This window comes from Acinetobacter sp. 778_lipA (genome assembly GCF_058242985.1).
Window position 1 is genome coordinate 922,571 of the sequence record NZ_JBZAYT010000001.1, and the last position, 57,671, is coordinate 980,241.

General features: G+C 36.4%; 41 protein-coding genes and 5 tRNA genes (2 of these 46 running past the window's edge). 29 read left to right on the plus strand and 17 right to left on the minus strand.

Features of this window, described 5'->3' with window-relative positions:
* Positions 1-1,644: the 5' portion of an endopeptidase La gene (gene lon, locus AC4CUY_RS04345; protein ID WP_336952688.1), read on the minus strand. Its footprint begins 786 nt before the window's first position; the window shows 1,644 of its 2,430 coding nt (coding positions 1-1,644); it begins with the start codon at positions 1,642-1,644; its stop codon lies off the left edge, out of view.
* Between the two features lie 147 nt (positions 1,645-1,791).
* Positions 1,792-2,376: a 5-formyltetrahydrofolate cyclo-ligase gene (locus AC4CUY_RS04350; protein WP_336952686.1), complete on the minus strand. Its 585-nt coding sequence runs from the start codon at positions 2,374-2,376 to the stop codon at positions 1,792-1,794.
* Positions 2,377-2,923: 547 nt separating this feature from the next.
* Between AC4CUY_RS04350 and AC4CUY_RS04355 the strand changes: the two genes are divergently transcribed.
* Positions 2,924-4,114, plus strand: a complete 1,191-nt coding sequence (locus AC4CUY_RS04355; RefSeq protein ID WP_419329054.1) for a putative solute-binding protein — start codon at positions 2,924-2,926, stop codon at positions 4,112-4,114.
* Positions 4,115-4,304: 190 nt separating this feature from the next.
* Complete coding sequence (locus AC4CUY_RS04360) at positions 4,305-4,919, plus strand: YiiX family permuted papain-like enzyme (RefSeq protein WP_419359886.1); 615 nt, start codon at positions 4,305-4,307, stop codon at positions 4,917-4,919.
* An 85-nt stretch (positions 4,920-5,004) separates the two neighbouring features.
* Here the strand turns inward: AC4CUY_RS04360 and AC4CUY_RS04365 are convergent.
* The 9 genes from AC4CUY_RS04365 to pyrC form a co-directional block, all read right to left on the minus strand.
* A tRNA-Glu gene (locus AC4CUY_RS04365) sits at positions 5,005-5,080 on the minus strand.
* Positions 5,081-5,122: 42 nt separating this feature from the next.
* Positions 5,123-5,198, minus strand: a tRNA-Glu gene (locus AC4CUY_RS04370).
* A gap of 130 nt (positions 5,199-5,328) precedes the next feature.
* Entirely contained in the window at positions 5,329-6,231 is a 903-nt protein-coding gene (locus tag AC4CUY_RS04375; protein ID WP_419359884.1) for a lipase family protein, read from the minus strand.
* Positions 6,232-6,362: 131 nt separating this feature from the next.
* Positions 6,363-7,787 (minus strand): amino acid permease, encoded by a 1,425-nt coding sequence (locus AC4CUY_RS04380; RefSeq protein WP_056514257.1) that lies wholly within the window; start codon positions 7,785-7,787, stop codon positions 6,363-6,365.
* Positions 7,788-8,122: 335 nt separating this feature from the next.
* Positions 8,123-8,198: transfer RNA gene (locus tag AC4CUY_RS04385), tRNA-Glu, on the minus strand.
* 673 nt (positions 8,199-8,871) lie between these two features.
* On the minus strand, positions 8,872-10,299 hold the full coding sequence (locus AC4CUY_RS04390; RefSeq protein ID WP_490773705.1) for an amino acid permease: 1,428 nt from the start codon (positions 10,297-10,299) through the stop codon (positions 8,872-8,874).
* A 162-nt stretch (positions 10,300-10,461) separates the two neighbouring features.
* A tRNA-Glu gene (locus AC4CUY_RS04395) sits at positions 10,462-10,537 on the minus strand.
* 20 nt (positions 10,538-10,557) lie between these two features.
* Positions 10,558-11,217, minus strand: a complete 660-nt coding sequence (gene rnt, locus AC4CUY_RS04400; RefSeq protein WP_336952678.1) for a ribonuclease T — start codon at positions 11,215-11,217, stop codon at positions 10,558-10,560.
* Positions 11,202-12,236 carry a dihydroorotase gene (gene pyrC, locus AC4CUY_RS04405; RefSeq protein WP_336952676.1) on the minus strand — a complete coding sequence of 345 codons (1,035 nt, stop codon included), beginning with the start codon at positions 12,234-12,236 and terminating at the stop codon, positions 11,202-11,204. Before pyrC ends, rnt begins: the two co-directional genes overlap by 16 nt.
* 524 nt (positions 12,237-12,760) lie before the next feature.
* On the opposite strand from pyrC, the gene AC4CUY_RS04410 reads away from it, so the two are divergent.
* From AC4CUY_RS04410 to AC4CUY_RS04420, 3 genes are all read left to right on the plus strand, one after another.
* Entirely contained in the window at positions 12,761-13,792 is a 1,032-nt protein-coding gene (locus AC4CUY_RS04410) for a L,D-transpeptidase family protein (protein WP_336952675.1), read from the plus strand.
* A 164-nt stretch (positions 13,793-13,956) separates the two neighbouring features.
* Complete coding sequence (locus AC4CUY_RS04415) at positions 13,957-14,538, plus strand: DUF4112 domain-containing protein (RefSeq protein WP_336952673.1); 582 nt, start codon at positions 13,957-13,959, stop codon at positions 14,536-14,538.
* Positions 14,539-14,591: 53 nt separating this feature from the next.
* A complete protein-coding gene (locus AC4CUY_RS04420; protein ID WP_336952672.1) occupies positions 14,592-14,945 on the plus strand; it encodes a bleomycin resistance protein in 354 nt (117 codons plus the stop codon).
* A gap of 167 nt (positions 14,946-15,112) precedes the next feature.
* On the opposite strand, the gene htpX is transcribed toward AC4CUY_RS04420, so the two are convergent.
* Together htpX and AC4CUY_RS04430 are read right to left on the minus strand one after the other, a co-directional pair.
* A complete protein-coding gene (gene htpX, locus AC4CUY_RS04425; RefSeq protein WP_336952671.1) occupies positions 15,113-16,018 on the minus strand; it encodes a protease HtpX in 906 nt (301 codons plus the stop codon).
* Positions 16,019-16,327: 309 nt separating this feature from the next.
* Positions 16,328-17,161, minus strand: coding sequence for a lytic transglycosylase domain-containing protein (locus AC4CUY_RS04430; protein ID WP_490773706.1), 834 nt, complete (start codon positions 17,159-17,161; stop codon positions 16,328-16,330).
* 538 nt (positions 17,162-17,699) lie between these two features.
* On the opposite strand from AC4CUY_RS04430, the gene ttcA reads away from it, so the two are divergent.
* Positions 17,700-18,608 (plus strand): tRNA 2-thiocytidine(32) synthetase TtcA, encoded by a 909-nt coding sequence (gene ttcA / locus AC4CUY_RS04435; RefSeq protein WP_004722379.1) that lies wholly within the window; start codon positions 17,700-17,702, stop codon positions 18,606-18,608.
* Between the two features lie 225 nt (positions 18,609-18,833).
* A complete protein-coding gene (locus AC4CUY_RS04440) occupies positions 18,834-19,217 on the plus strand; it encodes an SCP2 sterol-binding domain-containing protein (protein WP_004722377.1) in 384 nt (127 codons plus the stop codon).
* An 83-nt stretch (positions 19,218-19,300) separates the two neighbouring features.
* On the opposite strand, the gene AC4CUY_RS04445 is transcribed toward AC4CUY_RS04440, so the two are convergent.
* On the minus strand, positions 19,301-20,410 hold the full coding sequence (locus AC4CUY_RS04445; RefSeq protein WP_336952668.1) for an MltF family protein: 1,110 nt from the start codon (positions 20,408-20,410) through the stop codon (positions 19,301-19,303).
* A gap of 554 nt (positions 20,411-20,964) precedes the next feature.
* Between AC4CUY_RS04445 and greB the strand changes: the two genes are divergently transcribed.
* Both greB and AC4CUY_RS04455 read left to right on the plus strand, forming a co-directional pair.
* On the plus strand, positions 20,965-21,438 hold the full coding sequence (gene greB / locus AC4CUY_RS04450; protein WP_419329036.1) for a transcription elongation factor GreB: 474 nt from the start codon (positions 20,965-20,967) through the stop codon (positions 21,436-21,438).
* Positions 21,439-21,549: 111 nt separating this feature from the next.
* Positions 21,550-21,639, plus strand: a tRNA-Ser gene (locus tag AC4CUY_RS04455).
* A 16-nt stretch (positions 21,640-21,655) separates the two neighbouring features.
* Here AC4CUY_RS04455 and AC4CUY_RS04460 read toward each other — a convergent pair.
* Complete coding sequence (locus tag AC4CUY_RS04460; RefSeq protein ID WP_490773707.1) at positions 21,656-22,864, minus strand: tyrosine-type recombinase/integrase; 1,209 nt, start codon at positions 22,862-22,864, stop codon at positions 21,656-21,658.
* Between the two features lie 1,037 nt (positions 22,865-23,901).
* On the opposite strand from AC4CUY_RS04460, the gene mobC reads away from it, so the two are divergent.
* Genes mobC through AC4CUY_RS04480 form a run of 4 tightly spaced genes read left to right on the plus strand, consistent with a single transcriptional unit; the run spans position 23,902 to position 26,938 of the window.
* Positions 23,902-24,471, plus strand: a complete 570-nt coding sequence (mobC, locus tag AC4CUY_RS04465) for a plasmid mobilization relaxosome protein MobC (RefSeq protein WP_353164308.1) — start codon at positions 23,902-23,904, stop codon at positions 24,469-24,471.
* Positions 24,472-24,509: 38 nt separating this feature from the next.
* Positions 24,510-25,250 carry a hypothetical protein gene (locus AC4CUY_RS04470; protein WP_490773708.1) on the plus strand — a complete coding sequence of 247 codons (741 nt, stop codon included), beginning with the start codon at positions 24,510-24,512 and terminating at the stop codon, positions 25,248-25,250.
* 45 nt (positions 25,251-25,295) lie between these two features.
* Complete coding sequence (locus tag AC4CUY_RS04475) at positions 25,296-26,108, plus strand: hypothetical protein (RefSeq protein WP_490773709.1); 813 nt, start codon at positions 25,296-25,298, stop codon at positions 26,106-26,108.
* Positions 26,090-26,938, plus strand: a complete 849-nt coding sequence (locus AC4CUY_RS04480) for a hypothetical protein (protein WP_490773710.1) — start codon at positions 26,090-26,092, stop codon at positions 26,936-26,938. The genes AC4CUY_RS04475 and AC4CUY_RS04480 overlap by 19 nt, the downstream gene beginning before the upstream one ends.
* 151 nt (positions 26,939-27,089) lie before the next feature.
* Here the strand turns inward: AC4CUY_RS04480 and AC4CUY_RS04485 are convergent, their stop codons facing one another.
* Positions 27,090-27,425: a hypothetical protein gene (locus AC4CUY_RS04485; RefSeq protein ID WP_490773711.1), complete on the minus strand. Its 336-nt coding sequence runs from the start codon at positions 27,423-27,425 to the stop codon at positions 27,090-27,092.
* Positions 27,426-28,451: 1,026 nt separating this feature from the next.
* Between AC4CUY_RS04485 and AC4CUY_RS04490 the strand changes: the two genes are divergently transcribed.
* The 16 genes from AC4CUY_RS04490 (at position 28,452) to AC4CUY_RS04565 (ending at position 55,594) form a co-directional block, all read left to right on the plus strand.
* Positions 28,452-29,060 (plus strand): sortase family protein, encoded by a 609-nt coding sequence (locus AC4CUY_RS04490; RefSeq protein WP_490773712.1) that lies wholly within the window; start codon positions 28,452-28,454, stop codon positions 29,058-29,060.
* Between the two features lie 30 nt (positions 29,061-29,090).
* Positions 29,091-30,677, plus strand: a complete 1,587-nt coding sequence (locus AC4CUY_RS04495) for a CAP domain-containing protein (RefSeq protein WP_490773713.1) — start codon at positions 29,091-29,093, stop codon at positions 30,675-30,677.
* Between the two features lie 14 nt (positions 30,678-30,691).
* A complete protein-coding gene (locus AC4CUY_RS04500; protein ID WP_490773714.1) occupies positions 30,692-31,921 on the plus strand; it encodes a tetratricopeptide repeat protein in 1,230 nt (409 codons plus the stop codon).
* 91 nt (positions 31,922-32,012) lie between these two features.
* The gene (locus AC4CUY_RS04505) at positions 32,013-32,183 is read left to right on the plus strand and encodes a hypothetical protein (RefSeq protein ID WP_198114713.1); all 171 of its coding nucleotides are present in this window, start codon (positions 32,013-32,015) and stop codon (positions 32,181-32,183) included.
* A 413-nt stretch (positions 32,184-32,596) separates the two neighbouring features.
* Entirely contained in the window at positions 32,597-34,963 is a 2,367-nt protein-coding gene (locus tag AC4CUY_RS04510; protein ID WP_490773715.1) for a type I restriction-modification system subunit M, read from the plus strand.
* Positions 34,964-34,971: 8 nt separating this feature from the next.
* Positions 34,972-36,279 (plus strand): restriction endonuclease subunit S, encoded by a 1,308-nt coding sequence (locus AC4CUY_RS04515; protein WP_490773716.1) that lies wholly within the window; start codon positions 34,972-34,974, stop codon positions 36,277-36,279.
* 57 nt (positions 36,280-36,336) lie between these two features.
* Positions 36,337-37,515, plus strand: a complete 1,179-nt coding sequence (locus AC4CUY_RS04520; RefSeq protein WP_490773717.1) for a DUF4268 domain-containing protein — start codon at positions 36,337-36,339, stop codon at positions 37,513-37,515.
* 33 nt (positions 37,516-37,548) lie between these two features.
* Positions 37,549-39,474, plus strand: a complete 1,926-nt coding sequence (locus AC4CUY_RS04525; RefSeq protein ID WP_490773718.1) for a DUF262 domain-containing protein — start codon at positions 37,549-37,551, stop codon at positions 39,472-39,474.
* Positions 39,475-39,479: 5 nt separating this feature from the next.
* Positions 39,480-41,750 (plus strand): GmrSD restriction endonuclease domain-containing protein, encoded by a 2,271-nt coding sequence (locus tag AC4CUY_RS04530; protein WP_490773719.1) that lies wholly within the window; start codon positions 39,480-39,482, stop codon positions 41,748-41,750.
* Positions 41,750-44,806 carry a type I restriction endonuclease subunit R gene (locus AC4CUY_RS04535; RefSeq protein ID WP_490773720.1) on the plus strand — a complete coding sequence of 1,019 codons (3,057 nt, stop codon included), beginning with the start codon at positions 41,750-41,752 and terminating at the stop codon, positions 44,804-44,806. Before AC4CUY_RS04530 ends, AC4CUY_RS04535 begins: the two co-directional genes overlap by 1 nt.
* A gap of 566 nt (positions 44,807-45,372) precedes the next feature.
* The gene (locus tag AC4CUY_RS04540; RefSeq protein ID WP_490773721.1) at positions 45,373-46,155 is read left to right on the plus strand and encodes a uracil-DNA glycosylase family protein; all 783 of its coding nucleotides are present in this window, start codon (positions 45,373-45,375) and stop codon (positions 46,153-46,155) included.
* Between the two features lie 101 nt (positions 46,156-46,256).
* The gene (zorA, locus tag AC4CUY_RS04545) at positions 46,257-48,332 is read left to right on the plus strand and encodes an anti-phage ZorAB system protein ZorA (RefSeq protein ID WP_490773722.1); all 2,076 of its coding nucleotides are present in this window, start codon (positions 46,257-46,259) and stop codon (positions 48,330-48,332) included.
* An 18-nt stretch (positions 48,333-48,350) separates the two neighbouring features.
* Positions 48,351-49,082 carry a type I Zorya anti-phage system protein ZorB1 gene (gene zorB1, locus AC4CUY_RS04550; protein WP_490773723.1) on the plus strand — a complete coding sequence of 244 codons (732 nt, stop codon included), beginning with the start codon at positions 48,351-48,353 and terminating at the stop codon, positions 49,080-49,082.
* Positions 49,083-49,087: 5 nt separating this feature from the next.
* Entirely contained in the window at positions 49,088-50,491 is a 1,404-nt protein-coding gene (locus AC4CUY_RS04555) for an EH signature domain-containing protein (protein WP_419359842.1), read from the plus strand.
* A gap of 8 nt (positions 50,492-50,499) precedes the next feature.
* On the plus strand, positions 50,500-53,703 hold the full coding sequence (locus tag AC4CUY_RS04560; RefSeq protein WP_490773724.1) for a DEAD/DEAH box helicase: 3,204 nt from the start codon (positions 50,500-50,502) through the stop codon (positions 53,701-53,703).
* 241 nt (positions 53,704-53,944) lie between these two features.
* Positions 53,945-55,594, plus strand: a complete 1,650-nt coding sequence (locus AC4CUY_RS04565) for a DUF7017 domain-containing protein (protein ID WP_490773725.1) — start codon at positions 53,945-53,947, stop codon at positions 55,592-55,594.
* A gap of 35 nt (positions 55,595-55,629) precedes the next feature.
* Here AC4CUY_RS04565 and AC4CUY_RS04570 read toward each other — a convergent pair whose 3' ends face one another.
* A protein-coding gene (locus tag AC4CUY_RS04570; protein ID WP_490773726.1) for an ATP-dependent helicase crosses the window boundary here: on the minus strand, positions 55,630-57,671 show its 3' portion. It continues 586 nt past the right edge of the window; 2,042 of the gene's 2,628 nt are visible here — the last part of the coding sequence; the start codon falls outside the window, past its right edge; it ends in the stop codon at positions 55,630-55,632.

Below are 57,671 nucleotides of genomic sequence, written 5' to 3' on the forward strand. Positions count from 1 at the left end.
GGTATAACGACGGACAATGTCACGGATCGCTTCCTCATGAACTGTCAATTCTTTGCCACGTAAGCCATTGTTCTTGATTGCCTTTGGAACAAGGTAACGATCTGCAATATTGACTTTTTCGTCTTCGGTATAACCTGGCAAACGAATTACTTCCATACGGTCTAATAAAGCCTCTGGAATATTCATACTGTTTGCAGTACAGATAAACATCACTTCGGACAAGTCAAGATCAAGATCTAAGTAGTGATCGTTAAACTTGTTGTTCTGTGATGGATCAAGTACTTCAAGCAGGGCAGAAGCTGGATCACCACGATAATCCTGTGCCATTTTGTCAACTTCATCGAGCAAGAACAGTGGGTTCTTAACACCAACTTTTGTCAACGACTGTACAATTTTACCCGGCATCGCACCAATATAAGTACGACGGTGACCACGAATTTCTGCTTCGTCACGAACACCACCGAGTGCCATACGAACGAATTCACGACCAGTTGCTTTGGCAATTGATTCTCCGAGTGATGTTTTACCAACACCTGGAGGTCCAACTAAACAAAGGATTGGACCACGAAGTTTTTTAACGCGTGATTGAACAGCGAGGTATTCAACAATACGTTCTTTGACTTCGTCCAAACCGTAATGGTCTGTATCTAAAATTTCCTGAGCTTTAGCTAAGTTAATGCTGACTTTGCTCGCTTTATTCCAAGGCGTATCTAAAATCGCCTCGATATAGTTGCGTACAACAGCAGCTTCACTTGATGCTGGTTGCATTGCTTTTAATTTGCGGAATTCATTTTCAGCTTTTTTACGCACATGTTCAGGTAAATCAGCTTCCGCTAAACGTTTTTCAATTTCAGCAACATCATCTTCCGCACCACCATTCATATCGGAAAGTTCACGCTGAATGACTTTCATCTTCTCATTGAGGAAGTATTCGCGTTGATTCTTTTCCATTTGGCGTTTTACAGAGTCATGCAATGTTTGCTCAATCTGTTGTTCTTCAGATTGTTGCAGTAAATAAGTCATCAACTCTTGTAAGTGTGCTTCAAACTCATCGTGCTCTAGGAATTTTTGTTTTACATCGATATTTAAAGGTACACGGGTTGCAACAAAGAACAACAATTGTAATAAATCATCGATTTTATTTGCTGCTGCAATCAATTCACGTGCATTACGCAATTTGGCTTCTGCATACTGTGAAAACAGTGCACGTAATTCTTCTACACGTGTTGCTTGAGTATCTTTATCTACAGATATCGTCATTGGGCTTAATGCATGTTCAGCCGATAAGTATTCATCATTGTCGATGATTTCAACCAGCTTAGAACGATGTAAGCCTTCAATTAGTACCTTGATACAGTTTTCATCATTTTCATGATTCACAACTTGTACAATCTTCGCGACGGTACCATATTGATATAAGTTGTCGTGATCAATTTCTTCTGTAAGCGAATCTTTTTGCGCAACTACAAATACTAAATTGTCACTGTTACGAGCCACATCAACTGCATTGATCGATTTTTCACGACCCACAAATAGCGCGATTTGCATATGTGGGTACACAACCACGTCACGCAACGCTAAAAGCGGTAATACACTTGGAACCTGTGGCTCTAAGTTTTCTTGATTCATAATAATCTCAGACATGGGCACTCCTAATGAGTGACAACGGTGTTGCCATGTTTTTTATAGTGATGTGTATTTCAAAAATTACAAGGGCTTTGCCGAATAAAAAGTTTAAAAAATCGCAAGTATTTGATTAACAAATAAACCTATTTACATTTATTGGTCACTTTAACGCCGAAAATAATAGGTTTTTGCTGGGGTAATTAAGCTATCTAGGGACTGATCCCATGAATTTCTTGTAAGCTCATGGGTGAGTAACTGGAAATTATGGGCTAAACCGAGTCGATGTGGGCGGTATATAGCGGATGCAAGCGTTCGATCATAGAAACCGCCTCCCATGCCCATACGGCTCCCTTTTAAATCACAAGCCAATAAAGGCATGACCACTAGATCGAGTATTGAAATATGCTTAGCACGACTTGCCATGGGTTCCAACATCCCAAGACGATGTAAAGAAAAGCGGCGATTGCGAAACTGCCGATTTGATATTTTGACCCAAACCAGTTTTTTATTCATGTTACAGATCATGGGCAAATACACGGTTTTTCCAATTGCACAGCAATATTCGATAAGTAATTTGGTTTGAATTTCACCAAAAGCGTCTAAATATAATCCAATTTTCTGCGCATTCAAAAAATGGTGGTGGCGTAGCATCTGTTTAAAGCATTGCCGTTCGATCATTGCTTGTTGATTACGGGTCAGCTTTTGTCGTTGTTGTCTTAAAGATTTACGCAGTTGTGAATTTTGATCCATATTTTGAATGCTAAAACTAAACTATTGCCAGTATACAATGAATTGATAAACGGCATCAGAAATTGAGATTTGTCACGATAAAGCGATGAAGTATCAATAGCGTTGAATCGGGAAGCAATGCTTGGCATTTCCTTGAAGATGTATATTGAGTTTGACCAGCAACAGATTTGATGAGCCGAAAATATTATTGATAAAAAATTAAGTAATCATAAAAAACGGTTTTAAAAAGAATGGCAATATGATTGTTCTATTTCGATTACTTTTATTCGCCAGAGTATGCGATAAATGGGCGATTTTAAGATATATTCTAATCGTTTGATATCAAACAATTAAAATATCGATATTTCATATTTTAACTTCAAAGTGTCTATTCTGACAAATGTAGGATTTTGCTCAGTCAATTGCAAATCAAAGCACTTCAATTACGCTGATAAAAAAATTCACGTGAGTGATGATTATGGATAACCACGAAAATAAACAGGAAAAGATCATGCACAGTAAGCTCAAACAAAAGTTTAATCCTTTGTCACGACGGTTTGTTATCTCAATGCTTGCATTGACGAGCACTTTACCATTTATTACTTATGCAGCTCCAGCAGCTCCAAAATTGGACCTTGAATTGTCTGCACATTCAAAAAATAAAATTAAAACCTTAATGAATGATCCAAAAGTTTGGCAACAGATTCCTAAAACAGTCACGCTGTGTGTATTTTCTCCAGATGGTGCCAATAGTGAAGCTTTTGAACAAGCGACCAGTTATATCAGTGAATTGCCACGTATTACCCAAATTGCCAAAGAGTTTGGGGTAGATATGAAAATTACCCGTCCAACCAAATTATCGATGCGTATTGATTTAAATTATCCAAAATTAAAGAAAACTGCTTCAACTGATATTAATTTAAGGGTTTATACCGATGAACGTGTATTAACTGAGGATTTTCGAAGTAAACGTTGTGATGGAGCTGGAATCAGTAACATTCGTGCGCGTCAGTTTAACCCTTTTGTGGGGAGTATTGATGCCATTGGGGCAGTGCAAAACTATAAGCAATTAACTACAGTGATCCAGTTGCTTGCACGCCCAGAGTACGATGCAAAAATGGTGAATAGGGATTATGAAGTCGTAGGGATTGTTCCGTTAGGTGCGGCATATATCATGGTCAATGATCGCCGTATTGATACCTTATCGAAAGCAGCAGGAAAAAAAGTAGCGGTCATGAACTTTGACGGCACTCAAAAGAAGTTGGTGCAAAATGTCGGTGCACAACCTGTTTCTGTTGACCTATTAACAGTGGGTGGAAAGTTTAATAATAAAGAAGTCGATATTATGGCGGGGCCTGCTTTGTTATTTAAGCCTTTAGAATTGAAAAAGGGCATGACTGATAAAAATGGTAATGTAGTCGGTGGCATTATTCGCTTTCCTTTGATACAGGTGACAGGCACGTTAATTATGCATCGGAATAAGTTCCCTGCAGGTATGGGGCCAATTGCACGGGAAATGATTTCTAAACAGCTCAGCCCAGCATTTCAATTTGTTGATAAACTGGAGCGAGAAGTTCCAGATAAATATTGGTTTGATATTCGTGAAGCGGATAAACCGGGCTATATTAAGATTATGCGTGAAGCCCGTATTCAGATGACAAAAGAAGGCTTCTATGACCCAACAATGATGAAAATTTTGAAAAAGGTTCGATGTGGTCAAACCCCAAGTAGTTTTGAATGTGCTTTAAATGATGAATGATCGGATTTTGATGACATATTAAGTCAAAAGCAAAATCACAAACAGCTGATATTTTTCATTTGAATTGAAAAGTGAAAGAGCAAAATGAAAGTTTATTTTGCTCCTTTTTTATTGCAAAGTTTAGGCAATTCTTTATTACTCTGTTAGATTAAACCCAAGATAAAGAAGATCAAAATTAAGATTTGAAAAGATGTTAAAAAAACAATTCAAGTTATTCCTGTTGGCCTTGTTATTTTGTTCTACCTCTGTATATGCAACACAATATCAGACAGGGGATATTATATTTCATACTTCTAAATCAGCACAAAGTCTGGTAATTCAAAAAGCCACACATTCACCATATAGTCATATGGGAATGATCGTGATTAAACACGAGCAAGCTTGGGTTTTAGAAGCCATTCAACCTGTGAAATATACACCTCTGCGGCAATGGATCAATCGAGGTGTAAATAAAGCTTATATTGTAAAACGTTATCAAACTGAGTTGACAGCAGAGCAACAACACAAGTTAGTCAAACAAGCTGAGACTTATTTAAATAAGCCCTATGATGTTTATTTTGAGTGGAATGATGATGCAATTTATTGTTCTGAAATTGTATGGAAAGCTTATCAATACGCTTTAGGGCTAGAACTGGCACCCTTGGAAAAATTACAAAGTTTTGATCTCACAGATCGAAGTGTTAAAGCGCTCATGCACCAACGATATGGACAGCATATTCCATTGCAAGAAACAGTGATTGCGCCAAGTGCAATTTTTAATTCAAAGAAACTGAAAACGGTTGACTCGGTTGCTGGTTTGAATTGATTGGAAATATAGTAGACATAAAAAAACCTGAATCATGATGCTCAGGTTTCTTATAAGAAGAGGTATATAGATACTTTCTTGAATGTGGCGACCCTACGGGGATTCGAACCCCGGTTACCGCCGTGAAAGGGCGATGTCCTAGGCCTCTAGACGATAGGGTCAATAAATTGAGGCTGACTCTTGAAACAAAACCACTAAATTAATGGCGACCCTACGGGGATTCGAACCCCGGTTACCGCCGTGAAAGGGCGATGTCCTAGGCCTCTAGACGATAGGGTCGTTTCAGAGGTGGGCGTATATTAGGGCGAATACTGGAACGTGTCAAACTTTTTTCTACAATAAAAACTGAAATTACGTTTATATGGATAAAAACAAAGCAATATGACCAATGTGGTTAAAATTAATACCATTATTGAGGCTTGCAATACAGCATAGCTTCTAAAATATTCTGAACCACTGCTGGATGTTGTAAATAGCCTGCGATTTGATGGGGAGTATGAATAAAAGTTGAAATAGCGGTATTTATAATTGCCGGTTGAAAGTCAAAAGGAGCATTGATCAACGGAAAAGCGGTTAAGAAATCATCTGGGGAATAGAAATTTTGCCAATCACCATTTAGACACCTTGGTCTTTGGATAGGTGGAGTCAGTTTAGACTGAATCACTTTAAAGGCTAATGGTGAGCCTAAAGTAATAAAGCGTTGTATCTCGTAGTTTACTTGCAGTTGTTGTAAAAGATTATAGGCAATCACAGTCCCTAACGAATGCGCAACGATAATATACGGTTGATTGGGTTCTAAGTTGGCAAGTATCCGTTGATGGACTTCATCCATAAACTGAGGATTGGCGAGGTATAAATAAGTTTCGATGAGGAATTTATGAATCAGACTTTCATGGAGTTTTGGAAAATTATTTAAAATTAAAGAGAACTCTTTGAGTGCTTTATCTTTTAACAATTGCGAAGCCAAATACAAGCGTTTAGATAATTTTAAGTCGTGATCAGGCATGAAGTAGGGCAATATTGGAATTGCGGGAGAGGCATTTAAAATTGTACTAGGTGGTGGTGTTGTATGTTTATGAAAGTGAAAGTTTACCCATGATTTAGGTAGAAAGCTTTCTAAGTCAAAGCGATTGCTTAATTGGTGTTTAGTGATTAAATCGCCATAAAAAGCTAAGCGAATATCTAATTGCGCTGTTGCAATAGGCAACTTAAGTTCATCAATTCCTTGCTGAAAAATATCAACCCAATGTTGTTTTAAACTTGCAGCATTATAATTCTGCTGGTTCATGCCATGAATAAAAATAATCTTCATTGGGTTTTTTATAGATTGTTATGTTTAATTATTAAATTACGAGTTTAAACTGATTTTGACTATCTTTGAATGTACAAAAAGTGTAGCCCATGGCTACACTTTTTGTTTAGAAATGATCTGATAGGTCTTGTTTAGGATTGTGATTGGTCTTTATATAAGAATGCGTAGCTGATATAGCAAATTGCAATAAAGATTAAACAACAAATAAAGCCAACCACCATTTCAGGATCAAACACCATACTGATACAGGTAATTAAACAGAAGATAAAACCTAAGATCGGCACAATTGGAAACAACGGTGCAGCAAAGCCCAACTCAGCTTTGGTATGACCTTGTTTGTACCATTGACGTCTAAAATTAAATTGGCTGAGACAAATACTCATCCATACCACAACCATGGTAAAAGCAGCCACACCCAACAAGTTTTTAAAAATAGTTTCAGGCGCAAATTGCTCTGAAAGTAAGCCAGGTAGTGCGCCAAACATGGTGACAATCACCGCTATATATGGAATACCGCGTGCATTGACCCTAGAAAATAATGCTGGAAGCTGTTTCTTGGCCGAGAGCGACCACATCATACGTGATGCAGCAAATAACCCTGAGTTTGCAGCAGACAACAACGCAGTAATGATCACAAAACGAATAATGTCTTCTGCGTATGGAATACCAATATGATCAAATACGGTAACAAATGGGCTGCTACTGACACCTTCAGCATGTAATCCTGCCATTTGGTGGGGAAGCAATGCACTAATGACAATGATGGTACCTACAAAGAAAATCAATAAACGCCAAATAGCAGTATTGATTGCTTTAGGCACATTTTTCGCGGGATCTTCAGTTTCACCTGCAGCAACACCAATTAACTCTGTACCCGAGAAGGCAAAGTTAACGATTAACATGGTGGTGAAGATTGGGAATAGGCCTTGTGGGAACCAGCCTTCATCCGTTAAATTACTAAATAACGGTGCTGAAGTATGTCCCTGATAATTTAAAATACCAAAAATTGCCAACAGACCAAAAAGAATAAAAGCAATTACCGTGATGACTTTAACCAAAGAGAGCCAGAACTCAGATTCGGCAAACCATTTGGTTGAGCTCATATTTAAGCCAAACACGATTGCTGCAAAAATCAGCGTCCATAGCCACATCGAGATATGTGGAAACCATTCTTGCATCAGCAAAGCTGCAGCAGTGAACTCAGTCCCTAAAGTTGCTGACCATGTCAGCCAATATAACCATGTGACCGTGTATCCAGTACCTGGACCAATATATCGTTGCGCATAAGTACCAAATGAACCTGACTCAGGCATATGAACAGCAAGTTCACCTAAGCACAGCATCACCATATAGGCAATTACCCCACCGAGGATATAAGAGATAATGGCACCAATAGGACCTGTTTGTGAGATCACCTCACCAGAACCTAAAAAAAGCCCAGTACCGATTGCACCACCAAGCGAAATCATCACCAAGTGACGAGTACTCATTGCTCGTTTGAGTGGTGAAGAATTAGATGATACCTGAGCATCATTTTGATTTGGTGATGACTGCATAAGCTTCAGATGGAAATAAAACAAGAAGCGCGCTATTTTAGCCCAATTCATAAATAGTGCAATGATTGAGTGCTGCTAATGCTCAATAAGCAATACTATAAATCGTAGTGAGTTTATTTTTTTAATAAATAGTTTTTTAAATCAATTATTTATATATAACTCTATGCTGGTTATTTTAAATTAAAAATCCAGATTATTGCTGAAAAAACAATCTTTTAAATATGAGAGAGCGGTAGTTTTTAAATGCTTTAAAATACGATAGATATAAAAAAGCCTGAGTCGCATTGCTCAGGCTTTTCTTACGAGAAAGTTTTATATAAAAACAATCTCAAATATGGCGACCCTACGGGGATTCGAACCCCGGTTACCGCCGTGAAAGGGCGATGTCCTAGGCCTCTAGACGATAGGGTCGTGATGAGGTGATGCGTATATTAAGGATAAAAGACTTTTTTGTCAAAATGGATTTAGCGAAAAAACGTCTAACTGATGAATCTATAAGCGAATCATTAGGTATTTGTTTTTAATTTAACCATAAAGCTATTTTTGTTTTTAGAAGAATCCAGATCAAATAAAAAACTGCATTATTTATATATGGATCACTTAAAAATTATGTTGCAGATTAAAAGCCTAAAATACATTCAACCTGTCAAAAAACTTAGCCACAAGAGTATAATTTCTCTTAATTAATATCTTAAATTAAATCAATAATGTAGAAAACAAATTGTTTGATTGTAAAAACCTTAAACTACTACACCTTATATTCAAAGTTTAAATACCTTTGCGTAGGCGATACCTGACTTTTCGTAGGAATTGCCAAACCTTGCGCTGCAAACAAAACAGTGCTTTATTTTTGCTTATGTTGGGCGAGGGGGAGGTTCTGGTACCCCCGCATTCTCACACACAACGGGCGACATCTCTGTCACCCACATTAGGATCACCATCTATGATTCAAAAGTACCAATAGTGAATTGATAACCAACAGTTTCAAAAGTTACTAGGAAAACATAAGCTTCATTTATGATTAATGACTTGATAGCAGAAAAATCCATACGGATACGGGTTGATCAGTTATCTATCCTAATGGTTAGTTTTTCTGATGATAAAGCCAGTAATAAGTTGCGTAACACGCTGCCATAAACACTAAGCAGCCAATAAAGCCAGAAAGCATTTCAGGGTCTGCCGCCATACTTAAGCCAGTTGCAGTACAGGTAATAAAGCCAAGAATCGGCACGACAGGATACCACGGGGTTTTAAATTTTAAATCGGCCAATGTTTTACCGCTAGCAAGCCATTTACGTCGGAAATTAAACTGACTCCAACAAATACTCATCCACACGATAACCATGGTAAATGCAGCCACCCCGAGTAAATTTTTAAAGATGACATCTGCACCAAATTGTTCTGACAGTAAGCCGGGTAAACCACCAATCATGGTCACAAATATTGCAACAACGGGCGTACCTGATTTGGTTAATTTGGAAAAAATTCGAGGTAATTGTTTTTGAATTGAAAGTGCCCACATCATACGAGATGCTGCATATAGGCCTGAATTAGCAGTGGATAATAACGCTGTGATGATCACAAAACGCATGATGTCTTCTGCGTAAGGAATCCCAATCAAGTTAAATACAGAAACAAAGGGGCTATTGCTGATCCCTTCACCATGCGCTGTTAAGCCAGCATCTTGATAGGGTAATAATGAACTGATGACAATGATGGTACCGACAAAGAAAATCATTAAACGCCAAACAGCAGCATGAATTGCTTTAGGTACATTTTTTTCAGGATTTTCAGTTTCACCCGCTGCAATCCCTATCATCTCGGTACCATTAAAGGCAAAATTTACAATCAGCATGGTGGCGAAAATAGGAAATAAACCATTGGGTAACCAACCATGTGCGGTTAGATTACTGAATAACGGTGCAGTTTCATGACCATGAAAGGGGATTAATCCAAATATTGCGGTTAGACCGAGTAAGATAAATACCAGTACCGTTGCGACTTTAACAAAAGACAGCCAAAACTCTGACTCTGCAAAAAAGCGTGTTGAGGTTAGGTTGGAAATTAGGACTGCCACAATAAAGACCAAGGTCCATAACCAGATTGAGGTTGTTGGAAACCATTCCTGCATCAGCATGGCTGCTGCTGTAAATTCAGTCCCCAAGGTAGCAGACCAGCCAAGCCAGTACATCCACGACACCATGTAGCCTGTGCCTGGTCCAATATTTTTAGCTGCAAAAGCACCAAAAGACCCAGTCACAGGTTGATTAACGGCAAGCTCACCTAAGCACAGCATGACCATATAGGCAATTAAACCCCCAATAATATAGGCTATCACTGCTCCAATCGGCCCAGCTTGTGCTATCACTTCACCTGAACTCAAAAATAAGCCGGTACCAATCGCACCACCTAATGACAACATGATCAGGTGGCGTTTGGTCATGGATCTTTTTAAGACAATAGTTTGCCCATCAGCGACAGTGTGCTGATTCGATTGATCAGGTGATTGCATATTTGATGTCATTGAACTTTAAAGAGATATTTTAAATTAAAATGCCAAAATTGACAAAATAAAATAACCCATCAACTTCTAAAGTCTAAAGAAGAGGGATGAAATAAAATAACTGAATCAAGAGGATCAAAAAAAGAGAAAGAAATTATAAGAATAATTAGATGGCGACCCTACGGGGATTCGAACCCCGGTTACCGCCGTGAAAGGGCGATGTCCTAGGCCTCTAGACGATAGGGTCGTTTAGAAGATGGCGATATCTTATTGATCCGCCACCAAATTGTCAAGTAAGTGAGGTGCAAGTTTGTTCAAAATATAACAAAACAGTTCAGCCGTCTTTTGAGTATCGTACAAGGCCGAGTGTGCCTCTTTACCATCGAACTCAATTCCAGCTTGAATACATGATTTAGCTAAAACAGTTTGACCAAACATCACCGCACTTAAAGTCACAGTATCAAATACAGAAAAACTATGAAAAGGGTTCTGATTTTTCGTGCCAGTTCGTGCAATTGCTGCTCTTAGAAAGCCCAAATCAAAGTGGGCATTGTGTCCGACTAAGACAGCATGGGTACAATGTTGCTGACGACGTACTTCATTGACGGCTTTGAAAATACGTTTTAATGCTGTTTTCTCATCTTCAGCCATTGCCATACGCATTGGATTAAATGGATCTACACCAATAAAATCCAAAGAGCGACGATCTAAATTTGCGCCTTCAAAAGGATTGATATGAGCATGATGTGCTTCACCTGGAACAAATTTTCCTTCAGCATCATACACAATGGGGATGCATGCGATTTCAAGCAATGCATCGGTATCTGCATTAAAACCTGCTGTTTCAACGTCAACCACAACGGGTAAAAAACCACGAAAGCGTTGTCCAATCACAGGTAATGTTTCAGTTGTCACACCTTTCTCCATTGGATGGTTTTTCCAGCATAAAGTGGAATAATGTGTTCACCATCCAAATAATCTAAACTTTCAGGGATTACCTGATCTTCTTTCACAAGAGTAATCTTATTTGTGTTGCGAGGCAAACCATAGAAGTCTGCACCAAACATACTGGCAAAACCTTCTAGACGTTCAATTTTGTTGACTTGATCAAAAGCCTGAGCATAAAGCTCAATTGCTGTAGGTGCACTATAGCAACCTGCACAACCACATGCATTTTCTTTGGCATTTTTAGAATGCGGCGCACTGTCAGTACCTAAGAAAAACTTAGGGCTGCCACTTGTAGCAACTTCAAGTAAAGTTTGTTGATGGGTTTGACGCTTTAAAATCGGTAAACAATAAAAGTGCGGTTTTATACCACCGACCAACATATCATTACGATTGAACAGTAAATGTTGTGGTGTGATCGTCGCAGCAACATTACGATCTTGTTCAAGCACAAAATGTGCAGCTTCACTGGTGGTAATATGTTCTAACACCAATTTTAATTTCGGAAATTGTTTAAGTAGCGGTGAAAGTACTTCGTCTAAAAAGCGTTTTTCACGGTCAAAAATATCCACATGTTGATGGGTGACTTCACCATGTAATAGTAATGGCACTTGATGTTCTTCAAGTTGTTCAATGACTGCATAGACCTTGCGAATGTCACTGACACCATTATCCGAGTTAGTTGTTGCGCCCGCAGGATAGAGTTTAATTGCATTGACAAATTGGGATTCTTTGATTTTGCGAACTTCATCTGGAGAAGTATGGTCGGTAAAATACAGCACCATGCGTGGGTCAAAATCAATCCCCTCTGGTACATGTGCCATAATACGCTCACGATAAGCATTCGCTTCATCTACAGTTTTCACAGGTGGAACGAGGTTCGGCATACAAATCGCACGGGCAAATTGTTTGGCTAGATCTGGAACTGTACGTTTTAAGGCAAGACCATCACGCAGGTGGGCATGCCAGTCATCTGGCTGAAGCAAAGTGATCGTATTCAAGGCAATTCTTACTGACAAATAAATGAGATGATAATCTATAACACTTTAAAATGATAACAGCTATTTCTAATCAATAATTCAAATTAAATGATTAAAAACAAATCTAAAGCTTATATTTTGTTCGGATTGGTCATGTAGGTGTCATGATTGGGTGCTCATGCTTAGCAGAAAATCTACAACTGTATAACATGGCAATGATTTTCAATTGCTTATTTTGAATTTATTTTAAAATTACAGTTTTTAAATGATGAAATAGCCAAAATGTACTATTGCATATTTTTCTTAAAAAATGATAATAAAGTCATACAAAGATAAACTTCGAACATACATAATTTTCATTTTATGAATAAACACGCTATTGACCTTATACAATTGTGTTTAAAGCCTTGAGAATATAAATGATCCACTCAAGGTGTGTGTGACGTCGCTTTTATTGTCTGAGATCAGTATACTATGTATATGTAATACAATAGTTTATTAGATAAGTACATCAATTATAATATTGAGTTAATAGAGAGCTTTATATGGGCAAGTTTCTGCCAAACCTGATTTGCATCATGTGTCTTGTGGGTTTAAATATTCAAAGTCAAATTTTTGCCAAACAAAATGTTAAAGCTGATAAAAGTCAAGAAGCGATAAAAGCGGACTTAAAACAAGATTGGTCAGTCAATAGTATCAATACCGCCAATTGGTCTGAAAATATTGGCAGAGGACAATTCCCCGTTTATGCACGTGCGCAAGTGATGCTCAATAATTTACATGCTTCACCTGGGCCAATCGACGGTAAAAGTGGCAAGAACTTTTTAAAAGCACTTGCCGCATATCAACAGATTAAAAGTTTACCAATTAGTGGTGAACTGGATAAACAGACGTGGGACAGTTTGTTAAAAAATCAAAAAACTGCAGCATTTGGAACTTATCAAATTACGGCAGAGGATATTAAAGGGCCTTATGCAAAAGCAATTCCGCGAAATTATGCGCAACAAGCAAAAATGCCGGGTCTGTATTACACCCGTGTGAGTGAAATGTTAGGTGAAAAGTTTCATATTGATGAAGACTTTCTTAAACAACTCAATCCAAAAGCTAACTTTAAAAAAGTAGGCGAAACCATCAATGTACCGATCGTACGCAATGATTTGCCTGAGGGTGTGGCCCTAATTATTGCGCATAAACCTGCTCGACAACTTTATTTGTATAATAGTGCCAATCAGATGATTGCATCTTTTCCTGCCACAATTGGTGGTTCTGGTACACCATCCCCAAAAGGGACGCATAAGGTCATTAAAGTTGCCGCAAACCCTGTCTATGGTTATAACCCGAAAAACTTTGTTCAAGGGAGTAACCGTCAAAAGCTGGCATTACCGCCTGGCCCCAATGGCCCTGTTGGCAATATGTGGATTGCTTTAAGTAAACCGACATTTGGTATTCATGGTACGCCGAATCCCTCATTAATTTCAAAGACCGCTTCTCATGGTTGTATTCGTTTGACCAATTGGGATGCCAATGATTTAGGCCGCAAGGTTCAACCGGGGACAGTGGTTAAGTTCTTAGATTAATCTGGTTGTATCTCTGAAAAAAGCTGAGTACTTTAAAACAGTGCTCAGTTTTTTATTGCGCAGATAAAATTTTGCTGCTGTAAATATTAAACTTATACACAACATACTGAATTTATTGGGTATGATCAATTTAACTTAATCATGTCAAAAAAATTGAAACCTTTATGGGTACAGAAAAAAAATTATCTACTCAAGAAGTCATTAAACTTGAACGAGATTTGGCTAAATTTGCCAATATGATGGATTCGGTGGTGCGCATTCCATTTACCAAACAAGGGGTGGGGGCTGATGCTGCACTCAGTACCATACCCATCGCTGGTGATATTGCAGGCTTTGTATTGACTTGTTATGCAGTTTATAAAGCTAAACAGATTGGTGTGCCTCAAGCAAAACTCAATGGCGTGTTAAAATTGGCTGTGATTGATGGGGTTGTGGGATGTATACCCATCGCTGGAACCTTATTCGATATTTTTATTCGGCCCAGTCGTAGAGCTTTAGATGTTGTACATGACCATATTCAAGAAGAATATCAGATTTATAGCGACGATCATGTAGTTCACCCATTTTTACACGAGAAGCTGGAACAAAAGCAACAGCAATCTGCATTTTGGCGTAACCCTGTTATTGCTTGGATTTGGATTCATATTCCCGATATTTTAGGCTTGATTGTTTTGATCCTGATTGGACTTGCAATGTGGTTTGGCGTAAATATGATATGGGATTGGTATCAAAGCTATCGTGCTTAAATTCCAACAGTGAACTGATTTGAAAATGTAGATATTAAAATACAGAGGTGATCATGCAAGATTATATTTCAGCAAACCTTCCTGCTATTGATTTTGATCATACTCGTAAATTTTATGCATTTTTAGGCTTTCAGTGTGATTATCAGTCTGCACAATGGATGATCTTAAGCAAAGACAGTTTGCTTGTTGAGTTTTTTCACCACCCCAATCTGAATCCAAAAGAATCATGGTTTAGTGCTTGCTTAAGGACCCATGTCCTACCAGATTTGTTTCATTATTGGCAAGGCTTAGATTGGGCACAATTCCCAGAAGCAAAAATAACTGAAATTCAGTATCTCGGAGAAATTGATATGTTTTGTGTAGTTGATCCGAATGGTAGTTTAATTCGTTGCATCCAATTAGATTAATTCCTTCAGTTGTTATAGTTATTGGTATTTAAAGAAAGATAGGTAGATAGAAATTGTGCGGTAAATAGCGGACAAGCAAAATTAAAATATGATGTAAATAAACAGAGCCTCCATATTGGAGGCTCTGTTTTTCTATCGATCACTACAATTTAGCGATAGCGTATAGATTAAGGTAAATTAAGTTGACGTAAAGCGGCAACACGTTGCTCGATGCTTGGGTGAGTTTGGAATAAAGCTGCCAAACTGAAACCTTGCTCTTTACCTTCTGCGATAGCAAAAGCTTTCATTTCTTTCGGCATTTGATCTGGCATTTCAGATTCAGCCTGTAGACGCAATAAAGCGGAAATCATGGCTTCTTTACCTGCAAGTTGAGCACCAGCTTCATCTGCACGGTATTCACGATAGCGAGAGAACCACATCACGATTGCCGAAGCCAATATACCGAAAACGATATCAAGCACGATGGTAATTGCAAAATAAGCAAGTCCTGGTGCTTCACCGTCTTGACGGCCAAAGACGTTTCGGTCAATAAAATCACCAACCACACGGGCAAAGAACATTACAAAGGCGTTCACTACACCTTGAATAAGGGATAAAGTGACCATGTCGCCATTGGCAACGTGACCAATCTCATGCGCAAGTACGGCACGCAATTCATCTTTGTTCATGCGTTCCAGTAAACCTGATGAAACCGATACAAGCGCATCGTTTTTATTCCAACCTGTGGCAAACGCATTCGACTGATAAGATGGGAAAATACCAACATCTGGCATTTGAATACCAGCACGTTGTGAAAGTTGAGCAACCTCTTGTAATAACCAAACTTCGGCTTGGTTACGAGGAGCATTCGGGTCAATTAATTCAGTACCTGTGGTTTTTAACGCCATCCATTTGGACATAAAGAGGGAGATTAAAGAACCTACCATACCAAACACTAAACAGATGACCATCAGGTTGCCTAATTTAAGACCGCCAGCGCCGTGGTAACTACCAACACCTAATAATGATAGGATAATGCCAGCTACAACCAGTACCGCGAGGTTGGTTAGCAAAAACAAACCAATCCGCATCATGGAGAGAATCCTCTTATAAATAATAAATAATATGATGTATTAAAATAAATCATGAAATTCAATATGAGGTTTAGATGACTAAAATTCAAGAATAATGATAAAAATCGATCTGATAAAAAATGAGAAAATAAAATGAAATGGATAGTGGATAAGAAATTTATAAAAAAAAATAGACAAGATAAAAAAAGATTCTCGGTATTAGAGAAAACATTATTTTTTTAGCAATTTGTTGAAAATATGTAATTGCATAAATTACATACTTATTTAAGATATAAACAAACTCTATTTTGGAAATAAAGTCTGATTTTATCAGTTGCCAATAGTGATTTGTGCTGTCGCACTGGCATGCGCTGTTGAATAAGAACCCGCAGGTGCATCCGTGTATGTTCCATCAGAGGCAATAATAATCGGTCGAGAACTATATTTAACCTGTTGAATAGGTGAAGTGTTGCTGATTTGTTGTACGGTTTCAGGTTGATTTGATTGTGCAATGATTTGCCCAGCACCCGTTGAAGTGTCGATATTATTTGCAGTTAAATTTAACCCGCCAGCATATAGGTTATTTAAACGACTGGTCACACGTTTGACATAGTCTTGGGTTTCACGGAAGGGTGGAATACCACCGTATTTATCCACATTACCCTCACCAGCATTATAAGCAGCTAAAGCTAAACTGGTATTTCCATTAAATCGTTTCATTAACCAACTGAGATATTTGGCACCACCAAAAATATTCTGCTGTGGATCATAAGAGTTTGACACATTGAAGCGACGTGCTGTTGCAGGCATAAGTTGCATTAAACCTTGCGCACCAACAGGGGAACGTGCATTGGTATTAAAACCGGACTCAGTATGCATCACTGCTTTGATTAAGCCTTCTGAAACACCATGTGTCTGTGCAGCTTGACGGATAATACTGTCAAATGAGTTTTTACTTTTACTATAACTTGGCAGTACTGCGGATTCTGTGCTTCCCCAGTTGCTATAACTGTGAATATTACTGTCTTTATAATAAGTCACTTTGACTTTTTGCAGTGAGCGATCTGAGTTCTTCCGATTGGTGAGTAGCGTTGTACCATTTTGGTCTTTGTAGAAATAAATTTGGCCTGCAAAACTTTGCGATGTAAATGAAGCGAAGCTCATACATCCTAAAATTGACACTAACGAACCCGTAATTAATTTTTTCATTTTGTAGTAATTAAAATATTTCCCCAATTTTTGGGAGTTTAACAAAGTTATTGAACAAGAAAAACAATGAATTGAGTTTTAACAATACAATTGCAAAAAAGCAAGTGCTATTTGTTGGCATATTAATCAAAAAAAATTTTATATTTTTTTTAAAATATATTTATTGACTATATTAAGCATTTGAAAAATATACATAAAATTTAGTGGTTAAAAAATGATCAATCTAAAGAGAATGCCCATCATTGCGTGAGAAAACTTTGTCAAGCCCCAAACAATCCACAATTTTATCCACAGGTTTTGTGGAAAACTGTGGAAAAGTCCAAAAGATAAGCACTTCGGCTAAAAAATGAACTGAGCCGTCTATTTTAAATGTGGAAATACGACAGGAAGATGACCAGATAAAAATAGATGCAAAATAAAAAAATCTTTAGATGCGGTTGACGTTCAAATCAGATAAAATTGCCCAGTATTTTTTAATGGGTTTATCTCGTCTATGTACTCGCCAGTTGAGTCCGAACAAGGATTTAATTTTAAACCAGAGCTTCCAACAAGTTCAGCTTATTATCGTCTTTTGAAAAAACTTCGTCGTCAAGTCGGCCATGCAATTCGTGACTTTAAAATGATTGAGGAAGGCGATAAGGTAATGGTCTGTGTTTCTGGTGGGAAAGACAGTTACACCTTGCTTGATATTTTGTTGCAATTTAAACGTATTGCACCGATCAACTTTGATGTTGTCGCAGTGAACTTGGATCAAAAGCAACCTGGTTTTCCTGAAGATGTGTTACCGAAATATTTGGAAGAAAACAATATTCCTTATTATATTTTGGAAAAAGACACCTATAGCATCACCAAGCGTTTGACCCCAGAAGGTAAAACCTATTGTGCAGTGTGTTCACGTTTACGCCGTGGTTCACTCTACGGTTTTGCGCAAGAGATTGGTGCGACCAAAGTGGCATTGGGTCATCATCGCGATGATATCATTGCAACGTTCTTCTTGAATCTATTCCATGGTGGTAGCTTAAAAGCGATGCCACCAAAATTACTGTCTTCGGATAAAAAGAACATTTTGATTCGTCCTTTGGCTTATGTCGAAGAAAAAGACATCATCAAATATGCTGAAATTCGTAAATTCCCGATTATTCCATGTAACTTATGTGGTTCTCAGGAAAACTTACAACGTGCCATGTTAAACGACATGCTACGTGGTTGGGATAAACAATATCCAAAACGTTTGCACAGCATTTTTGGTGCATTGCAGAATGTTTCACCATCTCAATTGGCTGACCGTGATTTATTTGATTTCGAAAAATTGGATGAAGAACGTGAATTCGATATGAAATGTGATACGGAAGAAATGAAAAAACGTTTAGATGTTGTAAATCTTAGTTTTGCAGCAGATTGATCTTTTTTGCCAATTAAATGAACGAATCGGGCATTCATATTGAGATGAGTGCCTGATTTAAAAAAATAAAACGATAAAACCGATAAAACATGAACAGTCCGTACAAAAAACTTTAGCCCAAATTGAAATTATCATGCTATAACATTGGGCAAGCAAAACTGCTTCAACCTGATGTTGTCTGGATAGATAACACAATAAATTGAATAAATAATTTGAGGAATGAACATGCCTGCATTTTTAACTGATGATTGGTTTGCAAATGTTGAAAAATTAACTGCTGAAGCAGGTGATTTAAACTTACCACCAGCACTTTCAGGTTTAGCAATTAATTTGGTTGTTGCAGATGCAGATGGCAACACTGAGCTTGCTTTAGACGGCGGAAAAATCGTCAAAGGTAGTTCTGCAAATGCGAAAACAACATTGAACATGGATGCTGAAACGCTTCGTAAAGTATTCTTAGAATTTGATATGGCTGCTGCTATGCAAGCATTTATGACAGGCAAAATCAAGGTTCAAGGTGATATGTCTCAATTGATGGCTTTACAAACAGCGAAGCCAAGCCAAGAGCAAAAAGATTTATTTAAGAAAGTATTAGAGCAAACAGCTTAATCCTTTTAAAATAAAAAAGCTTACCCAAGAGTAAGCTTTTTTATTGCCTGATTTTTACAAATCCAATCTATTTAATATACAGATTAAATTTCTAATAATCGAGGTGTGGTTTTAATGTGTTCTAAATAAGCCCGAATACGTGTGACATACTGTACTGCTTGCTTATAACGACCATTACTTGCTTGATTACGTGTCAAATAATTATAAAGATTCATCCAGTCATTAGGATCTTTACCTTGTGCTTTGATACGCTTTTGAATACCTTCAACCGCACCAGGACCCATATTGTATGCAACCAACGCATACCAATGACGATCTGGATTACGAATATAAGAATAACGACTCAACATCATATCAAAATATCTTGCGCCGCCTTGGATACTCTGAGCGGGGTCACTACGATTACTTACACCCATTTCTTTGGCTGTAGTATTGGTCAACATCATCAAACCACGGACACCTGTGGGAGAAACAGAGTCTGGTTTTAAATATGATTCTTGATAACCAATTGCAGCAAGTAGGTGCCAATCTAAGCCATATTGCTGCGCAGAGCGCTTAAAGCTGGCTTTATAAATCGGTAGACGAGAACTTAGGTCACGTTGGATCACGTTCCAATCGTCCTTCTTGACAACATTACGATTATAAAATGAGGCAAGTTGCTGAGTTGAACCATTTTGTTTGCTTTGGCAAATGAAACCACTTGCTGTTGCTGTTAATGGGTCTTCAGCTTGTTTAAATACCCAATTCAATTCTGGGTTTAAACCATTACTTTTTAAACTGTTGAAATCACCACAGCTTGCTGAAAATGAGGTTAAACGTTCTGCTTCAATTGTCTGCATATTTGCAGTGGTAATCGCAAAATTAGCTTTACCTTGAGCAACCATTTTCAATGCTGTTGCATTGTCTGAAACCGTTTTAAACTCAAGTTTAACATTTAAACTTTCAGCATAGTTATGGGCTAAGTCATAGCCGAAGCCATGCTTATAGTCTCCATCCTTAAACACGATGCTTGGATTGGAAACTGCAACTACAGTTAATTTACTCGAATTAACTACAGCATTGTATTGATTGTTCTTACTCGCATTAATGCTAAAAGGAATTAATGCAGTGGTTAAAACTAATGTTTTGATTGGCAGCGCACGAAAAAATGAGTTAAGGCTAAGCCTCGACCCAGAGGTTGAACTACTGTGCATGTTGTCTCCGCTACAAGTAATTTATTGCCCTAAAAAGTTATAAGCACAAAAACACCTAAAAACTTTTTATAGTTGGTAAATTCAATAAGGGTGGGCAGTCATGAACGTCATTCAAAAAATGACATGTGGGATAGAAAGATTTTGCAGAAAAACTACAAAATTAAAAAAATAAACTCATAAAACATGTGCGCATAATATAGGCGGTTTTTAGATCTGTCAAACTTTGTATGAAAAATGATCAATTTTAAATATTTAAGATTATGATTTTTAAAGGAATATTTTTTTAATAATTACGTGGATTTTAAAGCTGAAATAGCTTGTCAAAAACTGTAAGGAAATGTTCCAAAGCTAAGTTAAGATTTACCACTTTTAAAACGTTTTTCTGTTGAATTTTATGTGCGAATTTAAATAGGAAAAAAAGGATTTTATCCCTTTTTAAACCTTAAAATGCAAGATTTTTAATCTGACATTTTTACTGTATTGGTTGTAGACTATAAAAACATTTTTTCAAAAATAAGTATCAAGTGCATATATATTGTGAATGGTTTTAAATCATGAAATCAAATTTAATTACCCGTTCAGGGCATGATCTGTTGGTTGCTGAGTTACAACATCTTTGGCGAGAAGAACGACCTGAAATTACTAAGAAAGTAACATGGGCTGCAAGTCTAGGTGACCGTTCTGAGAATGCTGATTACCAGTATAATAAACAGCTACTCCGAAAAATTGATCGTCGAGTACGTTATTTGGGTAAGCGGCTAGAAGAATTACGTATTATCGATTTTTCTCCAGAGCAAGCAGGCAAAGTGTATTTTGGGGCATGGGTTGAAATTGAAAATGATGATGGTGAACAGAAAACCATACGTATTGTCGGGGTAGATGAGATTTATGATCATCATCCACAACATGTATCAATTGACTCACCGATGGCAAGAGCTTTGCTTTCAAAACAAGTGGATGATGATGTTGAAGTCGTAACACCTTTAGGGAAAAAACGTTGGTATATCAATTCAATTCGTTATGAGTAGCTTGAATATTCATCAAATCAGTAAAAATTGACTTTATTTTGTACACTTGATTGAAGAAATACTGAAAAAGATTTGCCAAGTCGCAATTTTATTTATATGATAGCCGCCATTGGAAGCGTGGCAGAGCGGTTTAATGCACCGGTCTTGAAAACCGACGAGGGTGTGAGTCCTCCGTGAGTTCGAATCTCACCGCTTCCGCCAAATATCTTAAAGGGAATCAAATACATAGTTTGATTCCCTTTTTCTTTGGCACAATTTTGGCACTATTCGAAATTTTAGCAATCTCTTCTTTGTTCTTATCTGAATTAATCCACTTCGCATAACGCTTCATGAGCATCACCAAACTATGACCCAGCTGTGAAGCCACATAGACTGGATTGAGTCCATTCATTAAGCATACAGTCGCATAAGTATGACGAGTGTTATAGGCAGGGCGGTAGCGTATGCCGTTAGCTTTCAATGCAGCCACAAACTTTTCACTCAATGATTTTTGCGTAGTAAATTCCTCACCAGTCTCATCACAGATAAAAACATGCTCATATTTGAGGTAGGTTAGTAATCTAAGTTGTTGGAATGCTTCAAAAGCAAAATCATTCAAATCTACAAATCGGGCCTTATTGGTTTTAGTGGTTTCCTGCTGAACGCCGTTCACACGACCTTTATTGATGTGGATCTGCTTATTTAAAAAATCTACATCCTGCCAGGTGAGCGCGATAATTTCTGATGGACGGCAACCTGTCCAGAATGCCACCATAAAATACCAATAGACAGTTGGGTAGTCTGCAAGGTATTTCTCTCTTAACCAGTTCAGTATTCTTTCTCGTTCAATTTCATTAAATGGATCAGGTTCAGCTTCCTGTGTTTTTTGATTCTTCAATCGATCACATGGATTCTTATCAATAATTTCATCGTCGTGCGCTAATTGGAATGCGCCGCGTAATGGAATCAAAGCATCATTTCGAGTCTTCGCTGAAGACCATTCACGTCCATTCACCGCGCTACGCAACATTTGGCTGGTGATCGTTTTAATTGGCATGTCAGCAAATAATGGCATCCACAGCCGTTCCAAAATTGATAGATATTTTTTCTTGGTACCGTGCTTATGGTCAGCGAGGTTGTAGAGAAATTCTTGCGCATACTGGGCAAATGTCGGGCCATGTGACGCTGGCAATGATTCTTGCGCAGCGTCAGATTTTTTGAGGGATTTGACCGTAACCGCTTCGATATCTTCAATTTTTAAGATTCCGTACTTGGCCTTAGTTACAAAATCTTCTCTAATCTTAGCCGCCTTACTGAAGTTGGCTGGTGTGTCGGTGAGGTCGAGGGTGAACCACTCGCGCTTGTCGTTCCATTTAAAGTTAATCTGTATTTTTCCCGATCTTGCTCGTGTGCCTGTTGGTAGACCAGAGCTGCTTGTTCGACCCATCTATTATAACCTTTTAAGCTATATAAAATTTTTCGATCAGACACTTTTACCCAAACTTTTCCTTCCTCCCAATGAGGTCTAAGGTTTTTTAGGTTAGAGATCTGTTCGCCCGTGAGTTCGCAAAACTTTTCAGCGGTGACCCAATCCACTAGTTCAAAATGTTTATTCATTGTTGAACCTCCGCAGTCTTATTCGAAAGTCTTGCTACATTTTTTGTATATCTAATAATGAATTTTATTAGATAAAGATCTTCAATCATTTTGACCTCTTCAATTTTTAACTTAGTTGAAGAAAGCCTTGTTGTCTTAAAACCCTTATTTTGGTAATTAGGATCTGAAGAGTAAAACAAGTTTCTATAATTTGAAAGCTAGCATATTTTTTTATATAAAAATGATTTTGGTGTAAAAGATCAAAAAAAGTTTATTTCCTAAACTGGTTTTATGTTTATTATAATAGTAATTAATCTTTTGTATGATCGAGGTTGCTTTTAAAATTTGAAGTTTGGGTTTTAAACTTTAGGGTGCTTGGTTTTTAATATTTAAAGGTCGTTTTTATTTTTAGATAAATATTTCATTGGATTTAGATAAATTTTTATTAAATTTTAATGCATGGTTTGTCTCTATTAAACTTTTTTTAATAAATTTAAAGATTTTTAGTGTTGAAATGATTTATTCAGTATTTTTCTACTAAGTGTATGCTTTTGAAATATATTTAAGAGTTATTTTTCTTTGGATATTTATCCTTTTGGAAGTTTTTTAGTTATTCTTTGATGATCATAATACTCTTAATTTTTATAAAATTTAATATAACACTTAATAGTCTAAAGTACATTAAATATGATTTTAACCGGTCGAGCCAGATTACCCATGTACGTACATAATCACAACAAAAGTTGTGATTATGTACGAATTGGATCTGGTCGGCTTGCAGCCAAACCGCTACTTTTAATGGGGTATTTTAAATTTTTATTAAAAATATCTTTTTTTATTTTGAAAAATATTATAGCTTAAAAATAGATTAGTGATTTTGGTGTGATTATGATTGATGCGGATTTTATTAGGAAATCAAAAAGATTAAGTCGGCTTGAGTTACGTTTAAATGATTTAGAGCTAGATTTAATTAAAAATTCAGCAAAGATATTAAATAAAACCACAAGCGATTTTATTCGGTTTTCCGTGAGTCACTATATTCAAAATATCTTGAATGTTGATCAATCTACAATTCGTGAATCGCATGTCGTTGCCAAGCAAGTATCCCATCGCGGAGTGGAAGATGATAGCGAAAGCATTGCATTCCAACTTGCAAAAATTGGCAATAATCTCAATCAGATTACCCGTGCAATTCACATTAGCAACAAAATCGGAAAGCCAATTGACTTGCTTCGAACTTATCTACTTGTCGAAGACTATTTAAAAAAAATCTATCAACTTTATCCACTTCCTTGTCCTCCGTCACTGCATCGTTCTGATGAAACTGTTCAGCGCCGACATCAGCATATTGAACAAAAATATCTCGCCGATTTATTGCGACAAATGCAAGTCGTTGGAGACGGTGAACTTGAATCAGTTTCAGACGCTGATCTTTCTGATGACCATATAGAAATTTAATTTAATTTCCTTTTTTATTTTAAACGGGAGAGCGGGGCATGTTGATTAAGATGTTGAGGCATGGAACGGGCAGTGCAGCACGTGCAGCAAGTTATGTGCTCGATGAAAAAGATCACATGAATATTGTCCGTCCGCATGTCGAAGTGCTCTGCGGCGACCCACATCTCTTTGCAAAAATTGCAGATAGTTCTCCTTTCAAACATAAATATACGTCTGCCGTGATTGCTTTTGCTGAAGAAGATCAACCCAATAATATTGAAATAATAGATGTCTTAAAACAGTTTGAAGCATTAGCTTTTAGTGGTCTTGAACCTGATCAATATCATTTGACGGCTGTTTTACATCAGGAACCCAACGGATCAAAACATGTTCATATACTTGTGCCGAGACTTGAACTCAGGTCAGGAAAAGCAATGAATATCGCACCTCCCGGCAGGTTCCAAAAGCATTTTCATACCTTGCAAGACAAGTTGAATTTTGAATACGGTTGGGCAGATCCGAATGATCCAGAGCGTGCAAGATTTACAAAAAAAGGTCATGAGACATATTTGCATGCTGCGCTGAAAAAGATTGGAAAAGATCGAGAGAATTATAAACAGTACATTGAAAACACTTATTTACACCTTTTATCAATATCGTTGAAACAACTAGAAAAAAAGCATGCTCAAGTAATTCCGTCCGAACTTTTAGTCAGAAACCGTGATGACTTTATGCAGTTTGTGTTAAGCAACAAGCTGGCAAGTGAAGTAGTCAAAATTCGAGAAAACAGTTCAGCCTAGTTCCACCTTTTGGTAAAAAACCTATTTATTTTCAAGGAGAAATCTATGAAAAACAATTCAACATTGAAAAATGTTCAAGAACAATTCGAGAGCGTATCAAATCTTTTGAACAAGTTCGAACAGCAGATCGAGAACGTGGAAACGATGAGCAGCGAACAGTTAGCCAGATTTCAAAATACACTCGAACGCCTAGTGCACAACTTAGAGATCGAGCAGAACAAGCTTTACAAGGAGCTCGACAAGCAAGAGCAGATTACAACAGACAGCGTTATGCGACTGTTACAGCACATGAAGAACGAGACCCAGATTTTAATCGAAGGATTGAAATCATATCGAGGACACTTGAAGCAGAATATCAGCAATATTCAAATGACGCTGTTATCGCATCTCAACGAAATCAATACGATAATGCAAAAGCATATTCAGCAGAGCAAAGTCCAACTACAACAAACGATCGAAGACAATCAGAATCTGATCAAAACCCAGATTCAGAACAATACTCAGGAAGTCTCACAAATATTAGAAGACCAGAAGGAACAGTTGCAACAGCAAGTAGATCAGGCATTAACTCAGTCGATCACTCACAACCCGAAATTGATTCTAAAAATGTTCATTCTCATGGCGCTTGGAATGTGGCTGCTGAATATTTTAACAATATTACCCGCGAACTATTATTTCACACAGCCGATCTTAACCAAAAACGAGACCGAAATTTTGACGGACGGCAGGGGCAATCGTTTCCGAGCAATTACTTCTCCGAAATGGATCGATTGCAATACTCTGAATTTGAACAAAAAAATGGTTCATCCGACGGAACCTAATATTCATCTGACATTTCCATGCATCGTGGAGAAATAAGTCATGAAAGAACAGCAACATACGACTATTCAACACCACAACGGCAGCGACACACAGCAGATGATTTTGGATTTACTCGAACAAATGAGTTTAGCTTTGACGCCATCCTCGCTGAGTACTATGCAAGGCTTGCAAGAAAACGTCGAGAAGATGAAAAAAAGGCTCAGCGTGATCGAGCATTACGAGCAGAACAACAGAGACGACATGAACAAGATCTTGAAAATCTTAGGCTTCAGCAGTCAGTCAGACTTGAGCCAAGCCGAGATCAGTTTATTTCAGAATATTGGATTGATGATCAGAGAATTACAATCGAGACAGGAAAAATTAGAACAGTTAGAGCAACAGCAGCAGTTACAGCATCAGAAAGAGCAGCGACTTCAAGAACAGAGCATTTCATGCGCTACACAGATCAACAAACTACAGCTCTTAACAGCCAGCTTGATCAAGCGCTTGGATGGTCTAGAGAACCAGGAGATGAATTTGAAAAATTTACAATTGCAACACCAGCAACAAAACGAGAATTTAAAAGAAATGATGCTGAACTGCACTCAGAATATGAACAGTTTAAACAAAATATGCGTCGACTTAGAGAACAAGCAGATGCAGATCAGGAGCATGCAGCAACAATGCAACAGCAATACCAATATAATAGAGAGCATTCAGCAGAACTTACAGCAACAATACTGCAACTTGCAAAGTTCGTTGAAGAAATTGTCAGGTTGATCATGAACTTAATTGCTACCATGCTGGGGCAGCAATATAACATTCAACGTCAACCACAAGTTGACTCTAAACAGCAGAAATCAAATGACGATGGTCCTGAATTTTAAGCAATCACTTTTAAACATAAGAGTTGTATTTATTTTAGCGTTGCTACTGTCACTGATTGCATTCAACGTTATTTCTGTTTAATCGATAATCACGCAGTCGATTTATACAGTGCACAGTAGCAAGCTAAAAATTCATTAATAATTAAGCGAGTTAAATAGAACGGATTCCCAAAACACGTTGTGCCCGTTCAATCATCTTTTGACGTTGGTGTGTTCGGAATGCCCACAATGAAGACAAATTACTCTTTTGATTGAGTTTGGCAACTTCGAGAATTTGTTTATCAGTCATTTCATACATACACTGACGAATGATTTGATGTGCTTGTTCGAGCTCGTTGAGTAAGGAATTTGCAGTATCAACCGCAATATAAAGATTTGCCAATGTTTGGCGTTGCGGATTTGAAATAGATTTGCCTAGTTCAACAATGAGTTGAGAAGCTTGTTTTTTAGGTGTGCACGTATTTGCACCATGAAGAATTACGTTCATAGCAGTAGTCCTAGATAAGTTTTAACACTTACCATCATTACTTCTCACGGTAATGGTGGCAGCAAGACAGGGGTGAGAATACTGAATCTAGGATCAGCCAACCTTACGGTTGCCCTGCAAGCTGCCATAACGACTGCTAAACAGTAGACAAAAAAATAGCCGCTAGTGCGACATTGATTTGCACCTAGATTGTATCAGGTTCTCACGCCTGAACACAGATTTTGCTGTGTAATACTAGGTTAGCTGGGTATACCTTAACCTGTCAACGATCCAGTATGATATTTTTACATATCTTAACATTAAATAATTAATTGATTATCATGAAGAAATACTAAACTTCTGACGGCTGGAAAACTTTTTATTAAAAGTATATAGGGACGGCTATGTCAGCCTAATATTTATTCTTATACATACTTTAGACTTCCCCTTAAAATCAAAATAACCACCTTGATGGGTTGAATTCTACTTAAGCAAAAATCCACCCATTAACTTAAATTTTCCGTTCGAACTGATCGTCCAGATTTTAGTATCGGTAAAATTGACTAAAGCTTTGAATAAAATTAATATGGGCTCGCTGGCCTACATTGCCAGTCGGTTTTGACAGACCGTTGATCCAGCACAGAAAATAGCTCGTCTATTTTTTGTGGACCTTCTCGTCCCCCTTTTATCTTTATGGTAGGACAGAAGGGGGACACCTTCGGGTGTGCTGGTTCCTTGGATCCCAGTCTGTCAACCCTCTTTTGTTCTGCCACCATTATTTGACAGTAATTGGCAGAACTTCTTAAGATTCAAGGAGCTTCTCATGCTGTATCTATATTTTCTGATTTGTGCCTCGCCACCTGTTCAACCTTGTTGTGCCTTTCAACGAGGGTTATACGGCTAATTTTTATTATTCATCTGTATTAAAAAAATTTTTACAAGAACAATCCAACGGTGGATGGCTAAAACACGCCTATAAAAAATAGACCTTTTTATACTTATATCTGCTGGTGATTGTGAATTGCATTGAACATGCGGGGAACAACCATGACTGAATTAACCAAACCTAAAATTATTCCAATCGAAAACCGTCCACAGAAATCCAAGCTATTTTTAAAGTGTGTGATGCTGCCGATAGTGATCTTTCTGATTATTGCCAAACTTTTTTCCTTTGGATGGTTTGGCTATTTTTTCTTTGGCTTTGACCTATTCTGGTTTGTGATTATTTATTACCTCTATGAATACGGAAATACTTACTTTGACGGGATGACCGAACAACTGAAGCGCCAAGGTGAAACCTTTAATTATCAAAACCGTGGGGTCTGGATTAACAGCCAGGACAAAACCATCATCCTGTTTGATCAGCCCGATCAACGCCTCGTTAAATATCCATTTGACTATATTACTTCTGTTGGCCATTACAATCTGGTTGAAGATCGCTTTAGAACCACAACCACTGTGATCAGTAACCCAATGATGGGAACCCATGTTAACCAACAAGTCCATCGGTCCCCGATGAAACGTGAGTTTCAGGTCAATATTGGAACACGGGATCAATTTAAGCCAAATTATAGCCTTAAGGTGTTATTCCCTTGGCGTAGTCCAAAAATGGCCAGTGAAATCCGTCAACTCCTTTCGGCTGATCATTATCAATAACAACAATATAAAAATTTAAGGCAGTCAAACATGATGATTTCAAAAACTTTTATGCCATCTGTGCTGATGCTAGCAATCAGCACAGTTATGGTCGGATGTGGAGGCGATGGTTCGGGAGGAGATTCTGGTTCATCCAATGGCGGTGGAACGGGCAATCCAGATAATGGCAATACAATTCCTAAGCCCGTGACCTGTGCTGAAAGCCAATATCTGGAAGAGGGTGCATGTAAAAACAAGGCAGTGCAGAATATCCAGTCACTACCATTCAGTACGCTGATTCAAGGTCAAAGTTATCCATTATCCCTTCAGACAGATCAAGGGCTGGCAGTGACGTTTAGCAGTAACACCCCCAATATCTGTAATGTAAGTGGTAATGAACTCAAAGCCCTAAAGGTTGGACAGTGTACTCTAGCACTGACACAGGCAGGGACAGCAAAAGTTTTACCATTCAATAGCAGCATGACCGTCAATGTGACTTGTGCTGCCGATCAATATTTAGAAAATAATGCGTGCGTGAATAAGCTTAAGCAAACTATTACCCCGCTAAAAATAAAATACGTTCTGACGGAGAGTATTTATTCATTGGATGCTGAATCCAGTGCCAAACTTCCTGTCACGATTAGCAGTCTTTCTACTGCAACCTGTACTTATTCTAATGGTGAACTAAAGGGGATTAGTGCGGGTGCATGTACCCTTAAACTCACCCAGGAGGGTGATACCAAAACACTGGCAGCAGAGAGTCAGACCATCAGCTTTGATGTATTTAAAGCCTCATCCATGAGCGAGGCACCCGATATGAACAACTGTTATGCAGGTAAGCTCAGTGCAAAGTTTAGAAATGAATTTTTAAATGAAATCAATACGGTTCGTGCCTTGCATGGGCTGCCAAGTATTACATACGATTATGCTCGTGAAGATGAGATGATGCAGACGGCGCTGATTCTTGCCGCTAATAACATCTTGACCCATTACCCAGAATCAAACACAAACTGCTATTCAGATATTGGTGCTGTAGGTGCAAGAACTAGTAATCTTGAGATGGGGGTCAGAGCCAATATGTATGACAATCCGCCTGCGGACACTATCAGAAGTTTGATACATGATTATTTTAATGTTATGGCAAATAATGTAGGTCATCGTCTTTGGATGCTCAACCCATTCTTACAAAAATCGGCGTATGGTTCAGTCAATGCACCCTCATTTAAGGATACTCGATTCCCTTATGTGGTCGGTACGTCCTATAAAGTGGTTTATCCTTTCGACAATCCAACCACTGCACCACTCGGTGTGATTGCCTACCCCTATCACAACTACCCAGCCAAATATTATATGCCGGGTTCAATCCTCTCTATTTCAGTTTTAACCGATCAAAAGAATTTTTTTGCCAATCGCAATGTGGACTACGCTAAAGCCACTGTTGTTGTTACTGAGCGAAGTAGTGGAGCTAAACAAAAGATCAGTAATATCCGCTATGAAAATATCGGAGTTCCCAACCATATCCAGTTTAGCTTTGACGATTTGAAATTGAATGTGATCTACGATGTCAAACTCAGCAATGTCTTGGTGAATGGTCAGCCAAAGGAATATATCTACTGGTTTAAAGTCGATGACAAATAAAGGATAGAAATCAAATGAAAAGATTAATGCTTCACCTTGTTGTCGCCACTAATATTGTAGTTACCAGTTCAACAGTATCTGCTGAAACCAAGAAAGTGAACCTGTCGGCAGGACTGAACTATGTACTGTCACAAGTCGTGACCAAAGGAGATAATAATCAAAGTCACCATAATATGGGGATGCTTTACTACTTAGGAAAGAAAGGTGTACCTGTAGATCATAAAAAAGCGGCTGAATGGTTTTCCAAGGCAGCAGTGAATGGTTTTGCTCCTTCACAGTACACATTAGCAGTCATGTATCTTAATGGGGATGGTGTGCCACAGGATGCAGAAAAGGGCGTTACTTTGTTGCAAAGTGCTGCACGGCAGGGACAACCTGAAGCGGTCAAGTTATACAATACATTGCAGGCTAAAGCACAGCAGCTCAATGCTGTTCAAACGCCATCAGTACAAACAGCCATTAAATACTATGATACATCCAAGCTTGGACCTAAGAACTTTAAGCAAGTTGTACTCCCTAACCTAAGTACAGATACCGTTGCTCGAAGTTTTTATAAAGTGACATCATCCAGAGAAAGACAAAAAGATGATTATTGGGGGAGTGGCAATTACTACTATGTTAACAAGCCTAGCGACTTGGACGATCTCACAGACGCTGTGATCAGTATTGCCCCTATTTTTACTTATCAGAATATGCAGGGGGAAGCCCGTTATTTAGTCCCTGTGGAAGTGACTTTAGTAATCGAAGGCAGGATAGAAACTTCACATGTTACACGAGGTACTTTGGAATTATATCTCTTTAAAAAATTGGACAATGGACAATTCCAAATGATTTCAAAAACAGTCCAAGGGGGAGTTGAAAGTATTGAGGGATATGGTCGAACCTCATGGAACGCCCAAGAATTTAAAAAGAACTTACAAGCATTTGGAAACAATACACTAGGAAGCTATACCGTTGATGGTTATTACGGCAATGGTTATGGGGAAAGCGTATGGTCACTTCTTTTGTTAAATGAGGACGACTATATTGTTGAACAAATGTTCGAAGAAGGAAAAGTTTCAGAACAACCAGAGTACGGCTATTCTTCAGCAATCAAAGTTAACAAAAATGGACAACCATTTTATCCATTCCAGATTCATTATCAGGGAACGGATATGAATGACAATAATCGGATGGTTAAAGTAAATAAAATTGTACTTTATCAGTATGATAGTAAGAGTAAGTTTTATTCGAAGCCGAAATAATACTCTTAAATTAAAGAAACTATATTGATGTCTATCCTCCTGTTTCTGGGTATTAGTAATTGGAGGATAATATGAGAATGAGGAAATATCAGTGACTATTAAACCAATCAGAAATGATGCTGATCTTACTAACGCTTTTATTCGTTTAGAAAGCATCTTTCAAGCAGATAAAGGTACGCCTGAAGCTGAGGAAATGGAAATTTTAGTCACACTCATTGAAGTTTATGAAGACAAATACTACCCAATCAAATGTAGATTCTGACGTGGTACTGACAAAAGAATTACTGAATGCTGCTGATCAGGTTGGTCTAACCGTAACAGACACCACCAGCTTTGATGGAACCAAAGCCTGAATGTCACCGCAGGAATAGAACATAACAGCCAAAGTAGTCATAGCAAAACCAATAGCCAAAGTATGAGTTACACCTATGGCGGTGATGGAAGTGCATCGATAGGCAAACAAACTAGCACATCAGAAAGCAATCGCCTGACTATCAAAGGCGGCGAAGTGAGCATACAGGATCGGGGCAATCTACAAGTCAACAATATCCATGTGGTGAGCCTGCAAGATACTTCGAGTAGCAATATTTAAGTAATTCATATATACATTGCCGTAAAACTTTAAAATAGTGTTAAATACAGGCATTAAAAATTTACGCTTTATTTTGGGTTCTTATGGATCATTCAGTACATAACAAATTGGTTTCATTTATCTGGTCAATCGCTGATGATTGCCTTCGAGATGTCTATGTACGCGGTAAATATCGTGATGTGATTTTACCGATGGTGGTATTACGCCGTTTAGATACACTTTTAGAACCAACTAAAGATGCAGTAATTGAAGAAGTACGATATCAACAAGTCGAAATGGAACTCACTGAGTTTGATGATGTAGCTTTAAAAGAAGCATCAGGTTATGTGTTTTATAACACATCAAAGTGGACATTACGTTCACTCTACACAGCGGCATCGAATAACCCTGAAATTTTATTAGCAAACTTCGAAGAATACTTAGATGGTTTTAGCGCTAACGTTAAAGAAATTATTCAATGCTTTAACCTATTTGCTCAAATACGCCACATGTCACATAAAAATGTGCTTTTAGATGTTGTTGAGAAATTTCTATCGCCGTATATTAATTTAACACATGAAAGTGCTGTAGATCCTGACGGTTATCGCTTGCCTGCATTGACCAACTTAGGTATGGGCTATGTCTTTGAAGAATTGATTCGTAAATTTAACGAAGAAAATAACGAAGAGGCGGGTGAGCACTTTACCCCACGCGAAGTGATTGAGTTAATGACGCACTTTGTCTTTGACCCAATTCAAGAGAAATTACCTTTAACCATTACAGTTTATGACCCTGCATGCGGTTCAGGTGGGATGTTGACTGAATCTCAAAACTTTATTGATGAACGTTATGCCGTGGAAAAAGGCAACCGTGACGTGCTTTTGTATGGTAAAGAGATTAATGACGAGACTTATGCCATTTGTAAGTCAGACATGATGATTAAGGGCAATAACCCTGAAAACATTCGTGTTGGTTCGACCCTGACCACAGATGAATTTGTTGGTACGAAGTTTGACTTTATGTTGTCAAATCCACCGTATGGTAAGAGTTGGGCATCTGAGCAAAAATACATCAAAGATGGGTCAGATGTGGTTGATCCTCGCTTCGTAGTGAAGCTAAAAGACTATTGGGGCAATGAAGAATCGTGTGATGCAACACCACGTTCAAGCGATGGTCAGCTTCTTTTCCTCATGGAAATGGTCAATAAGATGAAATCGCCTGAGCATAATGGCATTGGTAGCCGTATTGCCTCAGTTCATAACGGTTCAAGTTTATTTACGGGTGATGCTGGAGGCGGGGAAAGTAATATCCGTCGCTACATCATCGAAAATGACTTACTGAATGCAATTGTACAGTTACCAAATAATCTGTTCTATAACACAGGCATTACCACCTATATTTGGTTGTTGTCGAATAACAAACCTAAGCATCGTAAAGGCAAAGTGCAACTGATTGACGCAAGTTTAATGTTCCGTAAGTTGCGTAAAAATTTAGGTAATAAAAACTGTGAATTTGCCCCTGAACATATTGCGGAAATTATGCAGACTTATCTTGCAGGTCAAGATGTAGAACGTCAGCTTAACGAGCAAAATGATCCTGTTGGTATTGCAAGTAAGGTGTTTGATAACCAAGATTTTGGTTATTACAAAGTCAATATTGAGCGTCCTGACCGTCGTAAAGCACAGTTTAGTACAGCGCATTTGCAAGGCTTACGTTTTGATAAGTCGCTGTTTGAGCCAATGGAATATATGTATAGCACCTATGGCGATGACATTTATACCGAAGCGAAGCTAGATGCTGTGAAAAAAGAAGTACTGGCATGGTGTGAAGAACAAGAGATTACCTTGAATAATAAAGCCCTAGCTAAGCTGTTTGATGTGAAGTATTGGAATGCTTTAAAAACAGCGTTGGACAATGCGTTAAGCATCATGCAACAAGTCGGCACAGATGAGTTTTCTGACTTTAACTTGTTTAAAAAGAAAGTCGATGAAGCGATTAAAGCCTTAAAAATTAAGCTGTCGAATTCTGAAAAGAACAACATTTTAAATGCAGTGAGTTGGTATGACGAAAGCGCAGAAAAAGTGGTGAAAAAAGTCGTGAAGCTGAATGACGCTGAGCTTGCTGACTTAGTTACACATTTGGGTTGTGTAGAAACTGATTTAGCTGACTTTGGCTATTATGCAACGGTGAAAAAAGGCGAATTTACCACTTATGAAAGTAACAGCGACTTACGTGATAGTGAGTCTGTACCGATAAAACAGCAGATTCATCAGTATTTCTTAGATGAAGTAAAACCGCATGTGGCTGAAGCGTGGATTAATCTGGATTCTGTGAAGATTGGTTATGAGATCAGCTTTAATAAGTACTTCTACCAGCATAAGCCGTTGCGTTCTTTAGAAGAAGTTGCTCAGGATATTTTAAGTCTTGAGAAGCAAGCGGATGGTTTAATTGCACAGATTTTGGGTCTTTAAGGAGAAGCATGATGTTTGAAAAATATGATGCTTATAAAGATTCGGGTGTGGATTGGATTGGTGAAATTCCAAATAATTGGAATGTCGTAAAACTTAAGCACTTACTACAAGAACCTCTCAAATATGGAGCTAATGAATCAGGTATAGAATTTTCAGAGGATTTACCTAGATACATTAGAATCACTGATTTTAATGATGATGGAAAGTTGGATGAAAAAAACAAATTATCTTTGACTTGGAAAAAAGGTAAAGATTATTTGTTGGATGATGGCGATATTCTGTTAGCAAGAAGTGGTGCATCAGTTGGTAAAAGTTTTTTGTTTAAATTAGAAAATGCAAATGAAAAAGCTTTTTGTTTTGCAGGTTATTTAATTAAAGCTAAAGCGGACATTAACAAAATTATTCCAAAATATTTATATCTGTATTTAAATTCAGAAGTTTTCTTTGAATGGAAAAATTTGATTTTCAATAAAGCTACTATTGAAAATATCGGTGCAGATAAATACTCTGAATTTTTCATAATTTTACCTTCTTTAGATGAGCAATCTAAGATTTTAGATTTGTTAAATCCTTTTTTGATGAATATCGACCAAGCTATTGCCATTAAAGAACAGCAAATTGCTTTACTTAATGAACGTAAGCAAATTGTCATTCAAAAAGCAGTGACTCAAGGTTTAGATTCAAATGTACCGATGAAAGACTCGGGTGTGGAATGGATAGGTGAAATTCCTGAGCATTGGGAAATCATAAAAGTAAAAAATTTGTTTAAGTTAATTATTGAACCTGCACCTAAAAACAATGATTTAGAGCTTTTATCTGTTTATACAGATATAGGTGTCAAACCTCGTAAAGAATTGGAAGAACGAGGAAATAAGGCATCTACTACAGATGGATATTGGAAAGTTAGAAAAGGCGACATTATTGTTAACAAATTGCTGGCATGGATGGGGGCAATTGGTTTATCTAATTACAATGGAGTTACAAGCCCAGCATATGACATATTAAGAGCTGTAAAGCCATTAAATCCATATATTTATCATCTATTATTTAGGTCTCCAACTTGTAGTGCAGAATTGAAAAAACATTCAAGGGGAATTATGGATATGAGACTTCGCCTGTACTTTGATAAGTTCGGTGATGTATTAGTTCCGTATGCTCCAATTTACGAGCAAAATGAAATCATCGAATATATTGAAGTAGAAGAGCAGAAAATTAATGCAGGAATTGAATTAATAAATCAACAAATCGAAAAACTCAAAGAATATAAAACCACACTCATTAATGACGCTGTGACAGGCAAAATTAAAGTGGAATAAAAAATTAAACCTAGCGAACTTCGGTTGGTTAGGTTTTTTTAATATTTCGGGGGGAATATGAGCTTATATACAGTAGACACAACCAATAAAAAACTGAAACCATTAGATGGTACAAAACTCAGCGAACAACAGCTGACCGAGCGTTATGACTTGCAAGAATGGTTAGTCAGCCATCCAGAAGCCTTGGGCGAAGAACTGCTGATTATCCAAAAAGAATTTGATGGCTTTGATGGGACTGGGGAACGCTTAGACCTTTTGGCATTAGACACCAAGGGACAGCTTGTACTGATTGAAAATAAGCGCGATGACAGTGGACGTGATGCCGTGTGGCAGGCACTCAAGTATGCGTCTTATGTTGCACCGTTTACTTCAGATGATATTGAAGACGTATTTGCAAAATATTTAATTAAAAATAAACCTGTATGTGCAGATTTAGATGATCATGCCTTTGATGCCGACCAAGTCAAAAACACTGCCAAAATATTGATTGAACGCTTTTTAGAAGAACATCAGGAAATGGGCGTGTCAATTACGACACTTAATCCACGCAATAGCCAACGAATTATTTTAGTAGCAGGTGAGTTTCGAAAGGAAGTGACCAATACTGCACTGTGGCTGCTTGACCGTAAGATTGATGTGAAATGTGTAAAGGTTTCACCTTACAAGTTAGCAGAACAATTGCTAGTTGATATCCAGCAGATTATACCTGTACCTGAAGCATCGGAATATATGGTAAGACTCACTCGAAAAGAAGATGAAGAAACCATCGCCAAAGTAAAACAAGCTGATCATACCGATATTCGCTACCAATATTGGGAGCAATTGCTTGCTCATTTTTCACAAAGTGATAATTCACTTTATAACAATATTAGCCCGAAGACTGATCATTGGCTGAGTTCGGCAACTGGTATATCGCAATGCACTTATCATCTGATTTTCTTGCAGAAAGCGATACGAGTAGATATTGAGTTTGAGAGAAAGGAAGCCGTAGAGAATAAACAAATGTTTGATTTCTTTTATGAGCGTAAACATGAGATTGAAAGTAAGTTTGGTCACTCACTAGATTGGCTCAGATTAGATAACAAGAAATCATCTCGCATTGAATTTATTTTACATACTAACGGCTACAATCAAGAGTTATGGAATAATCATACGGCTTGGCATTTGGAGCATATTCAGAAGCTCGAACAAGCCTTTAAGCCGTATATGAATGAAGCTTATCAAATCATTAAGTAAGAACAGTAAAAATTTAAGAAATTGGGGTATAGGGTGAATACGGAAAATTTATTGGCACAGATTAGCCAGCTTTTAGAAGACAAGCCGGATTTGTCCGAAATTGCAGATGATCGATTAGAGAAACTTATTTCTTATTTAGGGCAAAAAGAAAATTCATTGGAGCTGAAAACCATCAGTGAATTACAGAATGCTAATTTTTTCGTAGATAGTTATCAACGAGGCTATAAATGGAAACAGCAACAAGTTACGGAACTGCTAGATGACATTGATGAGTTTGAACCAAAGCAGGAAAGCGATTTCTATTGCTTGCAACCTGTAGTCGTTAAAAGAAAAACTGAGGGCACACAATACTATTGGGAACTCATTGACGGTCAGCAACGGATGTCCACAATTTTTATTATTTTGACTTACTTAACCAATGAGCAATATTTCTCTCTTCGTTATGAAACTAGAGAATCTAGTACAGAGCATTTAAATAACTTAGCTGGACTCACTGAAAATAACCTGCCAACGATTGATGCACATTACTTCTACACGGCTTATCAAGCTGTGAAAAAATGGTTTGAGGAAAAGGGATCAGAATTTAACAAACAACATTGGAAAAATAAGCTTCTGCATCATACAAAAGTCATTTGGTACGCTGTACGTGTAAATCGAGATCAAGATTCAAAAAAGCAATCTATTGAAATCTTTAGCCGACTGAATCAGGGGAAGATTCCACTCACCGATGCAGAGTTGATTAAAGCATTATTCTTACAAAAAATTGCGAAAGCTTATGGGAATGATCATCTTGCAGTTCAGAAACAAACTGAAATGGCGAATCAATGGGATGCTATAGAGCAAGCGCTACAAAATGATGAATTTTGGGCATTCTTGAGTCCATCACAACAAACCAATAAACACACGCGTATTGAACTTATTTTTGATCTTATTGCGGATAAATCGACTGATAAAAAAGTGTTAAAACTGAAAGTGGATCATCAAACTTTTATCCATTACGCTAATAAGTTTAAATCAGCCCAAGATGTGAAAGATTTAATTGAAACAGAGTGGCTAAAGGTTCTCTCAGGATTCCAGTATTTAAATGAGTGGTATGAAAATGATCGTTTATATCATTTGATTGGATACCTAATCGGTCAGAAATATAAAACAATCCAAGAGATTTGGTTAGTTGCACAGGGGTGTAAACGAGATGAATTTGAAGCGAAGCTAAAAAATTTTATCCAACTTGAATTAAGTAATCTTTTCAAGAAAGACAAAAATGCCAAAGAATTAGATTTTGATCATATCTTCTATGATGTAGATGACACCTCATGCCGCCCAAAAATTAAATCTATTCTCATATTATTTAATATTTTTAGATATGAGCGACACAACACACGTTTTTCTTTTAAACGCTATAACCAAGTAAAGTGGGATATTGAGCATATCCATGCCCAGCAAAGTGAGGAACTATCCAACAAGGATGATCAAATCAAGGTTTGGATCTCTGAGCAAAAGGCATTATTAGGAGAAATAGCAGACATTTTTTCAAAACAAAAGCTTAGAGCGATACTAAGCCAATATGAGACAGTCTCTGATCCTACACAAAGAGAACTTTTGTTTAGTGAATATAATGAAATTTTAGAACTCTTGATTGGTAGTTTTTCAGAAAATATTCAGACACTTGATAATTTATGCCTTTTACCAGAAAGCGATAATCGCTCTATAGGGAATGATCCGTTTTTTATTAAAAGAAAGAAAGTTTTACAAGCAGAAAAAGAGCTGTATGAATTAGCTAAAACTAACACAGCGAACTTTATTCCTTTGGCATCACAACAGGTCTTCTCTAAATATTTTAGTGACGATGTAAACCACATGCTGAAGTGGGATATAGCGGACAGGAAAAACTATAAAAAAGCATTGTTAGACTGCTTTAAACAATATGGTATTGAATTTCACGATGAAAATGAGGGGTGATCAAAATGGCTAAATTGACATTGTGGAAAGCATTGGAACAATATCATATTGTTATTCCTACAATTCAGCGTGATTACGCACAGGGTCGAAAGAATGATCCAAAGATTACTCAAATCCGTAAAGCATTTTTGCAAGCCTTAGTACAAAGTTTGACTGAAAATCAAGAGCTTGAACTTGATTTTGTCTATGGGGCTTTAAATCAAAAAACACTTGAATTGTTAGATGGGCAACAACGTCTAACGACTTTGTTCCTTTTACATTGTTATCTTGTGAATAAAAATAAAGCAAATATAAATGAAATTGATTTAATCAAAGGACAATTACAGAAATTCAGTTATCAAACGCGTACAAGTTCTAAGCTGTTCATTTCTCAATTGGTTGAGAAGTTAGTCGAAATGGAATGGATCGGTAAGCCTTCCGTGGCGATTGAAAACGAAGCGTGGTTTTTAGCAGTATGGCGTAAAGATCCAACCATTATTTCAATCTTAACGATGTTAGATGAGTTGGATTCATTACTAGGGTCAAAGACGGCGGATGAGCTTGAGAAATTATGGGTGAGTTTGAGTAGTCATTCAGTTCTGAATTTTTATCTGCTACCAATGAATGAGTTTTCATTAACCGATGAGCTATATATCAAAATGAATGCCAGGGGGGTTCAACTAACAGAATTTGAAAATTTTAAAGCATGGCTCCAGGGTTTTCTTGAAAATAAAATAGATACAAGCAAAGCAAATGCTTTTTTTCAGAGTATTGACTCAGAATGGACTGATTTAATCTGGACTGCTAGTAATAATAAAGATTGGAATAAGTCTTTTGATGTGAGTTTTATTCACTTATTTAAAATTTGTCTGTTATGTGAGTACAGAGCATATTTATCCAAAAATCAAAAATCTGATTACACGGATGAAAAAGATAGTGATAGTTTAGTGAGCCGTTTGAGACTGAATTTATTTATTTCGCAAATTGAATATATAGATCTATTCTCAAATGATGTTAGCAATACGATTGATCACATAACAGCGCTTTTAGATTTTGCTATTGTAAAGCAACAAAGCCAAAACAATATTCTTGAAATCTTAAGTAAAGATAAGCCTTCCTATGAAGAGCAAGCAAACTTAGCAACTACTTATTATTTTACTAAGTATATTCAAAATATTGATCAATTTGAGGATTGGAACAGAATTAGTGGGTGGTTAGTAAAAAATGCTAAGGGTTACTATAACTCTGAAAAATTGATGCTCTCAGTACTCGAAGCGCTAGAACAATTAGCAATCTATATTGGTCATGAAAACGTTCTACAAAAAATTAGCACTTTGCACCAACAGCAAGACATCATAGAATTTTGTAGTAAAACTGCTTTTGAAAAATCACATATTGAACATGAGATTGAAAAAGCCCAACTCATACTTCAAGATCAAGCTTGGAAAGAATTGTTAAATAAATACGAAAAGCATAATTATTTCCACGGTCGCGTTGATTTCTTACTTGATTATGCAAAGGCAGATGGTGACATCATTTGTATGAATAAGTTTGCTTATTATGCTGAAATTGCGGAAAAGTTATTTACAAAAGCCTTTATCGAAGACAAGGAATATCGATTACATCGATCATTGTTAAGTTTAGGAAACTATTTTGTAAAATACGGGAGAAATTTAAGTTTTTGTTCAGATTCGTATAATTCTTATCGTGATAGGGCTGAAAATTGGAGGGCTGTATTTGATAAAAATAGAGTGTCTGAAGAAAATAAAGAGCCACAACTTAAAATATTATTTGATTTGTTAGATGATGATATAAGTTTTGCGAAACTTGAAATTATTAGAAATCAAAAGTTGGCTCAAATCTATGATTGGAGAAGATATTTTATTCTTGATAACAGAATATTTAGCTATTGCTCATATGCTCTCATTAGAAAGGAAAGCAATGATCTTATTTATCTTTTAAAAACATCGGTGCTTAGAGGCAAACACGCTGAACTAAGAAGTTATGTTTTATATTTCACCTTGCTGTCACCAGAATACGGTTTAGCAAAAACAGATCTTGATTATTTATCTGTTTCCAACAGAGAGACAATGCCAAGTTTAAGGGTTAAAAATAAGCTTCGAATCACGTTTAAGAACGGTGAGTTTATCAATGAAATCATTGAGCAAAATTTAGAAGATGTTGATGTTTTTAGACCAGTAACAAGTGAAGAAATGTACGAGTTTAAATATATCATCAAAGCACAACAGCAAGTACTAGATGAAATTAAACATCCAGAAAGAGAAGAGGTTGCCTAATGGTCAGTTTAACCAATGAACGTGCTTTAGAAATGGCAATTGAAAAGGCACTAACTGGAACATGCCTTGAGAATGTCAAAGCAGGTTTAACAGACATTGCTCTACCTCATCATGGTTTTGTGTCAGGTTCACCTTCAAGTTTTGACATGTTGTATGCACTAGATACCCAATATTTTTGGCAGTTTCTAGAGCAAACGCAAGCTGAAGAATTGGCAAAGATTCAAAAATTTAACCCACACGATTGGCAAAGAAAAATCTATGAACGCTTTGATCGAATGATTCGTAAGCATGGGGTAGTTCATTTGCTTAAAAAAGGTCTCGCCGTAGATCAAGCGCATTTTCAGTTGATGTACCCAGCACCGTTAGCAAGTAGTTCTCAGAAGATCAAAGATCGATTCAAGCAGAATATTTTCAGTGTGACTCGCCAATTACGCTATTCAAAAGCTAACCCACTGCAAGAAATTGATATGGTGGTGTTTCTTAACGGTATTCCAATCATTACCTTTGAATTAAAGAATGAATGGACAGGGCAAAATGCTCGTCATCATGGGCAGAAGCAATATAAACAAGATCGAGATATTACTCAGCCATTACTCAACTTTGCACGTTGTATCGTGCATATGGCTGTAGATACTGATGAAGTCTATATGACTACGAAGCTAGCAGGTGCGAATACTTTCTTCTTGCCATTTAATAAAGGACATAATGCAGGAGCAGGGAACCCACCAAATCCAGAAGGTCATAAAACTGCATATTTATGGGAAGAACTGCTTTCTAAAGATAGTCTAGCTAATATCATTCAGCACTTCGTACGACTAGATGGCGATGAGAAAACCTTATTAGATAAAAGGACTCTCTATTTCCCGCGCTATCATCAGCTCAGCGTAGTACGACGTCTTATTCATGATGTTTCTGCACGTGGCGTAGGGCAGACATATCTCATTCAGCATTCTGCAGGTTCAGGTAAGTCAAATTCGATTACATGGGCGGCATTTCAGTTGATTGAAGCCTACCCAGAAGAAGAAGACATTGCAGGAAGCCGAGGACTAGAACATCCATTATTTGATTCAGTGATTGTGGTGACGGATCGCCGTATTCTTGATAAACAGCTTAAAGAGAACATCAAGGAGTTTTCTGAGGTTAAAAATATTATGACGCATGCTCATAAGTCCTCAGAATTGAAATCTGCTTTAGAAAATGGCAAAAAAATTATTATTACTACAATCCAAAAATTCCCGTTCATTATTGATGGAATTGCAGACTTAAGTGATAAGCGTTTTGCTGTGATCATTGATGAGGCACATAGTTCTCAATCAGGTGTTGCACATGACAAAATGAATGAAGTTATGGGCAAGGCTAACGAAGACGTTGATGGGGTCGATGTTCAAGACAAAATTCTAAGTGCGATGTTGGCACGTAAGATGAAAGGCAATGCATCCTATTTTGCCTTTACTGCAACACCAAAGAATACGACTTTAGAAAAGTTTGGTGAAAAGCAAGCTGATGGTTCTTTTAAACCTTTTGATCTGTATTCGATGAAACAGGCGATTGAAGAAGGATTTATTCTAGATGTCTTGTCGAACTATACGACCTACAAGAGCTTCTATGAAATTGAAAAATCGATTTTAGCTAATCCGTTATTTGATACGAAAAAAGCGCAGAAAACATTAAGAAGTTATGTAGAGAAAACACAGCAGACGATCGATATCAAAGCTGAAGTGATGCTTGATCATTTCATCCAGCATGTTGTAAATACCAAGAAGTTAAAAGGTAAAGCAAAAGGGATGATTGTGACTCAAAATATTGAGTCTGCGATCCGATATTATAAAGCGATTGACCAACTCTTAGAGCAAGCAGGTTATCCATTTAAAGCAATCGTTGCATTCTCTGGAGAGAAGAAAGTCGATGGGATTGAATATACGGAAGCCATTCTCAACGATTTCTCTGATAATGACACCAAAGATATGTTCGATCGCAGCTATATTGGTGAGAAAAAGCCTGCTGGGGTGAATGAAGATCAATATCGGTTATTGATTGTTGCCAATAAATATCTAACTGGTTTCGATCAACCGAAGCTTTGCACGATGTATGTTGATAAAAAACTGGCTGACGTGCTGTGTGTTCAAGCACTCTCTCGGTTAAATCGTTCAGCACCTAAATTAGGTAAGCGAACTGAAGATTTATTTGTGCTAGATTTCTTCAATGAAATAGAAGATATCAAACAATCATTTGATCGTTTCTATACTTCGACTACATTATCACAAGCCACTGATATCAATGTACTCAACGAACTAAAAAGTGAGTTAGATGGTGTTGGGGTATATGAGGTATCGGAAGTGGAAGAATTTGCCACAAAATACTTTGATTCAGTAGATGCAGAAAAACTGAGTCCGATTATTGATATCGCCGTTGCACGTTTTGACTTAGAATTGACTGCTGGGGACAAAGCAGATTTCAAAATCAAAGCAAAGCAGTTTGTGAAGATTTATGGTCAGATGGCATCAATTTTACCATATGAAGTTCCAGCTTGGGAAAAGTTGTATTGGTTCTTAAAATTTTTGATTCCGAAACTTAAAATCGAAGACCCTGAAGCAGATGCATTGGATGAGTTATTAAACTCAGTGGATTTAAATTCATATGGATTACAACGTAAAAAACTCAATGAACAGATTGAATTAGATGCCGAAGAAACGGTTTTAGATCCGACAAATTCTAATCCACGTGGGGCTCATGGCGGTGAAACGGAAGAAGACCCATTAGATGAAATTATTAAAACATTTAATGAACGTTGGTTTGGTAGTTGGGCCGCAACTCCTGAAGAGCAAAAAGTGAAGTTTGTGAATATATTAAAACAAATCAAGGAACATTCTGATTTTGAGAGCAAGTACTTAAATAACCCTGATCCACATACCAAAGATTTAGCCTTTGATAAGATCATGAATGAAGTCATGTTGCGTCAAAGAAAGGTTGATATGGATATGTATAAGCAATATTCAAAAGATACTGCTTTTAGAATGTCATGGAAATATAGCCTGCAACAGGGTGTTATGCGATAAGGACAATATATGTGGAGTTGGATACAAGGGGAGCTTTATACATTCCTGATGGTTATGGATCGTTATCCAAAGGTTTGGGTACTTCCTTGTATCTTTTTCTTATTTTGTATTGGTGTTATTGTATGGCTCAATTATCAACTAGGTCATTATTTTGAGACACGTAGTGTGACGCAGATGACACCTTTTCTGGATCAATTCATTGTGAATTTTTATGCTAAAATTCGCGGGAAAATAGTGAATCGGTATTTGATACTGGGTACATTTGTGTTGTTTGCTATTGGATATCTGAAATATCGTAAAAAGATTTATTTCTAGATCAGAGAAATCTAGCCAAAGATTGTAAGCGTACTCTTGCGTATCAAAAATTTTGGTTGGGTAAAAGATGGATCAAAACTGAATAAAAAATCTCAATAAACTTTTGTCTTAATTTACCATTTAGTGTGAGTTAAACTGCCACCATCTCAGAAAATATTGTAGCAGAAGATAGAAATATTATAACTACTTAAAATACAGATAGTAATATAGCTTCTTCACTATTCATACAAACTGACTCCTAGAGGGGAAACATGGGCACAACGTCATACTCAAGTATGGTTACAGCCATTAAAAAATTAAAAGTTGGCATGAGTAAAGACTTAGTAAATTTAGAGCCATTGAGAATTAAACAGGATGGAAGTCTTAGTTGTTACTATATTCCATTTGATTATATTACGAAGAATGCAAAGGTTGTATTGGTTGGTATAACTCCAGGAAAGACTCAATTATTTAATGCTTTGTGTTCGGTTCAGAACTCTTTGGAAAAAGGTTTGAGTGAAGAAGAAGTACTTAGAGTTGCTAAGAATGTAGGTGCGTTTAGTGGAACACTACGCAACAATTTGATCAAGTTATTAGATTATATTGGCTTACATGAAAAGCTGGGCATCTCAAGTACTGCAGGTCTTTTTGATAAAGATGCACATTTGGTGCATACAACTTCTGTATTAAAGTACCCCGTATTTATTAATGGTAAAGACTATAGTGGATCAACACCTAATATGCTTAAACACCCATTATTAAATGAAATGATTGATGCTTATTTAATGGAAGAAATTCGCCAATTGCCGAAAGCAATTTATATTCCTCTTGGTCCTAAAGTTAGCCAAGTTTTTGAATATTTAATTCAACAAGGATCATTAGAAGATCACCAAGTTTTATTTGGATTGCCACATCCCTCAGGTGCCAATGCAGAAAGAATTGCGTATTTCTTAGGAAATAAAGCTCGAGAATCCCTAAGTATTAAAACAAATCCAGATTTGCTTGATCAAGCTAAAGTAAAAATTTTAGAAAAGTTATCGTTAAACTTTAATTAGTTTTTACAAAATATATTTTCTTCCTATTAGATTGAATGAAGAAGATATATGGAGAGTGATTTATTTGATATAATTTTCTAATTGTTATTTATAAAAATATTATGGGGTTTGTAGTGAGTTTTTTAGCTATTGCAGAGTTTTTACAGGGTTTTTATGTCATTCCAATAGCAATGGCAATTTTCGTTTCTGTAGTGATGTTTTTCTTTGTTAAAGAATACTGGACTCCGGCCAAACGCTTAGCTAAAGAGCTTGATGATATTATTAAAAATGTCGATGAAGGAGTGAATTTTCAAGAAAGTAAAAATTCACTAAAGAGTCTTTTGTCAGCGAATCCTACTCTTAAACATGCGTGGGAAAATTATAAAAACTCTTTACATGATATTAGAGAAGAAGTTGATGGTGAGTTTCAGATAATTTCATCGAGGTCAACGGTCTCAAGTGACATGTTTTTTTCTCAAATAGCAATTATTGATACACCACTAAAAGTTGATTTTTATAAACATATTCCAGGAATTATTACTGGTGTAGGTATTATTGCAACATTTTTAGGTCTTTTATTCGGTTTACTCGCATTTGATCCTGCTGGCGATCCTGCGAAGGTACAAAGTAGTCTTGCTCTACTGTTAGGTGGGGTAGGTGAAGCATTCATGGCTTCTGGGTTAGCAATTTTAATCGCTATGCTAATTACATGGAAAGAGAAGTTTTGGTTAAGAGAGTGCTATGAGAAATTAGAACAGCTTACGACAGCCATAGATTTGAAGTTTGAACCTGATGAAACAAGTGAAGAATATTTATCTCAATTGTTAAAATCATCACAAGCAAATGAAACTAATGCTCGTCAGTTAAAAGATAGTCTAGTTAATGACTTAAAAACTATGATGACTAATTTAATTGATGAAAATAAGAAAAATCAGCTAGCGTTTACTGCACAATTAACTGAAAGTTATAGCAAGACTAGTAAAGACATGGCAGATCAGATAGGTCAGTCCATTTCGGATAACTTACAAGCGCCATTAGAAAAAATTGCCTCCAGTGTACAGCAGGTGAGTGGTGATCAAAGCTCTGCTGTGCAGGAATTAATGACAGATGTGCTTACAGCTTTCATGACAAAGTTAGAATCTACATTTGGTTCTCAAATGACTGGTATGAGTGAGATGATGACTCAATCAGTATCTGCTATGAAAGAAATGCAACTTGGTTTTACTCAGTTACTTACAGACATGAAAGTAAATAGTGAAAGTAGTGCAAAAAATTTAGAAATTCAGATGTCTAAAATGATTGAAGATATTCAGTTAAAGCAAAATGCGATGTCTGAGCAAATGAATTCCATGGTAGAACATTTATCGAAAGGTGCAGAAAAAATTGGTGAACAAGGACAACATGCAATAGATCAATTAAATGGTAAGGTTTCTGAACTTATAGGGCATATGGGTGGAACTATGTCCAGCGTAATGGCCGATATTGCTAAACAACGCATGGAACAGGACCAAGTCATTGCAGATAATCAACAGAAACTACATGAACAGTCTTCAAGTTTAATTAACAATCTAGGAACTGAAATCAAAGAATTGATTATCCATAGCCAAAATGCTGTTGATGCCTATAAGGAAAATATTCAGAAACTCACCTACGTGACCACTGATAGCATTACAGGGATGAATAATGGCGCAGAAAAAATGCGTCTAGCTTCGGAACAATTTAATAGGGCAGGTACTACATTGATTAGCGTTACCGATAAGACATCACAACTTATCTCAGAAGTAACTGCTATTTCTACTCATTTAACTAGTGCAAGTAACAATCTTCTTTCTTTATTGGGTGATTATAAGAACTCACAGGATGCTGTTAATAAGGCGATAGGGGCACTTGACGGTCTAATTCAACAGGCTCAATCTGAAGCGGGCATGAGCACGAAAATGCTAGATGATATGAATCAAATGACAACCGCATTAAATCAAGTGAAAAAAGAGATACAGGATTATCTTGAACAAGTTAGTGATGTACTAGTTAAAAGTTTTGAAAGTTTTGGGACTTCTGTGGAAACGAGTCTTAACCATTCCCTTGGGATTTATGATAATACGCTTGACCAAGCTGTTAAGCGCCTTTCAAGTGGGGTTGAAGGATTGGGTAGTTTTGTCGAGGATCTAGAGGATCTCGTTAGACAAAAGAAAAGCTAAATTTGGAGTACATGAAATATGTTGGGTAATCGGTACTCTAAAAAGGCACGGCTTAAAGATGAAGGTGAAAAACCATTCTGGATTTCATTTGCAGATTTAATGACAGCCCTAATGACTCTTTTCCTCGTGGTTATGGCTGTATCGCTTATGATTGTGACGAAAAAAATTAATGAAGCTACTCAAGCTGAAGATCAACGAAGTGCAGAAATTTTAAATATTTGCCAAAGTATCAAGCATAGTGCGAAGTTGAAAGATGCAGGTATTGAAGTCGATTGTAAAAATAATCGAATAAATTTTGGCGAGGCTGGGCGTTTTTCACATAATGATTATCGGTTAAATGAAGTAGGTCAAAATCGACTCAATACAATTGTGCCGATTATTCTTGAAGAGGCGAATAACCCACAAGGTGAAAAGTGGTTTAAGCAAATTGTGATTGAAGGCTTTACAGATACAGATGGTTCATATTTGTATAATTTAAATTTGAGCTTACGTCGTTCCGAATGGGTGATGTGCAGTTTACTTGATCCAAAATTTAGTTCAGGTCTATCCTTGACTGAACAACAAAAAAATCAAGTGAAACAATTGTTTCTTGCAGGGGGAGTGTCTTTTAATTCAGCTAAAGATAGTAAAGAAGCTTCACGTCGTGTGGAGCTTAGAATGCAATTTTATGGCTTAAAAGAAAAGGAGACCTCAGAACCTCAACCTCATTTTGTTTCCGCTCCTGTGGAAACTTGCCAGTTGGCGAGGTGATAAGTATGAGTATAGAAAAACTAAAATTGCGTTTAGGACAAAAGCTTTGCGATTCTTCTAGTGAACAATATACACATTCAAAATTTGTAAAACCTCAGCGACTGATTAAAACGCTTAACGTTCTCGAACAAAGATTTGATGATTTAGAAAATACAATTCCTTTAGATGAAAAAATTTTTAGGACCATTTCTAAATTAGAGTACTCGGGTTTTGAGTCGTTCACACGAAGAGATTGGAAAAATTTAGCATGGGCTTTAAGCAAAACTTTACCAGATAATAAACAGAAACTGATTTTTAGTGAAATCGGTAAAAGGATTATTCATCATTTTAAACAAGCAGACGTTGGTCTTATAGGATTGGTTTATTTCCCTTTATTATATAGCTATTTTGCTTTAGAAGATGATGATGTAAAAGATAAGCCAGCAATTTGGGTTCAATTAAGAGAAATACTAAAAACACACAGATCGAGCGTTTATAAGGATTTAAAGCGTCCCAAAAAATGGATGAATACACTTTTGGATTATTCCGAGCTTTTATCTGAATTACCTACTGAAGTGTTTGTACATGGATTCATATATGATAAAGATGTAAGTGGCATTCAAAATGATTTAGATAGTTTGAAAATAGCCGCTAATAGCTGGTTTTGGGATGATTTGATTAAGAACTCTATTCAAGCTGTCAAAATGATGAATGAAGATGAGTATTTCAAAGTTACTCCTCGCTTTCTAAAATTAGCCGAACAGAATGTTTTATATACCAATGATATTCTTATAGCTTTATTAGAGCGATACGCTAGGACTTCTAAGCGGGAACAAGTGTATGAAGTTTTGAAGCATTTAGCTTTGAATCAATGGGGGAATCCACAATATGATTCATCTGCCGGTTGGAATAATGTCAATGCAGATACTAAACGTATGGTCATTCAATGGTTTGTACGAGCTGACCTAGAAGCTTTTTTTAAATTATTTAGTTCATCAGCAGATATAAATCGTTTTAACTACTGGATTAGATATATAGATAAAATTTCATTTTCTCAAATTTTTTTAGGTCCAGCTGCTTTCCAGTCTAAACAACCTCAACATAGAGAATTTCGTGAGTTAAACAGAGGGCGTTTGAAAAAATTAGTAGGATCCACTCAGACTAACAATGCATTCATGCTAAGAATCGAAAATCTATATGTGATTGATTTCTCTGATACTGGAAATGCATGTTTTATTGTTAATAAAATTCCATACAGTGAAAATAAGTTAGAGGTACATCGAGATACTTTAAAGCCTTGGAATAATTTGCTTAAGTTAAGTCATACACCAGGTTGGCAATCACGTTTTGACGGTAGGATGGAAGAATTAGGAGTCTTTCTTAATCATGAAAAAGTGAAAAAAATTAACAATAGATATAGTAAGAATTAGGAAAAATTATGAAATTAGCATTTTGGAAAAGAAAGAAAAGCAATGATGTTGTACAAGATGAAGAGCTGAAACATGTTTCAAAGCTATTCAGTTATAACGAGCTTGGTATTACTTTTTCAATATTAGAAAATGCTAAATCAGATACAGATTTCTATTGGCAAAGTCTTGAAGAAGAGGACTTAGCTTATCTTGTAGATGAGCACTACATGCTTCCTTGGGAAGAACTCTTTCAAATTCTACAGGATGAGGAGCATAAAAATGTTATTAGCTTGCTTAACTTGCCAAAACAAACTTCGTTAAGACCAGTGATTAAAAGTGAGGGTGGTTTAAGTGATTCGAATTTTAAAATTATTCTAGATGGATGGTTAAACGAAAATAATGTTAAGGCTAAAAATATTATTCAGCGCAAAGGGGGGGTGTTAATAATAGATGGCGTAGAATATCTATTAAATGAACAAGGCTTTAGACTTGTCGAAAAATTAAAAGAATTTTCAAGATTAGAAAATAAAGATAAAGAATTAAATCAGAAATATTGGGCTAAGATTCGTAATTTAGCACATAAAGCGAATGCGAATTTAGATGAGTTTTTAAGAAAGACAGTAGTTCTTGCACCTGAGAAGTTACAATTAAATCTTCGTAAAAATCTAATAAGCCAGGAATCAATTGTAGAGATTCAACCTACATTTGATGAAGCCCCATTCAATTGGTTAAAAACATTCGATCAATATAATCATGTTCAGGATCAATACAGTATTAGTCTACCCGATGGTGGTATTGCGCATGTTGTAATTCCTCCTTCGGTGAAGCAAGTGCTAACTGAAATAAAAAAAATGCCAAGTAGACGTGTCTCAGGTGAAAGAGCTCAGGCATTTTTACATAACCCATTTGCTCAATTGGGTGATGATGCGATTGATGTTATTTCACCGGAAAGTTTTGAAACTGCAAAGCAGCAAGCAGAAATTTATACTTATACATTACAAATAGAAAAAAATTATGATGAGTTAAAGCATTATATATCAGCAAAATTAGAGCTTTATGAAAACTCTGAAAGAGAAAAAAATCCTATTCATTTAGAGCTACATAACTTAGATCAGACTTATTATTTTGTTCAAGCCTATGAGAAAAAATCTCCATTTTTTATGTGGGCTGGATATGAAATTGAAAGAAATAGTTATTTAGATCAGCAGATTCAAGATTTAAAAAATGATTTAGATGAAATAAAAAAATATCAAGATGAGCTGCAAGCAAAACAAGTGCTAGATTTATCTAATTACAGTGGGCGTGTAATTGGTATTGGTGAGGCTGAAAAACTTAACTCTGAATTTATTAAAAGAGATAGTGGTGAATCAGAATGGCTACCGCAACATTTAATGGATTTGGAACTGCAGTTGCAAGATGAAAATTTAGAGCAAAATATAGCACAACTAGAAAAATGTATTAGAGACGCTGAGCAAAGTAATTTAAATGAAATTGTAGTGCCAAATACGGATACAAAATTATCTCTCGAGCATGCTCAGACTCTATTAAATCAACTACGTACTTCAAAAAGTAAAGATCAAGATGAAAAGTTAATAGAGAAGGAAACTCCTCAACCTAAGAAAAAGAAAGATACGTTGTTAATTGCGAACAATATTGATGAGGCTGAATTTACTAAACAGCGAGCAGAGCTATTAATTTTTGATGAAAATAATCCCCCATCAGCAAGATTACCAACTAGTTTTAGAAATAATGAATTTAGTTTAAAGCAGCATCAAGCGTATGGAGTGGCCTGGCTACAGAATCTGCATCAGTATGCGCCAGAACAAGTGAGTGGGTGTTTATTGGCAGATGACATGGGATTAGGTAAAACACTTCAACTATTATGTTTTATTGGTGAATATCTAGAAAATACTAAAGTTAAGAAACCTGTATTGGTCGTTGCTCCAGTTTCATTATTAGAAAATTGGGAAGCTGAAGCTAATCGATTTTTTAGTAATAAATTTTCAAAAATACTAAGTTTGTACGGTGATAAGTTAAAGGAAAGGAAAATTCCTAAACATCTCATTTCATCACAACTACGCGAAAATCACGGTATTACAAATCTTCTTGAGGAGGACTGGCGTGGTAATGCGGATATTGTTTTAACGACATATGAGACAATGCGTGATCTTGAGTTTTCTTTGGCAAGAGAAGACTGGAGTATCATGATATGTGATGAAGCACAAAAGATTAAAGTTCCCACAGCTATGGTAACTAAAGCGGCAAAAGCTCAGAAAGCAGATTTTAAAATAGCATGTACAGGAACACCAGTTGAAAATTCTTTAACTGATCTTTGGTGTCTCTTTGATTTTATACAAGAAAACTTATTAGGCCCACTCAATGAGTTTGGAAAAATGTATCGCAAACCTATTGAAAATGTAGAAGGAACTGATGAAACGGCTCTTATAAAACTTCGTGAAATCATTGCTCCTCAAGTTCTAAGGAGAATGAAACATGATGTCGCAGATTTACCTGCTAAAGTCGAGGTCGATAGCTGTAAAGATATTCAAATTAGTTTATTGCAAAGACAATTGTATATTGATGTAGTCAACCGATTCAAAAAATTAACTGATGAAGGTAATCAGGGAGCAATGTTAAGCTCTTTACATAGTATGAGGATGATATGTGCTCATCCTTTACACTTTTACCCAACCGCAAGCTTGAAAGATTCTCCAAAAGTAAATTGGTTGTTTGAAACATTAGCATCAATAAAACAAAAAAATGAAAAAGTAATAATATTTACTGAATTTAGAGATATACAAGTTTTTCTTAAGCGAATTCTGATGGAGCGATTTGGATTAAATATTACAACAGTAAATGGTGATTCTAATACCAGTGGTAAGAAAGGGTTAACCAGACAAAACTTAATTGATAAATTTCAAGAGAAGTACGGGTTTAATATTATTATTCTGTCTACTACCGCTGTAGGATTTGGCGTAAATATACAACGTGCTAATCATGTGATCCATTATACACGTAGTTGGAATCCTGCAAAGGAAGATCAAGCGACTGATCGTGCATATCGTATTGGTCAAGATAAAGAAGTTTTTGTTTACTATCCGTCAATTGCTGCAAATGATTTTGACACTTTTGAGATAAAGTTAGACCAACTTTTATCAAGTAAACGTGCACTTGCTGATGATATGTTGAAACCAAGTACAGATCTAAGTAAGGATTTGATTAAATTGATTTAGACAAGATCTGAATAGTTACCAATATCTTCATCTGGGTTGCCTCATTTTGAGGAAATCCAGATGTCTAAGATACTGGGAGTTGTCCAAAATTGATCAAATATAGATGTTGATAGTGTTGTGGATAATTTAATATTAAATAGCTATCGCTTATTTAGATTTAAATCATTTAACATAAAATTATGAAAAATAAGATTATTATTGGAATATAATCTAGAAATATTGATCGATTGTGATAGTTAAGATGAATTGGCAAGAAATTAGTCAAATTAGAAAGAATGGTGATTATCTACGAGCTAGAGATTTAGCGCGAGTAGAGTTGCAGCAATCCCCAAATTATCTTCAACTAAAAAGTCAAATTGAGTGGACATATTATTCTGAAATAAAAGAAATCACTACTAAGCTAAAACAAACAGATCCAATTGATCAAAGACTTGTTCAGCAATTAATAAAAACTTTTGAGGATTATATTAAAGGAGAAACGCGTCGACCAGAAATGGCATTTTCAATGATATTGCAATTGATCAGCCCATATGCAATACATTTTCCTGATTTTTATAATTATGTAAACTGGTTTGGCAAAGTCGCTTTGAGAGCAGAAGATTGGGAAGTCAGTACTTATGTAGATAAGCAGGGTAAAGATCGTCGCAGTCTTCCTGTAGCTTATGAAATTGCTAGAGGTCTATGTAAATGGGCGAAATCTGTTCAAGAGCTGAAAAAGGAACAAGCAGACTTTTGTTTGGATTGGGCTAATCAGGCACGATCTAAGTTATCAGCTGAGGATGCTATTTGGCTAGATTGGGATGCTGTCGGTGTCTTAAGACGTATGGAAAATTATGAAAATGCAAGTCAAGTGCTATCATCTGTTTTAAAGTTGAAAAAATCTGAATTTTGGGTTTGGGCTGAAGCTGCAAGAGTTTATCAGTTTGAACAAAAGGATTTAGCTTTAGCATGTTTTTGTAAAGCTATGCTTTGTAAAACGGAAGAAAAATTTTTAGTTACGGCTCATTTTGATTTTGCTAAACTTTTAATCAGTTTAGAGATGTTTGATGAAGCAAGTTTTGAAATCAATCAATCAATTAATATTAGAAATGAGAATCAATGGAATTTGCCTGAAGAATTAAATCGTTTAACTCAAAATAGTTGGTTTGATCCAGATAAGAAAGATTCAAAATTAGCTAAAGAATTTTATGAAGAGCATGCATCAGATGCTTTGACTTTATGTTTTGATGAAATTAGAAAAATTTCTGCAACATATATAGGGCAATTAAAAATTAAGCGAGATGGTAAAAAAACAAAAGAATTTGCTAAGTTTTCTATAAAAAATGGTAATAATTTTGAGTCATTACTCGCTAATGGTTTTAATCATCTTAAAATGAAGAAGGGAGCTCCAGTATTAGTTACATTAGGTATCCAAGAAGACTCCAATCAGAATTTAGTAGTAAATGTTGTTGAGCGGATGGATGGGGACGATTGGGAGTGTACTAATCAACAGTTTGGTATCATTAGCTATATCAGTGATGATTACGAGAATGTGAAAGTTTTTCTTAATAAAGATAAAGAATTGAAGTTAGATCAAAATATCTTAAGAAACTTAAAAGATAAAATATCGATAGGCTCTAAAGTAAAATGCTTTTCAACAATTAATGCCAAATCACAGCGGATTGAAATTTCACATGTGGAATTAGCTAATAGTGCAAAAATTACTGATATGAAAGAAGAAAAAGGTGAATTACGTAAAAATTCAAAAGGGTTCGGATTTGTTAATGATGTCTTTGTATCACCAAACTTAATCAAGAATATTGAGGATAAAGCACTAATAAATGTACAAGCTATCTTCAGTAAACAGAGAGATAAAGAAACTTATAGTTGGAAAGCAATATCAATTTCATAAAAATAAGCCACTCGGACAGAGTGGCTTATTTCATTTTAAATATATTTTATAGCTTTCGAGTTTTTGGGAATCTCTTTTGTTTCATTAATTTCAGGGAATCGGATCTGTAAGAATGACTCATTTGAAAAAGTGACAAAACCGATACCCCATAAAGGATGTTGTACGGAATTCTGATGTATGTCAGAACTATCTGATACATCTGATACATCTGATACATCTGATACATCTGATACATCTGATACATCTGATACATCTGATACATCTGATACATCTGATACATCTGATACATCTGATACATCTGATACATCTGATACATCTGATACATCTGATACATCTGATACATCTGATACATCTGATACATCTGATACATCTAGCATATTATTAGTTGAGTTTTTCCCTAGGCTGGAATTGATAGCTGTTACGTCGTCTGTAGAAAATTGATAGTTTTTGCTGATAGTTCTTTCTTTAATAGGTGGATCACCAAATTGAATAATGTAATTTGCATCAGTCACTGCCTTAATCGTTACTAGACCAAATTTATGATGTCTGACTTGATCACCTATACTTAATTTTCGTTGAGCTATTACTTCTCCTGATGAATGCGAAAACTCTTTAAGCAATGAGTCGATAAATTTTTGAGGTAGATGTGACGGTTCATTTAATAAGCTTCTATCAAAGTCAAATAAGAATCGTGAAGGGAGTTTATTCGATCCCCTTTCTGTAAGGCCTTCAGATTCAGCGATATACAATAAGTCTTCAGCACGTGTAAAAGCAACATAAGCTAATCTACGATCTTCTTCTAATTTGATTCTATCTGAAAGAGATTTTGCATTTGGTAAAGATCCATCATTAAAATGAGGTAGAAATACAGCTTTAAACTCTAAGCCTTTAGAAGAGTGGATGGTCATAATTTGGATTTCATCTTTTTCTTCATCTTCATCAGTTTCACGGGTATGTTCATTAAGCATATCAATATATTCTGTTAATGAAACATCTTGTTGCCTACGAATTTCTAACTGTAAAATTGAATCAATTAAATCTTCCACATTAATAATGCGTTGTTCATTAGTCCCTTCTCGTAAATAATTTAAATAACCTGATGCTCTTAGGATGTCGTGTACTAATGTTGAAAGTTTTACAGAAAACTTTCTGCTTCGTATAAAATCAATAACTTCGATATATTCTCGGGCAGAAGTTGTATTAAAGTCGGGATCATTGATATGTTCTAAATGCTTTAGTGCCTGATAGTAACTGCATAATTTTAAATCCGCATTATGTTTAATTTTTTTGAGTAAAACTTCTCCGACCCTCCGTTTAGGTTCTTTAATGCTTTTTATAAATGAGTCATTACAATCTTCTTCTAACATTTTAATATAGGCAATTGCGGTCTGAATTTCTTTTTTTGCATAGAACTTTATACCATCAGCGATGGTATATGGAAATCCAGCTTTAACAAAAGCACTTTCAATTGGTTTTTTAGAGCGATGAGAACGAACAATAATAGCGATATTTTTCCATGAATATGGAATTTTCTCACCTTTATGCTCATATGTTTTTTCTTTCTTAATTTTATTAATTTCATCAACAATAAATTGAATTTCTTGCTTATCTTTTTTACAGTGAAAATGTGTGATATCTTCACCTTTACCACGTTTAGGGATACTCGATTTATCAAGTCGAATTTCATTTTTAGCAATAATTTGATTAGAAACTTCAACTATTTGCTGAGTAGATCGATAATTCTCATAAAGTTGTAAATCTATGGCATCAGGATAGTTTTTATTAAAGTCTAAGAAAACAGAAATGTCTCCACCCTTGAATGAATAAATAGATTGATCAGGGTCACCTACAACAAAAAGATTATGATGTTTACCTGCTAAATAAGAAATTAAAGCATTTTCACGCCAACTGCTATCTTGAAATTCATCCACCATAATATATTCAAGGCGAGTTTGCCATTTATCTAATACATAAGAATCTGTGGAAAAAAGATGCAATGTGAATTCAAGCAAATCAAAAAAGTCATAATTTGCATATTCTACTTGTCGAGCTAAATAATGCCCTAAAACATCAGAAT

Excerpts from the sequence above, each read along its gene's own strand:
- AC4CUY_RS04350 (WP_336952686.1), bottom strand. The coding sequence starts at position 2,376 with ATGGATCAAAATTCACAACTGCGTAAATCTTTAAGACAACAACGACAA.
- AC4CUY_RS04355 (WP_419329054.1), top strand. The coding sequence starts at position 2,924 with ATGCTTGCATTGACGAGCACTTTACCATTTATTACTTATGCAGCTCCA.
- AC4CUY_RS04360 (WP_419359886.1), top strand. The coding sequence starts at position 4,305 with ATGTTAAAAAAACAATTCAAGTTATTCCTGTTGGCCTTGTTATTTTGT.
- AC4CUY_RS04375 (WP_419359884.1), bottom strand. The coding sequence starts at position 6,231 with ATGAAGATTATTTTTATTCATGGCATGAACCAGCAGAATTATAATGCT.
- AC4CUY_RS04380 (WP_056514257.1), bottom strand. The coding sequence starts at position 7,787 with ATGCAGTCATCACCAAATCAAAATGATGCTCAGGTATCATCTAATTCT.
- AC4CUY_RS04390 (WP_490773705.1), bottom strand. The coding sequence starts at position 10,299 with ATGCAATCACCTGATCAATCGAATCAGCACACTGTCGCTGATGGGCAA.
- rnt (WP_336952678.1), bottom strand. The coding sequence starts at position 11,217 with ATGGAGAAAGGTGTGACAACTGAAACATTACCTGTGATTGGACAACGC.
- AC4CUY_RS04410 (WP_336952675.1), top strand. The coding sequence starts at position 12,761 with ATGGGCAAGTTTCTGCCAAACCTGATTTGCATCATGTGTCTTGTGGGT.
- AC4CUY_RS04415 (WP_336952673.1), top strand. The coding sequence starts at position 13,957 with ATGGGTACAGAAAAAAAATTATCTACTCAAGAAGTCATTAAACTTGAA.
- AC4CUY_RS04420 (WP_336952672.1), top strand. The coding sequence starts at position 14,592 with ATGCAAGATTATATTTCAGCAAACCTTCCTGCTATTGATTTTGATCAT.
- htpX (WP_336952671.1), bottom strand. The coding sequence starts at position 16,018 with ATGATGCGGATTGGTTTGTTTTTGCTAACCAACCTCGCGGTACTGGTT.
- AC4CUY_RS04430 (WP_490773706.1), bottom strand. The coding sequence starts at position 17,161 with ATGAGCTTCGCTTCATTTACATCGCAAAGTTTTGCAGGCCAAATTTAT.
- ttcA (WP_004722379.1), top strand. The coding sequence starts at position 17,700 with ATGTACTCGCCAGTTGAGTCCGAACAAGGATTTAATTTTAAACCAGAG.
- AC4CUY_RS04440 (WP_004722377.1), top strand. The coding sequence starts at position 18,834 with ATGCCTGCATTTTTAACTGATGATTGGTTTGCAAATGTTGAAAAATTA.
- AC4CUY_RS04445 (WP_336952668.1), bottom strand. The coding sequence starts at position 20,410 with ATGCACAGTAGTTCAACCTCTGGGTCGAGGCTTAGCCTTAACTCATTT.
- greB (WP_419329036.1), top strand. The coding sequence starts at position 20,965 with ATGAAATCAAATTTAATTACCCGTTCAGGGCATGATCTGTTGGTTGCT.
- AC4CUY_RS04460 (WP_490773707.1), bottom strand. The coding sequence starts at position 22,864 with ATGGGTCGAACAAGCAGCTCTGGTCTACCAACAGGCACACGAGCAAGA.
- mobC (WP_353164308.1), top strand. The coding sequence starts at position 23,902 with ATGATTGATGCGGATTTTATTAGGAAATCAAAAAGATTAAGTCGGCTT.
- AC4CUY_RS04470 (WP_490773708.1), top strand. The coding sequence starts at position 24,510 with ATGTTGATTAAGATGTTGAGGCATGGAACGGGCAGTGCAGCACGTGCA.
- AC4CUY_RS04475 (WP_490773709.1), top strand. The coding sequence starts at position 25,296 with ATGAAAAACAATTCAACATTGAAAAATGTTCAAGAACAATTCGAGAGC.
- AC4CUY_RS04480 (WP_490773710.1), top strand. The coding sequence starts at position 26,090 with ATGCATCGTGGAGAAATAAGTCATGAAAGAACAGCAACATACGACTAT.
- AC4CUY_RS04485 (WP_490773711.1), bottom strand. The coding sequence starts at position 27,425 with ATGAACGTAATTCTTCATGGTGCAAATACGTGCACACCTAAAAAACAA.
- AC4CUY_RS04490 (WP_490773712.1), top strand. The coding sequence starts at position 28,452 with ATGACTGAATTAACCAAACCTAAAATTATTCCAATCGAAAACCGTCCA.
- AC4CUY_RS04495 (WP_490773713.1), top strand. The coding sequence starts at position 29,091 with ATGATGATTTCAAAAACTTTTATGCCATCTGTGCTGATGCTAGCAATC.
- AC4CUY_RS04500 (WP_490773714.1), top strand. The coding sequence starts at position 30,692 with ATGAAAAGATTAATGCTTCACCTTGTTGTCGCCACTAATATTGTAGTT.
- AC4CUY_RS04510 (WP_490773715.1), top strand. The coding sequence starts at position 32,597 with ATGGATCATTCAGTACATAACAAATTGGTTTCATTTATCTGGTCAATC.
- AC4CUY_RS04515 (WP_490773716.1), top strand. The coding sequence starts at position 34,972 with ATGATGTTTGAAAAATATGATGCTTATAAAGATTCGGGTGTGGATTGG.
- AC4CUY_RS04520 (WP_490773717.1), top strand. The coding sequence starts at position 36,337 with ATGAGCTTATATACAGTAGACACAACCAATAAAAAACTGAAACCATTA.
- AC4CUY_RS04530 (WP_490773719.1), top strand. The coding sequence starts at position 39,480 with ATGGCTAAATTGACATTGTGGAAAGCATTGGAACAATATCATATTGTT.
- AC4CUY_RS04535 (WP_490773720.1), top strand. The coding sequence starts at position 41,750 with ATGGTCAGTTTAACCAATGAACGTGCTTTAGAAATGGCAATTGAAAAG.
- AC4CUY_RS04540 (WP_490773721.1), top strand. The coding sequence starts at position 45,373 with ATGGGCACAACGTCATACTCAAGTATGGTTACAGCCATTAAAAAATTA.
- zorA (WP_490773722.1), top strand. The coding sequence starts at position 46,257 with ATGGGGTTTGTAGTGAGTTTTTTAGCTATTGCAGAGTTTTTACAGGGT.
- zorB1 (WP_490773723.1), top strand. The coding sequence starts at position 48,351 with ATGTTGGGTAATCGGTACTCTAAAAAGGCACGGCTTAAAGATGAAGGT.
- AC4CUY_RS04555 (WP_419359842.1), top strand. The coding sequence starts at position 49,088 with ATGAGTATAGAAAAACTAAAATTGCGTTTAGGACAAAAGCTTTGCGAT.
- AC4CUY_RS04560 (WP_490773724.1), top strand. The coding sequence starts at position 50,500 with ATGAAATTAGCATTTTGGAAAAGAAAGAAAAGCAATGATGTTGTACAA.
- AC4CUY_RS04565 (WP_490773725.1), top strand. The coding sequence starts at position 53,945 with ATGAATTGGCAAGAAATTAGTCAAATTAGAAAGAATGGTGATTATCTA.